Raw genomic sequence first — 54,052 nt, 5'->3', positions numbered from 1 at the left:
CGAGCGGAGCGAGCGCCATGAGCGCGGAGGGCGCGCCGGCGGTCTGGACTGAGGAGCGAGGGGAGCGAGGTACGAGCGACCCGGAGTGACGAGGGAAGACGTCGGCTCAGGCGCCCGAGCCGCGCGAGCGGAGCGAGCGCCATGAGCGCGGAGGGCGCGCCGGCGGTCTGGACTGAGGAGCGAGGGGAGCGAGGTACGAGCGACCCGGAGTGACGAGGGCTGGATACACTGCGCGCCTCCGGCACGACCAGGCCAGCTTGGGCGCCCGGGGCCGTGCGAGCGGAGCGAGCGCAAAGGAGCGGAGAGTGGCCGGCAGTCCGGTTCAGGTCACGGGCACGGTGCTGACGACGCGCCGCGTGGACGCCTACCATGCGCTCACCGTCGTCGCGCCGGGCATCGCGGACCGGTTCCGGCCCGGCCACTTCGTGACGGTCGCCGTCGGGGGCCGCAACTCCTCGATGCTCACCCGGCGGGCCTTCACGATCCACGACGTGAAGCCGGACTACGGTGGCACGGTGGAGCTCGTCTTCGGCGTGCGCGGTGCCGGGACGGCCTGGCTCGCCGACCTTCGGGCGCGCGACACGCTCGACCTGGTCGGCCCGCTCGGCCGCCCCTTCCCCCTGCCCCGCGACCCCTGCACCTGCGTACTGGTCGGCGACGAGCACGGCGCGGCGCCGCTGTTCGCGCTGGGGGACGCGCTGCAGCAGCGGGGCTGCCGCATCGACTTCGTGCTGGGGGCGCCGTCGGCCGACCGGGTCTTCGGGGCGCTGCGGGCCCGCAGGATGGGCGAGACGACCACGCTGACGACCGAGGACGGCTCGCTGGGCATGCGCGGCAAGGTGACCGATGTGCTGCCCGGCGTGATCGCCGACGCGCGGGCCGACGCGGTCTACGCGTGCGGGCCGATGGAGACGCTGCGCGGCGTCACGGCGGTCGCCGTCGAGTTCGGCGTCCCCGTGCAGGTGGCCGTGGAGGAGTCCATGGCCTGTGGCATCGGCGTCTGCATGACGTGCGTGGTGCCGGTCATCGGCGACGACGGCGTGACCCGCATGGTCCGCGCCTGCACCGAGGGGCCGGTGTTCCGGGGCGAGCGGGTGCGGTTCGACGACGTCGGGACGATCCCGTTCGACGCGCTCGGCGCGCCCGGCGGACGGCATGTCTGAGCCGGGGCGGGGGAGGCGGCCGTGACCGCCGACCTGCGGACCTACCTGGCCCACGTGGAGCTGCCCAACCCGGTGCTGACCGCCTCGGGCTGCGGCGGGACCGGCCGCGAGCTGGCCCAGTTCTCCGACGTCCACCGGCTGGGCGCGTTCGTCACCCGGTCGATCACCATGGCCCCCCGCGCGGGACGGCCGACGCCGCGGATGGCCGAGACCCCCTCCGGGCTGCTGAACGCCGTGGGCCTGCAGGGCCCCGGCGTCGAGGCCTTCCTGGAGCGCGAGCTGCCCTGGCTGGCCGAGCGCGGGGCCCGCACGGTCGTGTCGATCGGCGGCGGCACCGTGACCGAGTACACCGCGCTGGCACGGCGCCTGGCCGGCGTCGACGGCATCACCGCCGTGGAGATCAACCTCTCGTGCCCGAACGTCGAGGACCGCGGCAGGGTGTTCGCCCGTGACGGGGCCGCCGCGGCGGAGGTCGTGGCCTCGGTGCGCGCGGCCACGCCGTACGAGGTGCCGGTGATCGCCAAGCTGTCCCCGGACGTGGCGGACGTCGTCGCGGTCGCCCGCGCCTGCGTGGACGGCGGCGCCGACGCCCTCGCGATGATCAACACCCCGGTCGGGATGAGCATCGACGTGGACACGATGCGCCCCTCGCTCGCGGCCGGCACCGGCGGCCTGTCCGGCCCCGCCGTACGGCCCCTGGCGGTGCGCTGCGTGTGGCAGGTCCACGCCGCGCTGCCCGGGGTGCCCATCATCGGCATGGGCGGCGTGACGACCGGCAGGGACGCCCTTGAGCTCGTCCTGGCGGGCGCCTGCGCCGTCGCGGTGGGCACGGCGCTGTTCCACGACCCCTACGCCTGCCCGCGCGTCCTGAGGGAGCTTGAGGAGCTTCTGCAGGAGCGCGGGTTCGACCGGCTCGCCGACGCCGTGGGCCTGGCCCACCGCCCGGCGGGCGCGCAACCACGTTCGCGATCAGATCTCGAGGAGAGTTCGCTTTGACCACGCCCGCTCCCATCGCCGTCGCCCTGGACGCGCCCGACCTGGAGACCGCGGCCCGCTGGGCCGGCCTGGTCACCCCGCACGTCTCCACGGTGAAGGTGGGGCTGGAGCTCTACCTGCGGTACGGGCCCGACGTGATCGCCTCGGTGCGCGGCGCGAGCGGCGTCCAGGTCTTCCTGGACCTCAAGCTGCACGACATCCCGAACACGGTCGGCGCCGCCGCCCGGGCGGTCGCCCGGCTCAAGCCGACGTACCTCACCGTGCACGCCGCGGGAGGCCCCGCGATGGTGAGGGCGGCCGTCGAGGCGGCCCCCAACACCCAGATCGCCGCCGTGACGCTCCTGACGTCGCTTTCCGAGGCCGATCTCCGCGAGATCGGTATCCAGGGACCCCCCGCGGACGTCGCGCGCCGTATGGCCGCCGTGGCCGTCGGCGCGGGCGCCCAGGCCCTCGTGTGCTCGCCCAGGGAGGTCGCCGCCGTACGCGCGGAGGTCGGCCCGGACGTGACGTTGATCACTCCGGGCGTGCGGCCCGTCGGCGCCGACACCCAGGACCAGGCGCGGGTGGCCACCCCGGAGGACGCGATCGCCCACGGGGCCGACCTCCTCGTGATCGGCAGGCCCATCACCGGGGCGCCCGACCCGGGCGCGGCGGCCGCCGGGATCGCCGCCGCACTGCGCCGCGTGAGCCCCTGAGCGAGCGCCGGGCGGCCTCCGGCTCCGTCACCATGCGTCATCCCGCTCCGGGCCTGCTGAGGCGGTTTTGATCTACGAAGAGTGACTTTTCCAATACCAAAAGTAGTAAAATCAATTTTGTAGTCCGAGAAACCGCCCTTGACGTTGCCGTTACGGCCAAGACCAGCTAGTTTCCCCTCCCGTCCGAGTACATCGACAAGAAATTCGAGGTGACCCGGCGTGGCTCTTCCTCCCCTGACCCCCGAGCAGCGCGCCGCAGCTCTTGAGAAGGCTGCCAAGGCACGCAAGGAGCGTGCCGAGGTCAAGAACCGGCTCAAGCACGGCGCGGTTTCTCTGGCTGAGGTGCTGAAGGATGGGCAGACCGACGACGTCATCGGCAAGATGAAGGTCTCGGCTCTGCTGGAGTCGCTCCCTGGCGTCGGCAAGGTCCGCGCCAAGCAGCTCATGGAGCGCCTTGGTATCGCCGAATCCCGCCGCGTGCGGGGTCTCGGCGCCAACCAGCGCGCCTCCCTGGAGCGCGAGTTCGGCGGCGCCGAGAGCTGATCTCGGCGGCGTACGAGCGAGTTTCACGGGGGTACGGAGTGACCGACACGTCCCGGTCCGCTGGAGATCGGGCCCACGAGGCAGTCGCGACCAGCGGATTCAGGACACGCGGCGGTGACTCCATGCCTCGCCCGCGCCTGACGGTCCTGTCCGGTCCGTCGGGTGTGGGGAAGTCCACGGTCGTCGCCGAGCTCCGGCGGTCCCACCCTGAGGTGTGGCTGTCGGTCTCGGTGACAACCCGGAAGCCCCGCCCGGGGGAGCAGCACGGCGTGGAGTACTTCTTCGCCGGCAACGACGAGTTCGACGAGCTCGTCGCCTCCGGCGAGCTTCTGGAGTGGGCCGAGTTCGCCGGCAACCGGTACGGCACGCCCAGGCGGCCGGTGCTGGAGAAGCTGGCGGCAGGCGTCCCCACCCTGCTGGAGATCGACCTGCAGGGCGCCAGGCAGGTGCGTACGACGATGCCCGATGCCCTGCTCGTGTTCCTCGCCCCGCCGAGCTGGGAGGAGCTGGAGCGGCGGCTGCGCGGCCGCGGCACCGAGCCTCCCGACGTGATCGCCCGCCGCCTGGAGATGGGCCGGGTCGAGCTGGCGGCGGAGAAGGAGTTCGACCTCACGATCGTCAACACGTCCGTCAAGGACGTGTGCCACCGGCTGATAACCTTGATGGGAAACTCACCTAGCTAGGGGAATCACTGACGTGGCAAGCAGCTCCGCCTACGCGGAAGGCATCACCAACCCGTCGATCGACGCGCTTCTCGACATCGTCGACAGCAAGTACAGCCTTGTGATCATGGGTGCGAAGCGGGCGCGCCAGATCAACGCCTACTACTCTCAGCTCGGCGAGGGCCTGCTGGAGTACGTGGGGCCCCTCGTGGAGACCCACGCCCAGGAGAAGCCGCTGTCCATCGCCCTGCGCGAGGTCTCCGAGGGCCTGCTCACCTCTGAGCCCATCGAGGGCTGAGCACCACCTCCGCCGATGACGTCTGTCGTGCTGGGCGTGAGCGCAGGCATCGCGGTCTACAAGTCCTGCGAGCTGCTGCGCCTGTTCACCGAGTCGGGACATGACGTGCGCGTCGTGCCGACCCGGGACGCTCTCCGGTTCGTCGGCGAGCCGACCTGGGCGGCGCTGTCGGGCAATCCGGTGACCACCGAGGTGTGGGAGTCGGTGCACGAGGTGCCGCACGTGCGCATCGGGCAGTCCGCCGACCTGGTGGTCGTCGCCCCGGCGACGGCGGACGTGCTGGCGCGGGCCGCGCACGGCATGGCCAACGACCTGCTCACCAACACCCTGCTCACGGCGCGGTGCCCGGTGGTGTTCGCGCCCGCGATGCACACCGAGATGTGGGAGCACCCGGCCACGCGGGCGAACGTGGCGACGCTGCGCGAGCGCGGCGCGATCGTGATCGAGCCCGCCGTCGGCAGGCTCACCGGTGCCGACACCGGTCCCGGACGGCTGCCCGACCCCGCCGAGATCTTCGAGGTGTGCCGCCGTGTGCTGGCGGGGCGGCGCGAGGACCTGGCCGGGCGGCACGTCGTCGTCTCCGCCGGCGGCACCCGTGAGGCGATCGACCCCGTGCGCTTCATCGGCAACCGGTCCTCCGGGCTGCAGGGATACGCCCTCGCCCGTACGGCCGTCGCCCGGGGCGCGGAGGTCACGCTCGTGGCGGCCAACGTGACGCTGCCCGATCCCGCGGGCGCGAAGGTCGTGCGGGTGGAGTCGGCGCGACAGCTGCGCGACGCGGTCCTCGCGGCGGCCGAGCACGCCGACGCGGTCGTGATGGCGGCCGCGGTCGCGGACTTCCGGCCCGTACGGCAGAGCGACACGAAGATCAAGAAGTCGTCCGCCGAGCCCGATCCAATCCATCTGGCGAAAAATCCCGACATCCTGGCCGAGCTGGGGGAGATCCGCCGGGCCAGGCGGGAGGCGTACGCCGCGGGGGACGCGCCGGCGGGCGACGGGCGCGAGAGCGCCGACGGGCCGCATCCCCGGGTCATCGTGGGATTCGCGGCGGAGACCGACGACGTCCTGGCCAACGGCCGGGCCAAGCTGGAGCGCAAGGGCTGCGACCTGCTCGTCGTGAACCAGGTCGGGGAGAACCTGGCCTTCGGCACGCCGGACAACGCGGCCGTCGTCCTCACGGCGGAGGGCGGGTCCGTGGAGATTCCGAGGGGTCCCAAAGAGGATCTCGCCGACGTAGTGTGGGACTTGGTGGCGCAGCGTCTCGCCTGACCTTCGCGTGGTGCCGGCGCGGGCGCCCGCCCCGCCCCCACAGGTCGTGCATCGAGGGAGCGATCGCCATGCCGGTGTCCGCCACGATCAGGGAGCGCTGCCGGGCGATGCTCGGTCCCGGCGAGGACATCCGCTACGTGTTTCCCGCGGTGGCCCTGCCTCCTCCCGCCATGATCGGTTTCCTCGTCGTGGTGACGGACCGCTCGATCACCCTGCTGTCCACCAAGATGTTCAGCAGGGACGAACCGTCCGGAGTGTGGGCGCGCTACCCCCGCCGTACCCGCCTCGGCCCTGTTGAGTTCGGGTCAGGGCCGCGTATCGAAATCGGCGGCATGACCCTGGAGGTCGACGACGAGTACGCCGCCGTGGTGGCGGCGGCGGACGCGGAGGCCTTCTCGCCCGGTGACCTGCCTAGAGATCCCCTGCCCGACCTCTGACACGCCCTCCGCGCCTGCGGCGGGTCTTCTCGCGTGCGGCCGACCCGGCGTCCGAAACCCGGATGCCTTCGCGGCTCCGCAGCGCCTAAGGCTAGACTCGCGTGAGCATCGAGTGGCCGCGGTGGGGCTGGGCTCTACCGCCGGCCACTCATGGACGTCAGCAGCCGCTGCATGAGGAGCCCTGAGTTGTCCCGTCGCCTGTTCACCTCCGAGTCGGTCACCGAGGGCCACCCGGACAAGATCGCCGACCAGATCAGTGACGCGATTCTCGACGCCATGCTCAAGGACGACCCCAAGAGCCGGGTCGCCGTCGAGACGCTGATCACTACTGGCCAGGTCCACGTCGCCGGAGAGGTGACGACGGAGACCTATGTCGACATCCCCGCCCTGATCCGCGAGAAGATCCTCGAGATCGGCTACGACGCCTCCCACAAGGGCTTCGACGGCGCCTCCTGCGGCGTGTCGGTGTCCATCGGAGCGCAGTCGCCGGACATCGCGCAGGGTGTGGACGACGCCTACGAGCACCGTGCGGGCGAGGGTTCCGACGACTTCGACCGCCAGGGCGCGGGCGACCAGGGTTTGATGTTCGGCTACGCCTGCCGCGAGACCCCCGAGCTGATGCCGCTGCCGATCCAGCTCGCGCACCGGATGGCCCGGCGCCTGTCCGAGGTGCGGAAGAACGGCACGGTTCCCTACCTGCGCCCGGACGGCAAGACCCAGGTCACGATCGAGTACGACGGTGACCGGCCGGTCCGCCTCGACACCGTGGTCGTCTCCACGCAGCACGCTCCGGAGATCGACCTGCGGGAGATGCTGACGCCCGACATCCGCGAGCACGTGGTCGAGCCGGTGCTGGCCGACCTGGAGATCGAGACCGAGGGCTACCGCCTGCTGGTCAACCCGACCGGCCGCTTCGAGATCGGCGGGCCCATGGGCGACGCCGGGCTCACCGGCCGGAAGATCATCATCGACACCTACGGCGGCATGGCCCGCCACGGCGGCGGCGCCTTCTCCGGCAAGGACCCGTCCAAGGTCGACCGCTCGGCCGCCTACGCCATGCGCTGGGTCGCCAAGAACGTCGTCGCGGCCGGTCTGGCCGAGCGCTGCGAGGTGCAGGTCGCCTACGCCATCGGCAAGGCCCAGCCGGTCGGCCTGTTCGTCGAGACGTTCGGCACCGAGAAGGCGCCGGTCGACGTGATCCAGGACGCGGTGCTCCAGGTCTTCGACCTGCGTCCTGCCGCGATCATCCGCGACCTCGACCTGCTGCGCCCGATCTACTCCGAGACCGCCGCCTACGGCCACTTCGGCCGTGAGGGCTTCTCCTGGGAGTCCACGGACCGGGCCGACGCCCTGCGCAAGGCCGCGGGCCTGTAACACACCGCTGACGAAGCACCGCGAACATCGTCGCCCCGGGCGGCGCCCGCCTCTGACGGCGGGCGCCGCCCATGCGTGCCCGCCGGGTCTCCCCGGACGTCCACAGGCGGCGGCGTACGTGTGATTGCGGCTCGCCGGGTCTGGTAGGACGTAGAGGTGACCGAGCCGACCCGCGCCCCGCATCCCCAGGAGGCGCTCCTTCCGGCGCCCCCGGCCGCCCCGCAGCGGCCCGCCGAGCGGGCCCGTGGGGGCACTGAGCGGACGCGTGGGGGCACTGAGCGGACGCGTGGAGGCACTGAGCGGACGCGTGGGGGCACTGAGCGGACGCGGGGGACCACAGGACCGGGGCGGGCGGGCTCGCCCAAGGGCGCGCGCGAGGCGGCGCCGAACCTGCCCGTCGCCAGGGTCGTGGTGGACACGCCGCTGCCGCACCTCGACCGGCCCTTCGACTACCTCGTCCCCACCACGATGGACGCCGAGGCGGTGCCCGGCTGCCGGGTGCGCGTCCGCTTCGCCGGGCAGCTCGCCGACGGCTACCTGCTCGAACGGCTCTCCGAGAGCGAGCACGAGGGCCGGCTGTCCTTCCTGGAACGGGTGATCTCCCCGGAGCCCGTCCTCACTCCCGACATCGCGCGGCTGGCCCGCGCCGTGGCCGACCGGTACGCCGGGACCATGCCGGACGTCCTGCGCCTGGCCGTTCCGCCGCGGCACGCCCGGGTCGAGGCCGAGGCCAGAACGCCGGCGCGCCGGGCGGCGACCCCCGAAGACACGGCAGGCGCCGGCGCCGCGGACGCCGCCGAGGGGGACGTTCCCCCGCCTGCCCCTGAGTCCGCAGGCGCCACGGCGGACACCGAGGGCCCGCGTCCACGCCCCCTAAAGGGCACGGTACCTGCGCGGCAGGATGCAGGGCATACGCAGGACGAGGGACACCCGGCGCAGACTGCGGCCCACGAAGACGCGGCCCACGAAGACGCGGCGCACCCGGCGACGATGCACGGGGAGACGACGCCACGGGAGGCCGCGCCAGACGAGGCGGCGCCCGGCGACGCGGCGGGGCGGCGGGCGGCCCGGGCCTACGGCGACGCCTGGAGTGCCTACCCGGCGGGCGCCTCCTTCCTGGAGGCGCTGGCCGAGGGCAGGGCGCCGCGCGCCGTGTGGACGGCCCTGCCGGGCACGGACGCCGCCGGGCCGTCGTGGCCGCACGCCATCGCGGCCGCCGCGCGGGCGACACTGGACGGCGGCCGGGGCGTCGTCGTGGCGGTGCCCGACGGCAAGGACGTGGCGCTGGTGACCGCGGCCCTGGGGGAGACGCCGCACGTGGCGATCACGGCGGACCTCGGACCCGCCGAGCGCTACCGGCGCTGGCTCAAGGCGTTGCGCGGCGAGATCGGGATCGTGGTGGGCAACCGCCCCGCGGCGTACGCGCCGGTGGCCCGCCTAGGGCTGGCGGTCGTCTGGGACGACGGCGACGACCTGCACGCCGAGCGCCACGCGCCCTACCCGCACACGCGGGAGGTCCTCGGCCTGCGCGCGCACCAGGCGGGGGCGGGCCTGCTCGTCGGCGGCTACGCCCGCACCGCCGAGGCTACCGCGCTCGTCGAGACGGGCTGGGCGGCCCCGCTCGTCCCCGACCGTACGGCGGTCAGGGCCCGGGCGCCCCGGGTGCGCCCGGCGGGCGACGACGCGGAGCTGGCCCGCGACCAGGCGGCCAGAGCGGCCCGCCTGCCCAGCATCGCCTGGCGGGCGCTGCGGGAGGGGCTGGAGCACGGCCCTGTGCTCGTCCAGGTGCCGCGCAGGGGCTACCTGCCCGCGCTGGCCTGCCGTCACTGCCGCGCGCCCGCCCGTTGCTCGGGCCTGCCGCCGGTGCGCCCGGTCCAGACACCCGGGGCCGCCCCGGGAGGCGTGGCGCCCGGCGGCAGGGCGCGGATGCTCGTGGACCCCGTGCCGGCGGAGCCCGCCGCCACCGGACCGGTGTGCTCGGGCCCGCTCGCGCTGCGCGGCGGGCACGCCGTGCCGTACTGCCGCTGGTGCGGCCGGATCGCGGGCGACTGGCGCTGCCCGTCCTGCGGCGGCACGGGAGTGCGGGCCGTCATCGTGGGCGCGCGGCGCACCGCCGAGGAGCTGGGCCGGGCCTTTCCCTCGGTGGCCGTGCGCACCAGCGGGCGCGACGGCGTGCTCGCGACGGTGAGCGGCGCCCCCGCGCTGGTCGTGGCGACGCCCGGGGCCGAGCCGGTGCCGGACGGCGGCTACGCGGCCGCCGTGCTGCTCGACGGATGGGCGCTGCTGGGCCGCCCCGACCTGCGCGCGGCCGAGGAGGCGCTGCGGCGCTGGACGAACGCCGCCGCCCTGCTGCGGCCCGCGGGGGAGCTGGTCGTCCTGGCCGACGCCGCGGTGCCCGCCGTACAGGCCCTGCTGCGCTGGGACCCCGTCACCTTCGCGGAGCGCGAGCTCGACGAGCGGGCCGAGCTGGGCTTCCCCCCGGCCGTGCGGATGGCGACGCTGACGGGCCCGGCCGCGGCGGTCAGGGAGACCCTGGCGGGCGCCGGGCTGCCTCCCGGGGCGCAGGTGCTGGGGCCGGTGCCGGTGGAGGGCGGGCTGGAACGGGCCATGGTCCGGGTGCCGCGCCACCTCGGGTCCGCGCTGGCCCGCGCGCTCAAGGGCGCCTCCGGTGTGCGCTCCGCGCGCAAGGCGCCGGACGTGGTACGTGTGAACATTGATCCGCTCGACCTCATCTGACCGATTCGCCTCGCACAAAGCGAGCCGTTAGCGTGCCTCTGTGTCGATCGAATGGGTGAACCGGGCCATCGACGGCCTGCGCGCCTGGGGGCGCGAGCGGAACGTCGAGGTCGACGTCGACGAGGTACGTCTGCTGTGCGACTACGCCAGCGACTACCTGGAGGTGAACGAACTGGGCGATTTCCGGCCGGGCACCTTCGAGGAGCTCCTGCTGGAAATCTACCCGCGCAAGGTCATCGCGCCACCGGAGAGCGCGCCGGAGACGGTCGCCGCGGCGCGGACACTGGTCGAGTTCCTGCTGGACACGGGCGAGATCGGCAGCAAGACGGCCGCCCGGATGCGGGAGACCATCGACCGCATCGAGCCGGAGATGCCGCAGGCGCTCGCCGACACGTCCAAGTTCGGCATGGCCAAGAGCCTGTTCAGCGCCATCGGGCCCGACTCGCTGGAACTCGACGCGGCCCAGACCGCGCGGGCCCAGGGGGCGCAGGGCGGGGCGGACGGCGACGAGTGCGACTGCCCCGGCTGCGCGCCCCTGCCGCCCGTACGGCTCGCGCCGCGCGAGGAGGTGGCGCGGGCCGTGCGCGAGGTGCCGATGCTGCGCGACGCCCACCGGGTGGTGGCGTGGCTGGTGGAGGGCGGCCGCACGGTGACGACGCGCCGGTCGCTGCGGGTCAGGGACGCGCGGGCGTGCACGGCCGAGCTCGGCGTCGAGTGTCCGGAACCGGCGTGGCGTCTCGCGCTCGACCTGGGCCTGGCCCGGCTCGACGGCACGGCCGTCCTGGTCACGGAGGAGTTCCGTGAGCTGGACGCGCGCGGTGAGGACGAACTGCTCGACCTGTGGCGGTCGGCGCTGGAGTTCCTCGTCGAGAGGTCCGTGCCGCTCACCGGGGAGGCGGTCGTGGACGAGGGGATGTCCCAGATCCACGACCTGCTCTACCGGCTGCAGTCGCCCGTCCCGGTGGACGCGCTCGCCGACTATCTGCGCGAGGTGGCCGCCGGGCGGCCGGTCGGCAGGCTGGACGAGGCGCTGACCGCCCTGGCGTACGCGGGAACGGTCCAGCGCACCGAGGACGGCCTGGCCCTGACCCCGCACGCCCTGTGGGGCCTGCGGGAGCTGTACGCCGGCATGGGCCTGGACGCGCCGCTCGCGCCGGCCCCGGCCGAGGGCGACGCGAGCGGGCTGATCGCCGGCCTGATCGGCGACGGCACGGCGGACGAGGCGGCCGAGCGGGACATCGCCGAGTGGCTGTCGCGGCGCACCCCCGAGCAGGCGGCGTCGGAGCTGCTCGCCGCCGTGGCCGGCGCCCCGGCCGAGGTGCGCGGGGTCGCCGTGACCATCGTGGACCGGCTGGGCGTCGAGGCGGCGCCGGTCGTGCGGTCCTACCTGGACGACGCCGAGCTGCGCCCGCACGCCATCCACTGGCTGTCCTCCCGGGGCCTGGACGCGCCCGCGCTCACCCCCGAAGAGGTCCTGTGGGTGAGCGTCGACATGCTCGCGCTCGCGCTGCCCGCCGCCGAGGCCGACCCGGAGGGCTTCGCGGAGAACATCGCGGCCTCGGGGCCGCCCGCCCATCTGATCGAGGACATGTGGCGGGTGGACCACCCCGACGTGGTCGAGGTTCTCGAACTGCTCGGCAGCACGCTGCCGGACCAGGCCGCAGCCAAAGCCGCCCGGAAAGCGGCTTTCAAGGCTCGTTCGCGGGGCATCAGGTGACTGCTGTGCAGTAAGTTGCTGGAATGGCCGACAGCGACGTGCTCACCTTCCCGCCGGTCGACATCGCCCCCGACGAGCTGCTCGTCCACGCGGTGCGGGAGGTCCCGCTCGTACGGGACGCCCGCCGTATCGCCGAGTGGGTCGGGGCCCGCTGCGGGGCCTCCCCGCGGGGTGTGTGCGAAGTCACCGAGCAGGGGCTGCCGCACCCCGCCGAGGCCGAGGCGGTCGTCGCCGAGCTGGGCCTGGAGGCCGCCAGGCTGCGCCTGCTGTGGGTGGTCGCGGTCAACGGCCGTCTCGTGGAGGTCACCCGGCAGGGCGCTCGTCCCGGGCCCGGCGTGTCCGACCCCATGGAGTTCTGGGACGGCGTGGTCATGGACGTGCTCGACCGGACCGAGGAGGGCCTGACCGGGTCGGCCGTCATCGACGAGCACCTCACCGAGATCCTCGCGACGATCTACTCGGTGCGTGAGGGCATGCCGCTCGCCGCCCTGGCCGGCGGCATCCTCCAGGCCCACGAGGTGGGCTGCGAGGCGCGGCCGGCGGACCTGCGGCGGCTGCGGATGACCCTGCCGGGGGAGCTGGCGGCGGCCATGGCGCTGCTGGAGTACTGCGGGCTGATCGAGCTGACCGGGGAGCTCGTGCGGCTCAGCCAGCCGGGCGTGTGGGCCGTGCGCCGTGACCTGCTGAGGGAGGGCCACGACGCGCCGTCGCTCGGCGAGGTGGCCGCGCTGGCCGAGCTGGGCGCCGCCGACCTCATCGACGCCATGCTGACCGGCCGGGCCTCCGCCAGCGCCGCCACGCTGTGGCTGGAGCGCCGGGTGCCGGAGGACGCGGCGCGCGAGCTCATCAAGATCGCCGCGTCGGGCAACGCCGCCCAGCGCGGCACCGCCGGGACCGTGCTCGAGGAGCTGGGCCCCGAGGCCGCGCAGGCCGTACGCGAGGCCCTGGACGAGCCGATGATGTGGCGCTACGCCGCGGCCTGGCTGGGCGTGCGGGACCTGGAGGCGCCGGCCCTCGGCGAGGGCGACGGGGCCTGGGTGGCGGTGGACACCCTCGCCGCCCTGCTCTACATCGGCGCCCCGGTCGACTCGGTGGCCCACTTCGACCTCCTCGGGGAGGACCTGCTCACGCTGGTGCCGGAGATGGGCCGGGCCGACCACCCCGACGCCCTCGCCGTGCTGGAGATGCTCGGCAGGCACCATCCCGATCCGCTGATCGCGAAGACCGCCAGGAAGACGGCGATGAAGGTGCGTTCACGCCCGTAGACTGGGGTGATCCTCCTCGTGTACGTGACGTGAACGGAGCCAACCCTTGGCCATTCAGCCGATCCGCCTGTTCGGCGACCCGGTGCTGCGCACCCCGGCCGAGCCGGTGGTCGACTTCGACAAGGAACTGCGCAAGCTCGTCAAGGACCTGACCGACACGATGATGGACGCGCCGGGCGCAGGCCTGGCCGCGCCGCAGATCGGCGTCGGCCTGCGCGTGTTCACCTACTACGTGGACGAGCAGCTCGGGCACCTCATCAACCCCGATCTCGACCTCGGCGGCGAGATGGACGAGGAGGGCGAGGAGGGCTGCCTGTCCTTCCCCGGCCTGTCCTTCCCGACGCCCCGCGCGATCAGGGCGGTGGCCAAGGGCTTCGACATGCACGGCGAGCCGGTGACGATCGAGGGCACCGACCTCATGGCGCGCTGCTTCCAGCACGAGACCGACCACCTGGACGGCGTGCTGTTCATCGACCGGCTGGACCCCAAGCAGCGCAAGCTCGCCATGAAGGCGATCCGCGAGGCCGAGTGGAGCGGCCTGTCGGCTCCGGTGGTGAAGATCTCGCCGCACGCCACGCAGGGAAGGGCTCTGTAGTGCGCCTGGTCTTCGCCGGCACGCCCGACACCGCGCTCCCGTCGCTGCGCGCCCTGCTGGACTCGCCCCGCCACGAGGTGGCGGCCGTCGTGACCCGGCCGGACGCGCAGTCGGGCCGGGGGCGCAAGGTGCATCCCAGCCCGGTGGCCCAGCTGGCGGAGGAGTCGGGAATCGAGGTGCTCAAGCCGGCGAAGGCCGCGGACCCGGAGTTCCTCGACCGGCTGAGGGCGATCGGCCCCGACTGCTGCCCCGTGGTCGCGTACGGCGCCCTGCTGCCGCAGGCGGCGCTCGACATCCCTCCGCAGGGGTGGATCAACCTGCACTTCTCCGTGCTGCCCGCCTGGCGCGGCGCGGCGCCCGTGCAGCACGCCGTGCTGCGCGGCGACGACGTCACCGGCGCCTCGACCTTCCGCATCGTGAAGGAGCTGGACGCGGGGCCGGTGTTCGGCGTGCTCACCGAGCAGATCCGGCCGGATGACACGAGCGGCGCGCTGCTGGCCCGGCTCGCGGAGTCGGGCGCGGGCCTGCTGCTGGCCACGCTCGACGGCGTCGAGGACGGCACGTTGGAGGCGCGTCCGCAGCCCGCGGACGGCGTCAGCCTGGCCCCGAAGATCACGGTCGAGGACGCCAGGATCGACTGGACCGCGCCCGCGATGCGAGTGGACCGGCTGGTGCGGGCCTGCACTCCGGCTCCCGGCGCCTGGGCCGAGTTCCGCGGCCAGCGCGTCAAGATCGGCCCGGTTCGGCTCGCGCCCGACGCGGGCAAGCTCGCCCCCGGGGAGATCGCGGCCACGCGGAAGACCGTCCTCGTCGGCACCGGCACCCACCCCGTGGAACTCGGCGAGGTGCAGCCGCAGGGCAAGCGGCAGATGAGCGCGGCCGAATGGGGCCGCGGCGTCCGGTTCGCGGACGGTGAGACCCTGGTCTGAAGGGCCCTGCCCGCCGGGATCCGGCCCCGGCCCCGTGCCGGGAGGACGGCGTGGCGGGCGGCGGAGCCGAGGCGGCGGATCAGCGAGTGGCAGGGCCGAGGGCGGCGGCGTCGAAGGTGACAACGTCGAAGGCGGCAGGGTCGAAGGTGGCAGGGTCGAGGGTGACACCGTGAAGCAGGGCAGAGGTCAGGGCGGCGGCGGCGCGCGGCGTGGCCAGGGGAGCGGCCAGGGCGGCGGCAAGGGCGGCGGCTCAGGGCAGGTCCGCCCGGGACACGGCGGCAGGGCGGGCCACGGCGGGCAGACCCCGCACGCGGCGAAGGCCGGGCAGCCGAAGCAGGGCCGCGGGCGCCCGCCCCGTGACGAGGCGCGCAACGCCGCCTATGACCTGATGCGGGCTGTCGACGAGCGCGACGCCTACGCCAACCTGCTCATGCCGGCCCTGCTGCGGCAGCGGCGGATCGCCGGACGCGACGCGGCCCTCGCCACCGAGCTGGCGTACGGCACGCTGCGCGGCCTCGGGACCTACGACGAGGTCATCGCCGCGTGCAGCGACCGTCCTCCGGAGGAGGTGGACCCGCCGCTGCTCGACGCGGTGCGTCTCGGCGTTCACCAGCTTCTGCGCACGCGGATCCCGCCCCACGCGGCGGTCAGCGCCACCATCGACCTCGTACGGCTGCGCGTCGGGCCCGGCCCGTCCCGCTACGCCAACGCCGTGCTGCGCAAGGTCGCGGGCCGCACGCTGGAGCAGTGGCTGGAGATCGTCGCCCCGCCGCGCGCGCAGGACCCGGCCGGCAACCTGGCGGTCACCTACAGCCACCCGCGCTGGATCGTCACCGCCCTGCGCGACGCGGTCGGCGGGGACGTGGACGAGACGGCCGCGCTGCTGGAGGCCGACAACGAGCGCCCCCGCGTGGCGCTGGTGGCGCGGCCGGGGCGGGCCACGGTGGAGGAGCTGGTCGAGGCGGGGGCCGAGCGGGCCGCCTACTCGCCGTACGCGGTCTACCTGCCGGAGGGCGACCCGGGCTCCATCCCCGCCGTAGGGGAGGCGCGGGCCGCGGTGCAGGACGAGGCCAGCCAGCTCGTCGCGCTCGCGCTGACCCGCGTGCCGCTCGAGCGGGACTCCACCTGGCTGGACATGTGCGCGGGCCCCGGGGGGAAGGCCGGGCTGCTCGACGCGGTGGCGACGCAGCGGGGCGCCCGGCTGCTCGGCGCCGACGTGCAGTATCACCGCGCCCGGCTGGTGTGGGGCACCACCCGCGAGGCGAAGGTGATCACGGCCGACGGCACGCGGCCCGCCTGGCGGCCCGGCGCGTTCGACCGGGTCATGCTCGACGCCCCCTGCACCGGGCTCGGCGCCCTGCGCAGGCGGCCGGAGGCCCGCTGGCGGCGCGACCCCCGGAGCATCCCCGAGCTCACCGCGCTGCAGCGGCGGCTGCTCGACTCGGCGCTGGAGGCCGTCCGGCCGGGCGGCGTCGTGGCGTACGTGACCTGCTCGCCGCACCTGGCCGAGACCCGGGCGGTGGTGGAGGACGTGCGCGACCGGGTCGAGGTGCTGGACGCCCGCGCGTTCCTGCCCGAGGTGCCCGGCCTCGGCGACGGGCCGTACGCGCAGTTCTGGCCGCACCGGCACGGCACGGACGCGATGTTCCTGGCGCTGCTGCGCCGCTCCTGACAGTCCCGCCGCCACCGCCCGCGTGCAGAGCCGGGCATCTCCTGGGCGACGGACGCGCGGTGACGGTCGTCATCGACCGCGGACGAGGGCGAGCATCTCCTCCACGGAACCGGCCGGATCGCTGATCGGAAACTGCACCGCCCGGATGATCGCGCCGGGGTCGACCAACAGGGTGAGGCGCTTGAAGCGGTCGACGCCGGACGTTCGGAAGGTCGGCAGCAGCAGTCCGGCGGCGAGCCTGCTGTCCTGGTCGGACAGGAGGGGATAGGGCAACCTCGCGTGCGCGACGAAGGCGGCCAACTGGTCGGGTCGCTGGGTGCTCACGCCTCGGATCGCGGCACCCGCCGCCTCGAAGTCGGCGCACCGTGACGCGTAGGTGAGAGCCTCCAGAGTGCAACCCTTCGTCCCCGGGATGTCGGCCCAGCCGGGCGGGTAGCCCTGGGTGCCCGGGGCGAAGGCGCCGGGGAAGAAGTAGAGCACGGTCCAGGCGCCCGGTGCGTGGGGCGCGACCGGCTCGCCGTCGTGTCGTTCCAGCACGACGTCCGGCAGCTTCCGGTTGACCAGATCGTGCACCCGACGGCTCTCGGCGGATCCTTCCTCGCTGGTCGCGGTCAGCGCCCCGTCGCCCATCACATGTCTGGCGCCCCAATCCTGCAGGGCGATGAGCGCCGGCAGCAGGCCTTCACCCTTGGTGGTCAGCACGTAGTCGTAGCGCGGCGGGCGATCGGAATAGGGCCGCCTCTCAAGCACCCCGTGTTCGACGAGCCCGGCCAGGCGTTCGGCCAGAGCCCGGCGGCTGACGCCGAGCTCACGCTGAAGGCCGTCGAAGCGGGTGATGCCGCCCGCGATGTCGCGCACGATCAGGAACGTCCACCAGTCGCCGATCACTCCGAGCGCTTGCGCGATACCGCAGTCGGAGTCGGGCAGATCGGCGCGCTTCACGTGCTCCAGTATAGTGCGTTCCATTATGGAACTCACTGAGGAGAGGCGCCGGGATGGGAATCGGCAGTGGAGGTGGAGCGGGCGTCTTCTGGCGGTGGTGGACGGCCGGCACGACCAGCGCGGTCGGCTCGGCGGTGGGCGCGGTGGCGCTGCCGCTGACGGCCTTGACGGTGCTCGACGCCTCCGCGCTCCAGATGGGCATGATCGCCGCCGCCGGTTACGTCGCCTGGATCGTGATCGGCCTGCCGGCCGGGGTGGTGGTGCAGCGACTCCCCATGCGAAGGGTCCAGATCGGCGCCGACCTGGCCCGCGCGGCGGCGGTCGTCTCCATCCCGCTGGCCTGGTGGTTCGACCGGCTGACGGTCGCCCAGCTGGTGATCGTGGCCCTCGTGACGAGCTTCGCGAACGTCGTCTTCGACGTCGCCAACTCGACCTTCCTGCCGTCGATCGTGAGCAAGGAGCAGTTGCAGTCCCGCAACAGCCTGACGTCCGGCACCCACGCCACCACTCAGCTCGGTGGGCCGTCGGTCGGCGGCCTCGTCGTCCAGGTGCTCGGGGCGGTGCCCACCCTTCTCGTCGACGCGGCCGGCTACCTTGTCTCGGCCCTGCTGCTGCGGACCCTGCCCGAACGCCGCGCACAGGCCCCCGACCGCTGGCCGCCGGTGCGCGCGATGATCGGCGAAGGCTGGCGTTTCGTCGTGCACCACCCGGTCATGGGTCCGTGCATGTGGGCCGCCACCGCGGCCAACACGGTCTGCGGGGCGCAGCACGCGCTCTACGCGCTGTACCTCGTACGCGAGCTGCACGCCGGGCCCGGCCTCGTCGGCCTGCTGCTGGCGGCGGACGGCGTCGGCACGCTGATCGGCGCGGCTTCGACGAACCGGGTCACGGCCAGGCTCGGCACCGCCCGCACCCTGATCGTCGCCGGCGTCGTCGCGGTCGCCGGGGCGCTCGTCGTTCCCCTCGGCACCGGTTGGCGGGGCTTCGCCGCCTTCGCCGCGGGCAACGTGGTGTTCGCCGCCGGCGTCGTGATGCTCAGCGTGGTGACCCGCACGTACCGGCAGATCGCCAGCCCGCCCGACCTGCTGCCTCGGGTGATGGCCACGGTCCGCTTCGTCTCCTGGGGCGCGATCCCGATCGGCGGGTTGGTCGCCGGTGTGGTCGCCGGGATGCTCGGCGGCCGGGTCACCCTAATGATCTTCGTCGTCGCGGCCGTCTGCATACCGCTGGTCCTGCTGGCCTCACCGATCCGGCACCTGCGCGAGCTCACCGACCATCGGCAGAGCGGCGAATCCACCGGCTCGTCACCGCGTCACCGGCGGCTCGCCCCCGAAGCACAGGCGGACACGTCCAGCCTGTGAAGCCCGCGTCCGCGAACGTCCGGGCCGCCGGGGAGGGGTGGGACGGACGCCCGGGCGAAATAGACTGCAGGCACTATGGCCGTTCAGATCTCGCCCAGCATCCTTTCCGCAGACTTCGCCCGCCTCGCCGACGAGGCCGCACGGGTGGAGAACGTCGCCGACTGGCTCCACGTCGACGTGATGGACTACCACTTCGTGCCGAACCTGACGCTCGGCCTGCCGGTCGTCGAGTCGCTGCTGAAGACCACCTCGACGCCGGTCGACTGCCACCTCATGATCCAGGACCCGGACCGGTGGGCGCCGGACTACGCGGAGGCGGGAGCGGCCAGCGTCACGATCCACGCCGAGGCGGCCAAGGCCGCCGTGCGTACGCTGCGGGCGATCCGCGCCGCCGGGGCGCGGGCCGGCCTGGCGCTGAACCCGGCGACCGCCGTCGAGGGGTACGAGGACCTGCTGCCCGAGATCGACATGATGCTCGTCATGACCGTCGAGCCCGGTTTCGGCGGGCAGCGCTTCCTCGACATCGTGCTGCCGAAGCTGGCGCGGGCCCGGGCGCTGATCGACAAGCACGGCGGCGAGGTGTGGCTCCAGGTCGACGGCGGCGTCTCCGCGGAGACGATCGAGCGCTGCGCCGAGGCCGGGGCCGACGTCTTCGTCGCGGGCAACGCCGTCTACGGCGCCGACGACCCCGCCCGCGCCGTCGCGGAGCTCAGGAGCCTCGCCGAGCGGGCCACCCCGCCCGCCTGAGCGCGCGTCAGGCGAGGGCGGGGTCGAGGACCACGTCCTCGCCCTGCGTGGTGGGCGCCTCGGGGAAGTGGCAGGCGGTCAGGTGGCCCTCGCGGTTGCCGCTGAGCCTGACCAGGGGCGGCACCTCCGTGGCGCACTTGTCCTGGGCCTTCCAGCAGCGCGTGCGGAACCGGCAGCCGGACGGCGGGTTGATCGGCGAGGGCACGTCGCCGGCCAGGCGGATGCGCTCGCGCGGCTCGCTCGACACGTCCGGCTCGGGCACGGCCGACAGCAGGGCGTGTGTGTACGGATGCCGGGGCCGCTCGTAGATCGACTGACGGTCGCCGACCTCGACGATCTTGCCGAGGTACATGACGGCGACGCGCTGGGAGAAGTGCCGTACGACGGCGAGGTCGTGCGCGATGAACAGGAACGCGATGCCGAGGTCGCGCTGCAGTTCCTGCAGCAGGTTGACCACCTGGGCCTGGATGGAGACGTCCAGCGCCGACACCGGCTCGTCGGCGATGATGAGCTTGGGGTCCAGCGCCAGGGCCCGGGCGATCCCGATGCGCTGCCGCTGGCCGCCGGAGAACTCGTGCGGGAAGCGGTTGTAGTGCTCGGGGTTGAGGCCGACGATCTCCAGCAGCTCCTGGACCCGCTTCTTGCGCCCGCCGGGCGGGTTGATGTCGTTGACCTCCATCGGCCCGCGGATGATCGTGCCCACGGTCTGGCGCGGGTTGAGCGAGCTGTAGGGGTCCTGGAAGATCATCTGAATCTCGGGCCGGATCGGCTTGAGCCGCCTGCGCGAGCTGTGGCTGATGTCCTGCCCCCGGTAGAGGATCTTGCCCGAGGTGGGTTCGAGCAGGCGGGCCGCGAGGCGGCCGGTGGTGGACTTGCCGCAGCCCGACTCGCCCACCAGGCCGACGGTCTCGCCCGCGCCGACCGTGAAGTCGATGCCGTCCACCGCGTGGACGGCCCCGACCTGACGCTTGATCAGCGCGCCGCCCCGCACGGGGAAGTGCTTGACCAGCTCCTTGAGCTCCAGCAGCGTCTCGTTCATGCGCGGTCCTCGGTCTTCGCGGTGCGGAGTTCCCTCTTCTGCTCGAGGGTGAGGTAGCAGGCGTCGCCGTGCCCGGTCTCCGGGGAGATCGACGGCCGCTGTTTGAAACACAGCTCCGGCCCGGCGAGCTCCGGGTAGTCGCAGCGCGGGTGGAACGGGCAGCCGGACGGCGGGTTCAGCAGGCTCGGGGGAGTGCCGCGCACCGGCCTCAGCGGGACGTCCACGGACGAGTTCAGGCGCGGCATCGACGACAGCAGGCCCCAGGTGTAGGGGTGGCGCGGCTCGCGCAGCACCTCGCGGACGGTGCCGCGCTCGGCGGCCCGCCCGGCGTACATGACCATGACGTTGTCGGCGGTGCCGGCCACGACGCCGAGGTCGTGGGTGATCAGGATGATCGCGGTGCCGAACTGCTGCTGGAGTTCCTTGAGCAGGTCGAGGATCTGCGCCTGCACGGTCACGTCGAGCGCGGTCGTCGGCTCGTCGGCGATGAGGAGGTCGGGGTCGCACACCAGCGCCATCGCGATCATCGCGCGCTGCCGCATGCCGCCGGAGAACTCGTGCGGGTAGTGGTCCACCCGCGTCTCCGGCTGGGGGATGCCCACGCGCCGGAGCATCTCAATGGCCCGGTCGCGGGCCTCCTTCTTGCTCGCGCCCTTGTGCTTGCGGTAGACCTCGCCGATCTGCCGGCCGATCGTGTGGAACGGCGACAGCGCGGTCAGCGGGTCCTGGAAGATCATGGCGACGCGGTTGCCGCGGAGTCTCTCCATCGTGCCGCGGTCCGCCGAGATCAGCTCCTGGTCCTCCAGCCAGATCTCCCCGCCGATCTTCGTGTGGGCGGGGTCGTGCAGGCCGAGGATGGCGAGGTTGGTCACCGACTTGCCCGATCCGGACTCGCCGACGATGCCGAGCGTGGTGCCCTTCTCCAGATCGAAGGACAGGCCGTCGACGGCGTGCACGATGCCGTCCTCGGTGCTGAACTCGACGCTCAGGTCGCGGACGGACAGGAACGGCCCGGGGCCGCGCGAGGTCCCCGGCTCGCTGCTCCACGACACGGTGGTCACTTGCTGCTCCAGTTCCGGGTTGGACTTGGTTGGCGTTCGGCTTGGTAGGGCGGGGCTCAGCTCAGGCGGACCCGCGGGTCGATGAACGCGTAGAGCACGTCCACGACGATGTTCAGCAGGACGATCGCCGCCGCGCCCACGATGGTCACGCCGAGCAGCATCGGCAGGTCGGTGTTCTGCACGGCGCGTACGGCAAGCTCGCCGATGCCGTGCAGGCTGAACGTCTGCTCGGTGATGATCGCGCCGCCCAGGAGCGTGGCGAGGTCGACACCGAAGATCGTGATGATGGGGATCACCGCGCCGCGCCAGGCGAAGCGGAAGAACACCGCCCGGCTCGACATGCCCTTGGCGCGCGCCGTGCGGACGTAGTCCTCGGCGAGCTGCTCGACCATCTGGGAGCGGGTCATGCGCGTGTAGTTGGCGGTGAAGATGATCGACAGCACCACCCAGGGCAGCATCAGGTGGGTGAACCAGTCCAGCGGGTTCTCGGTGATCGGCACGTAGGACGGGCGCGGGATCAGGTGCATGGTGTCCACGAGGTAGAACGCCAGCAGCGGCCCGACGAAGTAGATCTGGAGCGAGGCCCCGACGACCGACGACGCGCTGGCGATCTTGTCGAGCGGCTGCCCGACCTTCCAGGCCGCGATCATGCCGGTGAGGATGCCGAACGCCAAGATGACCACCGACGCGCCCAGGGTGAGCGACAGCGTCACAGGGAAGCGGTCGACGATGGCGCCGAAGACGGGCTCCTGGGTGGCGAAGGAGTAGCCGAGGCAGGGCGCCGGGCACTCGCCGAACTGGACGAACTCCCGGCCCGCGAAGATGCCCGCCAGCCAGTGCCAGTACTGCACGAAGAGCGGCTCGTCCATGCCCAGGTTGTGCCGGATCAGCGCCAGCGTCTCGGGCTGGCAGATCTTGCCGCAGAACGCCCGGGCGGGGTCACGCGGGACGGCGTAGAAGAGGTAGAACGTGATCGCGCTGATGATGATCAGGATCACGAGGGCGCCGGCGACGCGGCGTACCAGATAGCTGGTCATGGTCTCGCACTTGCTCCTGCGGGCGGGACGGGCCGGGGGTCCGCCGCCCCCGCGAAGGGGCGGCGGACCCGGGGGTGTGCTACTTCACGTAGATGTCGAGCGCGGACTGCTCGCCCTCGACCGGGTCGAACTTCACCCCGCCGAGGCCCGAGCCGTACAGACCGAAGTAGGTCTGGTAGAACTCGGGGACGATCGCGGCCTGGTCCATGATCTGCCGGTCGATCGCGGCCCACGCCTTACCCGCCTCGGCGGCGTCGGTGATCGCGTTGGCCTTGTCGATGGCGTCGTTGATCTCCGGCACGTTGAGGTGCGTGTAGTTCGGCTGGTTGTCGGAGATCAGGCGGCCGTCGTACTGCGGCTGGATCGCGGTCGAGCCGGTCGGCCAGTCGGCCGCCCAGCCGCCCCAGTAGATGTCGTACTTGTTGTCCACCGGGCCGATGGCGTCGTAGTACGTCGTCGGGTTCAGGGGCTTGGCCACCACCTTGAAGCCGGCCTTGGTCAGCGCCTCCTTGATGGCGACGGTGATCTTCTCCTGGGTCGGCGTCTGGTTGTAGGCGTAGACGACGGTCGGGTTCGGGTTGCCCGCCTTGGCGAGCAGCGCCTTGGCCGCCTCGGGGTCGCCCTCGGGCTTCTGGAGCTTGTTGTACAGGTCGAACGCCTCGTAGCCGAGCACCGTCGGGCTCATGACCGTCGTGGCGATCTTGCCGGCCGAGATCTCACCGCCCTGGAGCTGCTGGATCTGCTTGGACGGCCAGGCCGTGATGATGGCCTTGCGGACGTTGACGTCGGTGATCCGCTTGGTGTTGATGTTGTAGAAGGTCGTGAACGGCGTCAGGCCCTGCAGCGACCGCTTCATCAGCTCGGGGTCGTTCAGCACCTCCTGGGTGCGCTCGGGCGCGACCGGGTTGTGGAAGGTGAACGCCTGCTTGTCGTTGCCCGTGTCGGCCATGAAGCGCTCGGTGGTCTGCTGCGACTGAAGGCCGAACTCCATGTGGAACTTGTCCGGGTACGCGTGCCGGATCGGGTCGGTCTTCGGGTCCCAGTTCTCGTTGCGCTCCAGGTCCATCGACTTGTCCGTGATGTGGCTCACGATCTTGTACGGACCCGAGGAGAACGGCTGCTTGTCGTACTTCTGCTTCGTGTCGTGGGCCTTGGGCACGGCGCCGTAGCCGGTCATGGCCACGGTGAAGTTGAAGTCGGGGTGCGGCCCGTTGAGGTGGAAGACCACCGTCTTGTCGTCCGGAGTCTCGATGGTGTCGAGCTCCTTGCCGTCGTACGGGCCCTTGTACTGGTCGCGGAACGGCTTCTTCGGGTCCGGGACCAGCCAGGTCTCGGCGTAGTCCGGGCCCTCGGTGATGAAGTCGGCGAACAGGCGCTCGAAGCTGTACTTGATGTCAGCGGAGGTGATCGGCGAGCCGTCCTGCCACTTCAGGCCGTCCTTGAGCGTGAACTTCCACGTCTTGCCGTTGTCGGTGGTGGTGCCGGTGTCGGTGGCCAGGTCGCCGACGAGCTTGATGTTGCCGGAGTCGTCGTGCTTGTACGCCGTGAGCTGGCGGGTGAACAGGTGGGACACCGAGGAGTTGTAGTTCACGTAGACGCGGCCCGGGTCCAGGTGGCTGAAGTCGTCCCGGTCGATCATGTAGACCGTGCCGCCGGACTTGGCGCCCGGCACCTCGGGGGCGGGGCCGGTGGAGTCGGCCGCGGTGCCGACCGAGATGGCGCTGACGGCCTTGTTCTCCAGCGGCTTCTGCGAGGTGCCCGACGCGCCCTGGGGCGCCCCGCCGCCCCCGCCCTTGGCGCAGCCGGCGAGGGCGAGCGCGCCCGCCGCGAGCACGGCCGTCATCGAGGCGATCCGCCTGCTATGCGATCTCATGTGGTCCTTCCTATGGGGGAGAGCGCGCGTGGTCAGCGCTTTGTCTTGGGGTCGAAGGCGTCGCGGATGGAGTCCCCGAGCAGGTTGAAGGCGACGACGAAGATCAGCATGGACACCCCGGGGAACAGGAGGTAGGTCACGTCGGAGTGGTAGACGTTCACACCCACCTGGAACATCCGGCCCCAGTCGGGGGTGGGCTCGGTCATGCCGACGCCGAGGAAGCCGAGACCGGCCTCGGCGCCCACGTACAGCGGGAGCGCGAGCGTGGACTGGATGATGATCGGGGTCCAGAGGTTGGGCAGCAGCTCCTTGAAGATCACTCTGCCCGGCGACGCGCCGGTGACGCGGGCGGCCTCCACGAACTCGCGCGCCCGCAGCGACAGCACCTGCGCGCGCAGCAGCCGGGCGATCGTGGCCCAGCCGAGGACGGTGAGGACGACGCAGATGGACACGTACCGCAGCCAGACGGGCGTCTCCTCCTCGGGCAGCACGATCGCGGCCTCGACCACCGGCAGGAAGACGATCAGGAAGAGCTGCGAGGGGAAGGCGAGCAGCGTGTCGATGACCCGCCCGATCACGTAGTCCGTCTTGCCGCCGAGATAGCCGGAGGTGATGCCCATCGCGACGCCGATGATGGTGGTGATCACGGTCACGACGACCGCGATGCTCAGCGAGGTGCGGATGCCGTACACGAGCTGCGTGAACACGTCGCGGCCCAGGCCCGGCTCCAGGCCGAACCAGAAGTCGCCGCTCATGCCGCCGTTGGGCGCGATCGGGTAGCCGAACTCGTTGAGCAGGCCGGGCTGGTTCTGGCCGTACGTCGTGTACGGATCCTTGCCGTACAACGCGGCGATCACGGGAGCCAGAAGCGCGATCAGGAAGAACGCGAGCACGATGATCGCCGAGATCACGCCCGTCCTGTCACGCCGGAAACGGCGCCACATGAGCTGGCCGGGCGAGCGGCCGACGACGGCGGAACCGGAACCGGCCGTGGCCGCGGTGTCCGCGGACTCCGCGGCGGCGTCGGTCGCGGTCGAGGAGGGGAACGTCATGGTGCGGTGCTCCCGGATGGACCATTAACGATCGGAAGAGATCCGACTATAGGGAACCCTGGCAACTAATTTTGCGGGGGTCAATCACTTGAGGCGGACAGTTCGCCACTTGCTTGCTTCGTTGTGCAAAGTAAATCACCTTGTGTCCTGCGACCGCATTGACCTCGGTATACGTGACGCGGAACACTACTTATTACACAAATGCTTTTGTGTCACAACTTTGTGACACAAACCGCACATAGCTGAGACCAACCACTTCTGGTAAGCGTGTGCCGCAGATCACCGTAATCCCGCCCTACGGCAACGAGCCGGGCACGGCTACACTGACGGGTAGCAGAGCAGCGTGCTCCGGGGTCGGTGTAATTCCGAACCGGCGGTGACACCCCTGTCCCCAGGGGTGACAGTCCGCGACCCGGCCGAAGCCATCGGCCGGTGGACCTGGTGAGATTCCAGGACCGACGGTGAAAGTCCGGATGGGAGGAAGCGCGCGAACGGGCGGCCGTCGTGCCGCCGGACGGCCGTGTGGCCGCGCCGGCAGCGAGGCTGCCCGTGCAGGTGATGCGAGGCCGCATCCCGAACGATCCCCGGGGCCCGCCGTAGACAACGGCGAGAGGAAGACCGGGGTGACCTCAGGGGACATCCTTCACATGCGGCGCGCGATCGCGCTCGCGGCCCGGGGCCTGGGCGGCACCAGCCCCAATCCCGTCGTCGGCTGTGTGATCCTCGACCCGTCGGGCGAGGTCGCGGGAGAGGGCTTCCACGCCTACGCCGGCGGCCCGCACGCCGAGGTCGTGGCGCTGCGCGAGGCCGGCGAAAGGGCCAGGGGCGGCACGGCCTACGTGACGCTCGAGCCCTGCAACCACACCGGCAGGACCGGCCCCTGCTCCGCCGCCCTCCTGGAGGCGGGCGTGACCCGGGTCGTCGTCGCCGTCTCCGACCCCAACCCGAAGGCCGCGGGCGGCGCCGCCGTCCTGCGCCGGCACGGCGTCGTGGTGGACGAGGGCGTGCTGACGGCCGAGGCCGAGGAGGTCAACGCCGCCTGGCTGACCTCCGTGCGGGCCGGCAGGCCGTACGTGACCTGGAAGTTCGCCGCCACCGTGGACGGCCGCTCTGCGGCAGAGGACGGCACCAGCCAGTGGATCACCTCGCCCGAGGCCAGGGCCGACGTGCACCGCCTGCGGGCCGAGAGCGACGCCGTCGTCGCCGGCATCGGCACCGTGCTCGCCGACGACCCCCGGCTGACCGCGCGCGTCCCCGCCCCCCTGCGCGCGGCGCCCGTGCTGCGCGTGGTCGTGGACTCGGACGCACGCACCCCGGCCGCCGCCCGTGTGCTCGACGGCGAGGCCCCGACGCTGGTCGCCGTGGCCGAGGACGCGGCCGTCCCCGCCCACCTGTCCCACCAGGCCGTACGGCTCCCGCGCGGCCCCGGTGGGATCGACCTGCACGCCCTCCTGGCCGAGCTGCACGCCAGGCAGGTCGTGAGCGTGCTGATCGAAGGCGGGCCCACCCTCGCCGGCGCCTTCCTCCGGGAGGGCCTGGTCGACCGGGTCGTCGGCTACCTCGCCCCGGCGCTGCTCGGGGCGGGGGCCGCCGCGCTCGGCCCCGCGGGCGTCTCGACGATCACCGAGATCCACCGGCTGGAGTTCGCCGGTGTCACCCCCGTCGGACCCGACCTCAGGCTGGTCCTGCGCCCGAAGTCCCCCGCGTCCGCGGAGTCCCCCGAGTCTGCGGAGTCCCCCGAGTCTGCGAAGTCCCCAGTGCGTGCGAACTTCCCTGGCCCGCAGTCCCCTAAGGAGAGCTGAATGTTCACCGGAATCGTCGAGGAGCTCGGCGAGGTCGTGGCACTCGAGCCGCAAGGCGACTCCGCGCGCCTCACGGTGCGCGGAGCGATCGTCACCGCCGACGCCGGACACGGCGACTCGATCGCCGTCAACGGCGTCTGCCTCACGGTGGCCGACGCCGAAGGGGACTCCTTCACCGCCGACGTGATGAAGGAGACCCTCGACCGGTCCTCGCTCGGGGCCCTGCGCCCCGGCTCACGGGTCAACCTGGAGCGCGCCGTACGGGCCGACCAGCGGCTCGGCGGGCACATCGTGCAGGGCCACGTCGACGGGACCGGGGAGGTGCTGTCGCGCGAGCCCGGGGAGCACTGGGAGGTCGTGCGGCTCTCGCTGCCCGCGAACCTCGCCCGCTACGTCGTCGAGAAGGGCTCCATCGCGGTGGACGGAATCAGCCTCACCGTGGCCGATGTGACGGACGACTCCTTCGCCGTCAGCCTGATCCCCACCACCCTCGAACTCACCACGCTCGGCCGCAAGCAGCCGGGCGAGCCGGTCAACCTCGAGGTCGACGTGATCGCCAAGTACGTCGAGAAGCTCACCGCGGCGACCGCCAAGGGGGTCGTGGCATGAGCGAGCGCGGCGAGCGAACCGATAGGCACGGTGTCCGGCGCATGCCACTCCGAGCCGAAGGCGAGGAGGCGGCATGAGCTGGACGGAGGCAGGGTTCGACGTCTTCGGGCAGCACGTCCTGTGGACCGACCTGGTGGGCAACGTGTGCGCGCTGGGCACGGTGTGGCTCGCGATCAGGAAGACGATCTGGACCTGGCCGGTGCAGCTGCTCGGGTCGGTGCTGCTGTTCGTGGCGTCGGTCAGCGCGCACATCACCGGCAACGCGCTCAAGCAGGCGCTGTTCGGCATCCTGGCGGTCTACGGCTGGGTGAAGTGGTCGCGCGGCACGCGCGGCGGCGCGGAGCTGCCGATCCGCTCGGCGCGCGTCCGGGAGCGCGTGGCGCTCGTGGGCGTCATGATCGCCGGGACGGTCGCGGTGGCGCTGCTGTTCACCTTCCTCAACTCCCGCGGCTGGAACATCTCCTGGGCGCCGTGGCCGGACGCTTACATCTTCGTCGGCAGCGCGGTGGCGACCTGGGCGCAGGGCAAGGCGCTGGTCGACTTCTGGATCATCTGGGTCGCCGTGGACCTCGTGGGGGTGCCGCTGGCGTTCAGCTCCGGGCTGGTGGTCTCCGGCCTCGTGTACGGGTTGTTCTTCGTGATGGTGATGATCGGGTTCCGGGACTGGCTGCGCCAGTCGCGCGAGTTGCGGGCGGTGACCCCATGAGCGAGCGAATCGACGAGCACAGTGCGATCCGCTCATGCGGCTCCGAGCCGTCAGGCGAGGAGGGCGCATGAGCGAGATCAGGCTGGACCCGATCGAGCGGGCCGTCAACGACATCAGGGACGGCAGGCCCGTCGTGGTGGTGGACAACGAGAACCGCGAGAACGAGGGCGACCTCATCTTCGCGGCGTCGAAGGCCACGCCCGAGCTGGTCGCCTTCATGATCCGTCACACGAGCGGCGTCATCTGCGTCGGCATGGAGGGCGCCACGCTCGACCGGCTCGGCCTGCCGCTGATGGTGCAGGACAACCGCGAGCGCCTGCGCACCGCGTACACGATCAGCGTGGACGCCAGGGACGGGGTGACGACGGGCATCTCAGCCGCCGACCGGGCCAAGACGATCAGGACGCTGTGCGACTCGGCCACCGAGCCGTACGAGCTGGTCCGGCCGGGGCACATCTTCCCGCTGCGCTATCGGGAGGGCGGTGTGCTGGTGCGGCCCGGGCACACCGAGGCGTCGGTGGACCTCGCCAGGCTCGCCGGGCTCACCCCGGCCGGCGCGCTCGCCGAGATCGTCAACGACGACGGCACGATGGCGCGCCTGCCCCGCCTGCGCGAGTTCGCCGACGAGCACGACCTCGCGCTGGTGTCGATCGAGCAGCTCATCGAGTACCGCCGCAGGTCCGAGCGGATGGTCACCCGGGTCGCCGAGACGCGCATCCCCAACCGGTACGGCGTCTGGCGGGCGTACGGCTACGCCAGCGCGCTCGACGGCGGCGAGCATCTCGCGCTCGTGTACGGCGACATCGAGGACGGCGAGAACGTCCTCGTCCGGGCGCACTCGGAATGCCTCACCGGCGACGTGCTGGGCTCGCTGCGCTGCGACTGCGGCGTGCAGCTCGACACCGCCATGCGCATGATCGCCGAGAACGGGCGCGGCGTGATCGTCTACCTGCGCGGCCACGAGGGGCGGGGGATCGGCCTGCTGGCCAAGCTGCGGGCCTACAGCCTGCAGGACAACGGCAGCGACACCGTCGACGCCAACCTGGAGCTGGGGCTGCCGGTGGACGCCAGGGAGTTCTCCAACGCCGGGCAGATGCTCGCCGACCTCGGCGTCAAGTCGGTGCGGCTGCTGACCAACAACCCGGCCAAGGTGCGGGGGATGGACGGGTACGGCATCAAGGTCCTGGGCCGCGAGGCCATGCCGGTGGCGATGAACCCGTACAACGAGAGGTATCTGACCGCCAAGCGCGACCGGCTCGGCCACGAGATCTCGGGCGACGTCCCCCGCGACATCCACGGTGAACACTTCGGCAAGGAGGCGCCATGAGCGAGCGAAGCGAGCGAGTCAATAGGCACAGCGGGGTCCGCTCATGCGGCTCCGAGCCGTCAGGCGAGGAGGGCGTATGAGCGGTCAGGGACGGCCGGAGGCGGCGGCGGTGGACGCGGGCGGGCTGACCGTCGGCATCGTGGCCGCCCGGTGGCACGAGAAGATCACCGACCAGTTGCTCGCGCGGGCCGAGCGGGCGGCGCGCGACAGCGGCGCGGCCGTGGTCACGGCCCGCGTGGCCGGGTCGCTGGAGATTCCGGTGGTCGCGCAGGCCCTGGCCCGGCGCTGCGACGCCGTCGTGGCGCTCGGCGTGGTGGTCCGGGGGGAGACGGCCCACTTCGACTATGTCTGCGACTCGGTGACCGCGGGCCTGACCAGGGTCTCGCTCGACGAGTCGACCCCGGTGGGCAACGGGGTGCTGACCTGTGACACCCTTGATCAAGCGGTCGAGCGGTCCGGCGTGCCGGGCAGCAAGGAGGACAAGGGCTACGAGGCGACGGTCGCCGCCCTGGAGACCGCGCTCCTCCTTCGCGGCCTCGCCGGCTGACTCGCCCGATCCTCGAAGCCGCAGCCCTCGCATCCGCAGCGCCGAGCCGGGAAGACTTGATTGGTGATCACGCAGCATCCGCCCGCGGCCCCGCAGGCCGGCCACGCCGTACGCCGCCGCGCCGTGCCCACCGGCGGGGGGCGCCATGCCTGAGAGCGCGCCGCCGCTGCCCGTCACCTGGCGTCCCCGCGTCACGACGATCATCGCGTACGGCATGGCGGCGGTGATGGTGATCGGTTCGATCCTGCTGGCCGTCGGCCTGCCGGAGCAGTTCAAGCTGCCCGACCGGCTGGGCATGGTCGCCTTCGGCGTGGTGGTGGCGTGCGTGCTGCACCTGCTCGGCCGCCTGCGGGTGCGGGCGGACGAGAAGGGGATCACGGTGGTGAACCCGCTGCGGGTCCACCGCTTCGAGTGGGCCGAGGTGCTGGACGTCACCATGGTGGAGGGCGACCCCTGGCCCAAGCTGGATCTCGCCGACGGGGTCAGCCTGGGCGCGATGGGCATCCAGAGCACCGAGCGGGAACGATCGCGGCGGGCGGTGGCCCAGCTCACCGCCCTCATCCGCGAACGCGGCGAGGCCCCCGACCGCCTATAACGGCGGCGAGGCCCCCGATCGACCGCGAACGCGGCGAGGCCCCCGACCGCCCGTGACGGCGGTGGGGGCCCCGGCGGGTCGTCAGGCGCTCAGCCGTACGGGCGCGCCGGCGCCGAGCAGGCCGCGCCGGCGCAGTTCGGGCAGCACGCCCTCGCCGAACCAGAAGGCCTCCTCCAGGTGCGGGTAGCCCGACAGCACGAACTCCTCCACGCCGAGTGAGGCGTACTCCTCCACGAGGTCGGCGACCTCCGCGTGGCTGCCGACGAGCGCGGTGCCCGCGCCGCCCCGCACCAGGCCGACCCCCGCCCACAGCCCGGGGTGGATCTCCAGGTCCCTGACCCTGCCGCCGCGGAAGCCCTCGTGGAGCGCGAGCATCCGCTGCTGCCCGACCGACTCGCTGCGGGACAGGACGGCACGTGCCGACGCGATGTCCTCGGGGGAGATCTGGTCGAGCAGCCGCCCGGCCTCCGCCCACGCCTCCTTGGAGGTGTCCCTCGTGATCACGTGCAGGCGGATGCCGAAGCGCAGCGTGCGGCCCTCGGCGGCGGCCAGTTCGCGTATCCAGTCGAGCTTGGCCGCGACCTGGGACGGCGGCTCGCCCCAGGTGAGGTAGACGTCCACATGCCGGGCCGCGACCGGGCCCGCGGCGGCCGAGGAGCCGCCGAAGTACAGCTCGGGCACGGGATCGGGCCGCTCGGCGACCGTCGCCCCCTCGACGTCGTAGTAGTCGCCGGTGAAGTCGAACGGGCCGTCCCACGCGCCGCGCACGATCGACAGGAACTCGGCGGTCCGGGCGTACCGCTCGTCCTTGGCGAGGTGGTCGCCGAACCGCCGCTGCTCGGCCGCTTCGCCGCCGGTCACCACGTTCAGCAGCAGCCGCCCGCCGGACAGGCGCTGGTAGGTGGCGGCCATCTGCGCCGCGAGCGTGGGGGACAGCGCCCCCGGCCGGAACGCGACCAGGAACTTCAGCCGGGTCGTCACCTGGGTCAGCGCGGCCGTCACCAGCCACGCGTCCTCGCAGTAGGTGCCGGTGGGGGTGAGCACGGCCTCGAAGCCGGCCTGTTCGGCCGCCCGGGCGACCTGGGCGAGGTAGTCGATCGTCGGCGGCCGGGACACGGCGGCCCTCGCCTGCCCGTGCCGGCGCGCCAGGCCGTGCCCGCCGCCGGTGATCGCCCTGCCGTCGCCCGAGGTGGGCAGGAACCAGTGGAATCTCATTGCTGCGCCTTCCTGACGACGTCGTTGAAGCGGTCGTCGACGAACTGGGAGAACGTGACGGTGCCCGGCACGAGGCCCTCGGCGGAGAACGCGTCGGCGATCTCCTGCTCGGAGGAGACGACCGAGTCGTCGATCACGACCGGGGTGGCCACGGCGTTGGCCACGGCCGCGTCCGCGACCTCGACCGGCAGGCCGGTCTCCCGCGCCCACACCTTCGCCCACTCGTCCAGGTGGGCCGCGGCCCAGATCCGCGCCTTGGCCAGCCGGGTGAGGAAGTCGCCGATCGCGGCCCGTCTGCCCGCGTCGTCGAGCGCGGCGGGAGCGGCGACCTGGAAGCCCAGGCCGTTGACGATGCCCGCGCCGTCGACCAGCAGCCGGGCCTTGTGCTGGATCTCGGCCTGCGAGCTGAAGGGGTCCCAGATGGCCCAGGCGTCGACGGTGCCGGACGAGAAGGCCGCCAGGGCGTCGGCGGGCTGGAGATACTGCGGCTGGATGTCCGTGAAGGACAGTCCCTCCTTCTTCAGGACCGCCAGCAGGTGGTAGTGGGCCGAGCTGCCCTTCGCCACCGCGACCTTCTTACCCTTGAGCTGCGCCGGCGAGGTGATCGCGGACCCGTCGGGGACGAGGATCGCCGATCCCTTGGCGCTCTGCCGGTAGGCCGCCACGATCTTGATCTTCGAGCCGGAGGCGGCGGCGAAGACGGGCGGGGTGTTGCCGACGCCGCCGATGTCGACCGCGCCCGCGTTGACCGCCTCCAGCAGCGGCGGACCCGACGTGAACTGCGACCACGTGATCGCGTAGGAGGTGCCGTCGAGCAGCCCGGCGGCCTTGAGCAGGGCCTGCGATCCGGCCTTCTGGTCGCCGACCCGGAGGGTGACGCGGCCCGGGGCCTGTCCGTCCTTCCCGCCGGACGCGCCCTGGCCCGTCGAGGCGCAGGCCGTGGCGGTCGCCAAGGCGATCAGCAGCGCGGCGAGCGATCTCCTGGTCATGCGGGTCCCTCCGGGGTGACGCCCAGCGCGGACAGCAGGGCCGCACGCAGGCTGAGCAGGTCGGGGTGGTCACGGTGCCGGGGGCGCGGGGCGGCGACGGTCCACTCGTGCGCGACGCGCCCGCCGTCGAGCACCAGGATCCGGTCGGCCAGCAGCAGCGCCTCGTCCACGTCGTGGGTCACCAGCAGCACGGCCGGGCCGTGCGCCGCCCACAGGTCGAGCACCAGGCGGTGCACGGTGATCCGGGTCAGCGCGTCGAGCGCGCTGAACGGCTCGTCGAGCAGCAGCAGCCCCGGCTCGCGGACGAGCGCGCGGGCCAGGCTCGCCCGCTGCGCCTCGCCGCCGGACAGCGTCAGCGGCCACGCCCGCGCCCGGTCGGCCAGGCCGACCTCGGCCAGCGCCGCGTCCGCCCTGCCGGCCGGGTCGGGCGCGGTCAGGCCGAGCGTGAGGTTGTCGCGCACCCGCTTCCACGGCACCAGCCGGGGTTCCTGGAAGGCCACGGCCACCGAGCCGTCCACCTCCAGGCCGCCCTCGACCTCCTCGTCCAGGCCGGCGAGCGCGCGCAGCAGCGTCGACTTTCCCGAGCCGCTGCGGCCGAGGAGCGCGACGAACTCGCCGCGCCCGATCGTCAGGTCGAGGCCGTCGAGCACGGTGCGGTCGCCGAAGCGCCGGGTGAGCCCGCGCACGGTGGCCGCTGCGGCGCCCGCCGGCCGTACGGCGTCGGGGGCCTGCGCGCTCACCGTGACATTCGACGGCACATTCGACGGCACATTCGACGCGACACTCGGCGGGACACTCGGCGGGACGTCCAGCGGGACGTTCAGCGGGACAGGAACTCGCGCCGCCATGTCAGCGCCCTCCTCTCCAGGAGCCGGACCAGGGCGTCGGTGAGCAGGCCGAGCGCGCTGTAGACGAGCAGGCCGACCACGATCACGTCGGTGCGCAGGAACTCTCGCGCGTCGTTGATCATGTAGCCGAGGCCGGCGTCGGCGTTGACCTGCTCGGCCACGATCAGCGCCAGCCAGGCCACCCCGAGGCTCTGCCGCAGCCCGACGAGCGTCTGGGGGAGCGCGCCGGGCAGCACGATGTGCCGTACGAGCGCGGCCCTGCCGAGCCTGAGCGTCCGGGCGACCTCGCCGAGCTTGCCGTCCACGCCCCGGATGCCCGCGAACGTGTTGAGGTAGAGCGGGAAGGACACGGCGAGCGCCACCAGCAGCACCTTGGGCGTCTCCCCGATCCCGAACCAGAGGATGAACAGCGGGATCAGCCCGAAGAACGGCAGTGCGCGGAGCATCTGCATGATCGGGTCGACGGCGTTCTCACCGGCCCGGCTCAGCCCGGCGACCAGCGCGAGGCCGACGCCCGCGACCGCTCCGGCGGCGAAGCCGAGGAGCACCCGTTCGAGGGACACCGCGATCGCCGTGGGCAGCGTCCCCGCGCGCACCAGGTCGAGCGCGGTCGCGGCGATCTGCGACGGGGCGGCGAGCAGCCGGGCGGGCAGCAGCCCGAGCGTGCTGGCGAGCTGCCACAGCACCACGACGACGAGGGGGCTGATCCATCTGTGCCACCCCCTTCGCGGGCCGCGGGCCGTGGCGGAGCGGGGGCGCGGCCGGGGATCCGCCCGGACCGCGCCCCCTAACTCGCCCTGGAGTTCGACGACGGACATGGACACACCTCGCAGTTGACGACGGAGGATTCGTCACCAGAGTTGCCCACATTTCCTACCAAGTCAATAGGTTTACTCCGCCCCGGCGCGAGTGGCGCGGGCGCCCAGCGCGCGCAGGTACGCCCGCAGCTCCGGGGGCTCGTGCACCTCGAACTCGCAGCCGAGCATGAGCAGGCGCGACGCGAGCCACTCGAGGGTGTCGGCCGGTCCGCGCAGGCGGCAGCTGCGGTCGTCGATCGGTTCGACGCTCCCCGCGGCGGCGCCGAGCCGTTGCGCCGCCTGGCCGGCCGGAAGGCGCAGGGTCGCCACCACCTCGTAGACGGGTGCGGACGAGTACAGCTTGGCGGCGACGAACTCGGCCGGGTCCTGCTCCGGTGGCACCCGGGCCGGGAACCGTACGCCCGTCGCGTGAGGGTCGCCGATCCGGTCGGCACGGAAGATCCGCCAGTCGTCGCGGTCGTTGTCGTATGCCAGCAGATACCACCGGCGTCCGGCCGCGACCAGGCGGTAGGGCTCGGTCAGGCGCCTGGTCTCGGCGCCGTCGCCCGACCGGTAGGCGAAGCGCAGCCGCTCGCGGTTGGCGGCGGCCCCGGCGAGCACCACCAGGGTCCGCGGATCCACGGGCGGCTCGGCTCCGGCGAGCACCGGCACCGTGGCGGCGGCGAGCGCGCCCACCCGGTGCCGCAGCCGGGAGGGCAGCACCTGCTCCAGCTTGGCCAGGGCGCGCACGGACGCCTCGTCGATGCCGTCCACCGGATGCGCGGCGGCCGTGCGCAGGCCGACGGCGATGGCCACCGCCTCCTCGTCGTCCAGCAGCAGCGGCGGCATGGCCGCACCCGCGGCGAGCCGGTAACCGCCCACCGCGCCCATCGTCGCCTGGACCGGATACCCCAGCTCGCGCAGGCGGTCGATGTCGCGGCGGACGGTCCGGGGGCTGACCCCCAGACGCTCGGCCAGCTCGCTCCCCGGCCACTCGCGGGGAGTCTGCAGCAGCGACAGCAGACCGAGCAACCGTGCGGACATGTCACTCATGGGCCAAGCATGCCCGGTCATGTAGGACAGTTGATGACCTACATGCCTCCTAACGTCGATTCCGTCACCACGACGTATCAGGAGAGACATGAGCACCGAGATCCGCCCATTCCGTATCGAGATCGCATCAGCCGACCTGGCCGACCTGAACGACAGGCTGGACCGCGCCCGGTGGCCCCACGAGCTGCCCGGCGACGGATGGAGCCGCGGCGTCCCCGCCGCCCTGCTCCGCGAGCTCGCCCGCTACTGGCGTCACGAGTACGACTGGCGCGCGCACGAGGCGCGGCTGAACGAGTTCCCGCAGTTCACGACCGAGATCGACGGTCAGGACATCCACTTTCTGCACGTACGCTCGGCCGAGCCCGGCGCCCTCCCGCTGGTCCTCACGCACGGCTGGCCGAACTCCTTCCTGGAGTTCACCGAGCTCATCGGCCGGCTCGCCGACCCCCGTGCGTACGGCGGCGACCCCGCCCGGGCGTTCCACGTCGTCGTGCCCTCCCTGCCGGGTTTCGGCTTCTCCGCGCCGCCGCGCGGCACCGGCTGGACCGCGGCGCGCGTGGCGCGGACCTGGGCCGCGCTGATGCGCCGTCTCGGCTACGAGCGGTACGGCGCGCAGGGCGGGGACTTCGGGGCCTATGTCGCCCCGGAGATGGCCAAGGCGGCGCCGGACGACGTGGCCGGCGTCTACATCGTCAGCGGTCTCGGCTTCCCCACCGAGAAGGATCTGCCGGAGATGACCGAGGACGAGCGGGCGGCCTATGCCCGGCTGATGGAGCAGGACTGGATGAACGGCGTCGACCACCACGCGCTGCTGCGTGCGGCGCCGCAGACCTTCGCGTACGGATGGCACGACTCACCGCTCGCGGCGCTGGCCTGGATGACCCAGAAGTTCCATGAGTTCAACGCCTCGGGCAAGCCTCTCGAGGAGGTGATCGACCGGGACCTGTTCCTGACCAACGTGAGCCTGTACTGGTTCACCGGGACGTTCGGGACGTCGGCCTGGCCCTACTACGAGAGCACCGGCTTCGGCTGGCCGGAGGGCCAGACCGTCGCCCCGACCGGCGTGTACAGCGGACCGCCCGGCATCCGCCGGCTGGCCGAACGGCACAACGCCATCCTCCACTGGCCGGAGGACAACCCGGGTGGCCACCACTTCATCGCGATGGACCGGCCGGATCATCTCGCCGCCGACATCCGCGCGTTCTTCGCCAAGGTGGGCTGACCGGCGCGGACCGGCCGCGTCCTTCGGCGGAGATCAGCTCGCGCCCGGGATGTTGACGTTCTGCTCCTTGAACTTGTAGCCGGTCTTCGAGGCGTCGCGCTGCAGGCCCTCCATCGAGCTCATGCCGGCGTCGATGTCGGCCGGCGTGGCGGTGCCGCGGTGCAGCTTGTCGGTCAGCGCGGCGAACTGGGAGTTGACGCCCTCGACGGCCCTGCACAGGGTCGGATTGGCCGTGGCGAAGCTCTTGGCGACCTTCAACTGGTGCAGGGCGAAGGCGCCGGCGATCGCGGCCTTCGCGATCGTGCGCTTGCGCTTCTCCGCTCCGGCCCGGAAGCCGCCGCTGCGCAGCGGTTTGTAGATGTAGCGGTGGAAGGCGCCCAGCGCGAGACCCGCGTGCAGCGCGAACCGGGTCTTGGCGAACCTCTTGGCGTTGCCGCCGGTCGGGCACGGCGAGTTGTACTCGGTCTCGGCCGCGGTCGGCGTGACGAGCGCCGCCGGGCCGGCCGCGGCGGCGCCCCCGGACGCCGGGGCGGTGGCCGTGCGACCGCCGCAGCCGACGAGCAATGCCATCGCCAGCACGGCCGCCGCCGCGAGCGCGGTAAGGGATCGAACAGTTCGTGCAGCCATCGTCTTCCCCCTGTGACCCAGTGGATCGTGTGGACCCTGTGGTTCCGCGGCGCACCGGCCCGCGCACCGTATGGCGTCCCGAATCCGGGCCGTCGCGGGTGTGTGATCGGCGCCCTTCGCCGCGACGCTCCCGGGGTCGCGGATGACGCGGGGCCGTACCGACCTCCGGCGTGAGGGCGTTCTGGACGACGGTTGCCGCCCAGATGGCGACTATGCGGGCTTTTGCCGGGTCGGGGCGCTTTCCATGCCGTGGCCGGACGGACATTTGGGGGCCGCCGCACGATTGGCATGGCGATAGCGCGGAAGGCGCGGCGAATTCGCCGGGAGAATCCGGCCCGGCGCGGTCCGATTCCTCAGATGGACGTAGATCCGGCGCCAGCGGAAACCAGGGGCAGGACCATTCCAGGGCCGACCCGGCCGGTCGTTCATCGATCCATGCCAATCGCCGGACCGGGATTCGCATCGGATTTTCCCCGGATCTTCCCGGGTGGCGGGCGGTGGGGTGGACGCCTCCGGGAAGCGATCCGGACAATAGGGGAGAAATAGCCCGATCCGCCGCACCGCGGCTTGATCGCAAGGGAGAAAGGCCATGCGAGGTGGGCGATTCAGCATGATCGTCGGCTCGGCGCTGCTCGGCACGATCGCGCTCTGGCCGGCCGCGGCGTCTCCGGCGTCGGCGTCCGCGGGAGTTGGCGGCGCGGCCGTCACGCAGGCGGCTCCCGGTAATTCGTACGCGAAGCCGAAGCCGCCCAAGTGCACTTATCGATGCACAAACCATCGCAAGTTCAAATGCTGTCCCAAATGCCAGCGAGTTCCGGGGAAATGCTAGGGGATAGTCTCTGGCGCGGCAGCACTCCGGGGGCCGTTGACGCATTCTCCGGTCGGCTGTCATCCGCTTCGAAATCCGCTCACCGCCGTGCCGGCGCCGGCTGCCGTATCGCCGGGCGACGGGCGGCGGTGGAGTGGCGGCCGGCGCCCCGGGCTATGCTCGCCCGGAGCGCCCGGGGGACGACCCCCGGGACCCCGCAGGGGCGGCCGGGTGATCCTCGCTCCGCTGCGGGTCACCTGACCGGCCCGGGGGAGGGGTGCATGGCGGTGCTGATCGACCGGCCGAACTGGCCGGGGCCGCGGGGCCTGCTGTGGTCCCATCTGGTCAGCGACTCCTCGCTGGAGGAACTGCACGACTTCGCCCGCCTGCTCGGCGTCCCCGAGCGGGCCTTCGACCGGGACCACTACGACGTGCCGGAGACGGTCTACGACCGGGCCGTGTTCCTCGGGGCCGAGCCCGTCGGCAGCCAGGAGCTGGTGCGCCGCCTGCGCGAGTCGGGCCTGCGCCGGCCGAAGACCCGCATCTGATCTACATCGTAAAGGCGCGCTGTCGGCGCCAAACCTTCGCGGACGCATGCCGGGTAGCGGCTCGCCGCGCGCGTCGTTCAGAGACCGGCCAGCTCGGCGGCGACGTTCTCGCGTGCCCGCCGCTCCCACAGGTCCCGGCCCACGGGAGTGCCGAACAGGCGGGGCTTGCCCAGCAACCGCCGCAGCACCCCGGCCCGTCCGGCCCTGAAGGCCGCGTCCGGCACGTGCCGGTACTCCTCGCGTACGGCCCTCGTGTACGCCTCGTACGCGCCGGGCGGCGCCGCGAGGATCGCCAGGTCGGCGTCGCACAGGACGGCCGCGTTCATGTCGCCGGGCTCGTAGGCGTGCCCCGCCGTGAGCCGCACGAGCCGGGCCACCTCGCGCACCCGCTCCGCGGGCAGGCCGCAGGCGGGCAGCCGGGCCTGGGCGAGCTGGGCGCTGCGCTCCTCGTCCCACCCCGGCCGCCCGTCGTAGACGGCGTCGTGGAACCATGCGGCCAGGCGTACGGCGTCGGCGTCCGGCGCCTGGGCGGCGAGCGGCTCGATCGCGGTCAGGACCGCCCGCAGATGGGCGGTCGTGTGGTAGCGCCGGTGCGGCTGCGCCCAGCGGGCGGTCAGTTCGGCGGCGAGCGCCCGCCCGGCCGGCGAGCCGGTGAGGCAGCCGGGCCGGGGCAGGCTCCGATCGTCGGTCATAAGCCGACCTTAGAGAGGCTGGTCGGCGATCTCCGCGCGGGCCGCACGCTCCCGGGCGAGGCCCAGGACCGCCGCGAGGAGGGCCAGGACGAGGACTCCGCAGCCGTACGCGGTGGCCGTGGCCCGCAGGCCGAACGACGACACCGCGAGACCCGCCACCAGCGCGGGGACGCTGAAGGCGAGGTAGCTGACGACGTAGACGGAGGCGAAGAGCGCGGCCCGCTCGGCCGGACCGGCCAGCAGGGCGAGCGAGCGGAGCGCGCCGAGGAAGGCGCTGCCGAAGCCGCAGCCCGCGACGGCCGTCCCGGCGAAGAACAGCGGCGTGGAGGCGGCGGCGAGCGCCGCCAGGGTCAGGCCGGCGCCGACGGCGAGCATCAGCGACCCGCCCGCCATGACCCGCCCCGCGGCCTTGTCGCGTACGATCACCGACGCCACGGCGCCCGCGGCGGTGAGCGCGGCGACGACGAGCCCGCCGACCAGGCGGTCGGGGACGCGCAGGACGCCCGCGGTCAGCGAGGCGCCGAGCGACAGGTAGAGCCCGCCCATGGCCCACGTGGCGACCAGGCAGGGAACGGCCGCCGCGAACGCGCTGCGGGCGTGCCGCGGCACGGCCGCACGCGGGCGCAGCGAGACGAGTGCGTCCCTTCCCCGGCCGGGACGGGGCGCGACCGGCTCGGGCAGCAGCGCCATCGCCGCCGCCAGCACCGTGAAGACCGCCGTGAGCAGGACGAACACCGACGTCGTCGGCGTCGTCGTGTAGCGCACGAACAAGCCGGCGCCGAGCGCGCCCGCGGCCAGGCCTCCGGTCGGCGCGGCGGTGTTCACCACTGCGCCCAGTTGGCGGACGCGGCGGGACCCCGGCTGCAGGTCCACCAGGCCGGCGCCGATCGCGCCCGTCGCGGCGCCGGTGGCCAGGCCCTGCACCGCCCTGGCCAGTAGCAGCGGCCCGACGCCGTCCGCCGTCAGGAACGCGACCATGGCGCCCGCCTCGGCCAGCAGGGCCGCGATCAGCACGGGACGCCGGCCGACATGGTCGGACAGCTCGCCGACGGTGAGCAGCGCGATCAGCAGCGCGAGGGCGTAGACCGCGAACACGGCGGTCAGCGTGGCCGCGGAGAATCCCCAGCGCTGCTGGTAGAGCACGTAGAGCGGGGAAGGGGTGCTCGAGGCGGCCATGAACGCCACCAGAGTCACGGCGAGCAGCCAGAACCCCGCGGTGCGGGAGATCCGGCCGCGCGCCGCCGTCCCCGCCGTCGTTCCGGCCGCCGTCCCCGTCCCCGTCCCCGTCTCGGTCGCCGGCGCTCCGCCGGCCCGCCCGGCTCCGCCGGTTTCCCCGGCGCCTCCGGTCGCGTCGTCCCGCGGTCCTGACGCGCGGCCCGGCGCTTCCGGGTCGGCCTCCAGGATCTTCGCGGACGGAGCGCAGCCCCCCGAGTTCGTCATCTCGGCACTCCCATCGTTTACGGTTCCAAAATTTTCGAACCGTCACACCGTACGACGGAGTGGCCGATAGTTCAACTATTATCGAACCATGCCTGGAGCCCGGGACCTACCGCACCCCGACGCCGCGAGCCTGGTGCTGACCGACGTGCTGTTCGCGCTGAGCGACCCCTCGCGGCTGGCGCTCGTACGGCGTCTCGCGCAGGGCCCGCTTGAGGTGGCGGCGTGCCAGCCCACCGGGGGAGAGGTGCCGAAGTCGACGCTGTCGCACCACCTGAAGATCCTCCGCGAGGCCGGCGTCGTCCGCAACGTCCCGGAGGGCCGGCAGCGGTACGTGAGCCTGCGCTGGCAGGACCTGGACGACCGGTTCCCCGGCCTGCTGGGCGCCGTGCTCGGCACGACCGGGGAGGAGGACCCGGGCGGATCTGTGTGATCGTGCGACGCGGCACCCTGTGACAGGCCCGGCTTTGGCGGATTCGGCCAGAGCCTCGCGCAACGCCCGCCACGTAGCCTGTCGGTGTGCTGCGGCGGACGACCACGATCTCGGACATCGACGCGCCTGCGAGGCTGGCGGAGCTGCTCGACCACCACGACTACCTGGCCGACGAGGGCGTGACGACCGCGGCCTACCTCGCCCTGAAGATGGGCCGGCCGCTGTTCCTGGAAGGCGAGGCGGGCGTCGGCAAGACCGAGCTGGCCAAGACGCTGGCGGCGATCCTGGACGCGCCGCTGATCAGGCTGCAGTGCCACGAGGGGCTCGACGCGGCGCAGGCCATGTACGACTGGGACTTCCCGCGCCAGCTCCTGCACCTGAAGGCGGCCGAGGCGGCCGGCGTGGCCGACGTCGCCGCGCTCGAAGGCGAGATCTACGACCGGCGGTTCCTCATCGCCAGGCCGCTGCTGCGGGCCCTGGAGACGCAGCCCAGCGTGCTGCTGGTGGACGAGATCGACCGGGCCGACGACGAGTTCGAGGCGTTCCTGCTCGAGGTGCTGTCCGACTTCACGATCTCGGTGCCGGAGATCGGGACGATCAGCGCGGCGGTTCCGCCGGTCGTCGTCCTGACCTCCAACAGGACCCGCGAGGTGCACGACGCGCTCAAACGGCGCTGCCTCTACCACTGGCTGGAGCACCCGGGGTTCGACCGGGAGGTGGCGGTCCTGCGGCGGCGCCTGCCCGGATGCGCGGAGCGGCTCGCGGCCGACGTGGCGCGGACGGCGGGCCGGATGCGCGAGGCCGGCCTGGTCAAGCCGCCCGGCATCGCCGAGACCCTCGACTGGACCGAGGCGCTGCTCACGCTCGGCGCGGTGGAGCTCGATCCGGCCCTTGCCGCCGCCACGCTGGGCGCGGTGCTCAAGCACCGGGAGGACCAGGAGACCGTCCGGGCCCTGGGACTGCTCACGCCGGACGGCGGCCGTGGCTGACGACGCCGTGACCGGCCGGGGCGGGGACGGGCGCCGCCCGGGCGTGCTCACCTCGCCGGGTGACGGCCAGGAACCGGTCGCGGTGCTGACCGGGTTCGCCCGGACGCTCCGGGCGGCGGGCGTCGCGGCCGACCACCATCGCACCCAGAGCTTCCTCGCGGCGCTCGGCCACCTCGACGCCGCCGACGGGCGGAACGTCTACTGGGCGGGCCGTCTCACCCTGTGCGCCGGGCCCGACGACCTGCCCCGCTACGACCGCTGCTTCGCGGCCTACTTCTCCGCCGCCTTCCCCGCACCGCGCCGCGTGCGCGCGACGGCCGTGTCCGTGACCCGCCCGGTGGCGGCGCCGTACGGCGGCGGGGAGCCGGAACCTGCGGGCGAGCCGGGTGCGCCACCGGCCACGGCGAGCGAGATCGAGGTGCTGCGGCACCGGGACGTGGCGCGGATGAGCGAGGCCGAGCGGCGGGAGGTGCACCGCCTGCTCGCGCTGCTGCGCGGCGCGCGGCAGCCGCGCAGGTCGCGGCGCCACCGCCCGTCGCCGCACGGCGGCGCGACCGACGCGCGGCGCACGGTCAGGGAGATCCTGCGGCACGGCGGGGAACCGGCCCGGCTGCGCCGCCGCGTGCGCAGGGACCGGCCGCGGCGGGTCGTCATGCTCGTGGACGTCAGCGGCTCGATGGCCCCCTACGCCGACACGCTGCTGCGCTTCGCCCACGCGCTGGTGCGCGCGGAGCCGGGAGCGACCGAGGTGTTCAGCGTGGGAACCCGGCTCACCAGGATCACCGCCGCGCTGCGCCACCGCGACCCCGGCCTCGCCATGGACGAGTGCTCGGGAGCCATCCCGGACTGGAGCGGCGGCACGCGGCTGGGGGAGGAGGTGCGGGCGCTGCTGCGCCTGCCCGACCCCCGGGGCGCGATCGTCGTGATCGCCTCCGACGGGTGGGAGCGGGGCCCGGCCGGCCTGCTGGGCGCGCAGATGGCCCGGCTGTCCCGGATCGCCCGCCGCGTCGTATGGGTCAACCCGCACAAGGGCGACCCGGCGTACCGGCCGCTGACCGCGGGCATCCGCGCGGCGCTGCCGTACGTCACGGACTTCGTCGCCGGGCACAGCCTGGCCGCGTACGAGGAGCTGGCCGCGCTGCTGGCCGGCGACCGGCCCGTGCGGGCTGTGGGGAGGGGAGGGGCCGATGCGTGACGTGCTGGACCAGGTGCTGCGCTGGTGGGAGCAGGGGCGGCGGTTCGGGCTCGCCACCGTTGTCGGCACCTTCCGCAGCGCGCCGCGCCCGCCCGGGGCGGCCATGGCCGTCCTCGACGGCGAGGCGGCCGGCAGCGTGTCGGGCGGCTGCGTCGAGGGAGCGGTCTACGAGCTCGCCGCGCAGGTCGTCGCCACCGGGACGCCGGTGCTGCAGCGGTACGGCGTGAGCGACGACGACGCCTTCGCGGTCGGCCTGACCTGCGGCGGGATCATCGACGTGTTCGTCGAGCCGGTATCGAAACAGGACTATCCGGAGCTGGGGGAGGTCGCCGCGGACGTCGCCGCGCGGCGCCCGGTCGCCGTGGCCACGATCGTCGCGGGCCCCGGGCAGGTGGGGGCGCGCCGGGTGGTCTGGCCGGACCGGGCGGCGGGCTCGCTCGGCTCGGCCCGGCTCGACGACGCGGTGGACGACGACGTGCGCGGCATGCTCGCGCAGGGCCTGACCGGCGTGCGGCGCTACGGCCCCGAGGGCGAGCGGCGGCTGGACGACCTGCGGGTGTTCGTGCAGTCGTTCGCGCCGCCGCCGCGCATGCTGGTCTTCGGCGCGATCGACTTCGCCGCGGCCGTCGCGCGGATCGGCCGCTTCCTCGGCTACCACGTGGTGGTGTGCGACGCGCGGCCGGTCTTCGCCACGGCCAAGCGGTTCCCCGAGGCCGACGAGGTCGTGGTGGCCTGGCCGCACGACTACCTGGCCGCCGCCGAGGTGGACGAGCGCACCGCGATCTGCGTGCTCACCCACGATCCGAAGTTCGACGTGCCGCTGCTGGAGGTGGCCCTGCGCACCCCCGCGGCGTACGTCGGGGCCATGGGGTCGCGGCGCACGCACGCGGACCGGCTGGCGCGGCTGCGCGAGGCCGGCCTGACCGAGGACGAACTGGCCCGGCTGCGGTCGCCGATCGGGCTCGACCTCGGGGCGCGCACGCCGGAGGAGACGGCCGTGTCGATCGCGGCCGAGCTGATCCAGCTGCGCTGGGGCGGCAGCGGCAGGCCGCTCACCGAGACCTCGGGGCGCATCCACGGCGAGTCGCGGTGAGCGGCGCGGCGGTCGCCGGGCTGCTGCTGGCCGCCGGAGGCGGCAGCCGGTTCGGCGGGCCGAAGGCGCTGGTGGAGTTCGAAGGGGAGCGGCTGGCCGACCGCGGGGTGCGGCTGCTCGCCGAGGGCGGGTGCCGGCCGGTGCTGGTCGTCCTCGGGGCCGCCGACGTGCCGGTCGCCGGCGCGGTCGTCGTGCACAACCCCGGCTGGACCGCCGGCATGGGGTCGTCGCTGCGGGCCGGGCTGCGCGCGCTCCCGCCGGCCGCTCCCGCGGTCGTGATCGCGCTGGCCGACCAGCCGCTGGTGCGGCCCGAGGCGGTGCGCCGGCTGATCGCGGCGTTCGAGGCCGGCGCCCGTGTCGCCGTCGCGGCGTACGGCGGGGCGCCGCGCAACCCGGTGCTCATCGCCCGCGAGCACCTGGCGGAGGTGGCCGCGCTCGCCGAGGGCGACGTGGGCGCGCGGCCCTTCCTGCGCGCGCACCCCGAACTGGTCACGCCCGTGCCCTGCGACGACGCGGGCGATCCCGCGGACGTCGACACCCCGGCTGACCTGTGCCGGCTCCGCAAGGGGCGACTCCCCAAGGAGTGATCCGCCCGATTCGCCGCCCTTGGTGAGCGCGGCGCGGGAGAACCGCGCGTTCCTCGGCCGGGCCGTGCGCTACCTGGCGGCCGAGTGCGGCATCCGCCGGTTCCTCGACCTCGGTGCGGGACTCCCGACGCAGGGCAACGTCACGAGATCGCGCCGGCGCAGGCCCCCGACTCGCTAGTCACGTCGTCATCTCGCACGCCTGCTCGGACCTCCGTCCCGGAGGCGATGGCGGCGGGCGGCGTGTACGGCAGGGCCAACGCGCCGTTCGAGGCCAGGCCGGCCGCGCGGATCGCCGGGTTCTTCGACGGGTTCGACGTGGTCGAGCCCGGACCGGTCCCGCTGAACGAGTGGCGGGCCGAGCCCGACGCGCTGCCGCTGCGCGGCGGCTTCCTGCCGGGTGCTCGGAGGCGTCGGCCGCCGACCCTGACGGTGGTCATGCCCGACCCGGCTCGTTAGCCTTGGGACCGAGTACGGAACATCATTCGGTTACTGGCGGGTTCACGCGCGGAAGGACGAAGCGGATGCGGATCGGGATGGCCCTCAACTACTCGGGCGGCTTCAAGGAGACCGTCGCCGAGCTGGCCGACTACGAGAAGGCCGGGCTCGACATCGTGTTCGTGGCCGAGGCCTACAGCTTCGACGCCGTCAGCCAGCTCGGTTACATCGCGGCGAGGACCGAGCGGCTGCAGATCGCCTCGGGCATCCTGCCGATCTACTCCCGTACGCCGGCCCTGCTGGCCATGACGGCCGCCGGCCTCGACTACGTCTCCGACGGGCGCTTCACGCTCGGCATCGGCACGTCGGGCCCGCAGGTCATCGAGGGGTTCCACGGCGTGCCGTACACCGCGCCGCTCGGCCGCACCCGCGAGGTCATCGAGATCTGCCGCACGGTGTGGCGGCGCGAGCGGCTGCAGTACGCGGGCAAGCACTACACGCTGCCGCTGGAGGGCGGCACCGGTCTCGGCAAGCCGCTCAAGCTGATCAATCACCCGGTGCGCGAGCGCATCCCGATCGTCATCGCGGCCATCGGGCCGAAGAACGTGCAGCTGGCCGCCGAGCTGGCAGAGGGCTGGGAGCCCATCTTCTTCGTGCCGGAGAAGGCGGGCGACGTGTGGGGCGCGTCGCTCGCCGCCGGACGGGAGCGCCGCGACCCCGCGCTCGGCGAGCTGGACGTGATCGCCCAGGCCATGCTGGCGATCGGCGACGACGTCGGCGACGTGCTGGAACTGGGCCGTTCCATGGCCGCCCTCTACATCGGCGGCATGGGAGCCAAGGGCAGGAACTTCTACAACGACCTGGCCCGCCGCTACGGCTACGAGAAGGAGGCCGAGCAGATCCAGGACCTCTACCTGGAGGGCAGGAAGAAGGAGGCCGAGGCGCTCGTGCCGAGGGAACTGCTGGAGCGCATGTCCCTGGTCGGCCCCGAGGGGCACATCAGGGAGCGGCTCGCCGCGCTGCGCGAGGCCGGGGTGACCACGCTCAACGTCGCCCCCATGGCCCGCACCCACGAGGAGCGCGTCAAGCTCATCGAGAGGATCCGCGACCTGGCCTCCTGACCGCCGCATCCCCGGACCCCGCGCCCCGCCGCCCGCCGGACGACGCCGGGCGGCGGGATGGGCGGGGGAGAGGAGCCCGAGAGGGCACCCGCGGAGGCGGCGGTAGAGTCCGTCCGTGACCGATGCCCAAGGGACTCACGCCGCACCCGCCGGAACCGCCGCCACCGGAACCGCCGCGATCCATGCGGCGCGCCGGGCACGGCTGGCCGGGGCGCTGCGCGAGCACGAGGCCGCGGCCGCCCTCGTCACCTGGCCGGTCAACGTCCGCTACCTGACCGGCCTGACGAGCTCCAACGCCGCCGTGCTCGTCGCCGCGACGGGCGAGGCCGCCCTCGCCACCGACTCGCGCTACCTGGAGACGGCCCGGGCGGTGTGCTCCGGCGTCGAGGTGATCGAGGACCGCGACGTCGCGGGAGCACTGCTCAAGCGGGGGCCGGGCGCGGCGCGGGTCGCGGTGGAGGCCGACCACATGCCGGTGGGGCAGTTCCAGCGGCTGTCGGCCGAGCATGCGGGCCTCAGCCCGGTCGGCGGCCTCGTGGAGGCCGTCAGGGCCGTGAAGGACGAGGGGGAGATCGCCGCACTGCGCCGCGCCTGCGCGATCACCGACGAGGCCTTCTCCATGGTCGTGGAGCGCATCGCCCCCGGCGTCACCGAGCGGGAGATCGCCCGGTGGCTGGAGGCCGCCATGGTCGAGCTCGGCGCCGACAAGCCGGCCTTCGACTCCATCGTGGCGAGCGGACCCAACGGCTCGATCCCGCACCACTCGCCCTCCGGCCGGCCGGTCGAGCGGGGCGACCTGGTGACCATGGACTTCGGCGCGCGCTACGACGGCTACCACGCCGACATGACCCGCACCGTCGCGGTGGGCCCGCCCGCCGCGTGGCAGCGCGACATCTACGACCTCGTACGGCAGGCCCAGCGCGCGGGCCGCCACGCCGTACGGCCGGGGGCGACGGCGCACGAGGTGGACGCCGCGGCGCGCGACGTGATCGCGGAGGCGGGTCACGCCGAGCGATTCGGTCACGGGCTGGGCCACGGGGTCGGACTGGAGATCCACGAGCTGCCGTTCCTGGGCCCTGGCAGGACCGGTAGACTAGAGGATCGAGTTCCGATCACCGTCGAGCCGGGGGTCTATCTCCCGGGCAGGGGCGGTGTGCGCATCGAGGACACGCTTGTGACGCGTGGTGACGGGCCGGAGCTTCTCACTTTGACGACCAAGGAGCTGCTCGTCCTGTAGGGCAGCCGCACGCGGGAGACGCTACGTGGCGACGACGAACGACCTGAAGAACGGACTCGTGCTCAAGCTCGACGGTGGGGAGCTGTGGACCGTTGTCGAGTTCCAGCACGTCAAGCCGGGTAAGGGCGGCGCGTTCGTCCGCACCAAGCTCAAGAACATCCTGTCCGGGAAGGTCGTCGACAAGACCTTCAACGCCGGCGTGAAGGTCGACGTGGCCAACGTCGACAAGCGCGACATGCAGTACTCCTACCTCGACGGCGACGACTTCGTGTTCATGGACACCGAGACCTACGACATGGTCAACGTCCCGCGCGACGTGGTGGGCACCGCCGCCAACTACATGCTGGAGAACACGACCGCGACCGTCGCCTTCAACGAGGGCAACCCGCTGTACGTCGACCTGCCGGCGGCGGTGGAGCTGACGATCTCGCACACCGACCCGGGCCTGCAGGGCGACCGCTCCACCGGCGGCACCAAGCCCGCCACCCTGGAGACCGGAGCCGAGATCAAGGTCCCGCTCTTCATCACCACCGGCGAGAAGGTCAAGGTCGACACTCGCACCGGCGAGTACCTCGGTCGGGCCTGACGTGTCGGCTCGGGGGAAGGCCCGCCGCCGCGCGCTGGACATCCTCTTCGAGGCCGAGGCCCGGCAGGTCAGCCCGCTCGACGTGCTCGCCGAGCGGGTGGAGCGGGCGGACCCGCCGGTCAACGAGTACACCTCCTTCCTCGTCGAGGGCGTGGTCCGGCACCTGGAGCGCATCGACGAGCTGATCTCGACGTACGCCGAGGGCTGGACCCTGGAGCGCATGCCGGCCGTGGACCGCAACGTCCTGCGCGGCGGGACCTACGAGATGCTGTGGTCGGAGGAGGTTCCGGAGGGCGTGGTCATCAGCGAGTGGGTGCACCTGGCCGCGGAGCTGTCGACCGACGAGTCGCCGCAGTTCGTCAACGGACTGCTGGCCCGCTTCAAGCAGCTCAAGCCCTCGCTTTCGCTCTGACCCCACGGCCCTCGGCCCGGCGGCTCCGGCAGCCCGGCGGTTCCGAGGGGCCGCCGGCTCCGACACACCCGACAGGGAGGCCGTAAGTGCGTGACGCCACACGCCGCGCCGTCGTCTGGGAGGCGCTGCGCGCGCTCCTGGCCGAGCGGACGGCCGCCACCGGGCGCGACACGCTCGACATCGTGGACGCCGGCGGCGGCACGGGCGGCTTCGCCGTACCGCTGGCCACGCTCGGACACGCCGTGACCGTGGTCGACCCGACCCCCGACTCGCTGGCCGCGCTCGAGCGCCGCGCCGCCGAGACGGGCGTCGGCGTGAAGGGCCTGCAGGGCGACGCCGCCGACCTCGGCGACCTGCTGGAGCCCGGCAGCGCCGACCTGGTGCTGTGCCACAGCGTGCTGGAGTACGTCGAGGACCCCGCGGGCGCGCTGGGCGCGGTCGGCGGCATCCTGCGGCCGGGCGGCGTGGTGAGCGTGCTGGCCGCCAACTCGGTCGCCGCGGCCGTCCACCGCTCGCTGGCCGGCCACTTCGACGAGGCGCGCCGGGTGCTGTCGGACCCGGCGGGCCGCTGGGGCGACCGCGACCCCACGCCGCGGCGCTTCTCGCGTGAGACGCTGGGCGCGCTGCTGGCCGGCGCGGGGTTCACCGTCGGCGAGGTGCACGGTGTGCGGATCTTCGCCGACCTCGTCCCCGGCATGCTGGCCGAGAGCGACCCCGACGGCCTCGTCGCGCTGGAGCGGGCGGCGGCGACCCATCCCGTGCTCCGCGACGTCGCCACCCAGATCCACGTCATCGCTCACCGCCAGTAGAAACAATGTTCGGATAGCACGGTGGTCGGGTAGGGTGACCTCATGTCCCGGAACCAGCTGCTGCCTCGGGATCCGTCGCCACCGCCGGACGGTCCGGTCGACGACAGCGGCTGCCCCATCCTGCACGTGGACATGGACGCCTTCTACGCCAGCGTCGAGCTGCTCGACCACCCGGAGCTGCGGGGCGCCCCGGTCATCGTCGGCGCCACCGGCGCGCGGGGGGTCGTGCTGAGCGCCACCTACGAGGCCCGCAGGTTCGGGGTCCACTCGGCGATGCCGATGACCCGGGCCCGGCGCATCTGCCCGCAGGCCACGGTCATCCCGCCCCGCCACGCCAAGTACGCCGAGGTGTCCCGCGGCGTCATGGAGATCTTCCAGGCGATCACCCCCGAAGTGGAGCCGATCGCCTCCGACGAGGCGTTCCTCGACGTCGGCGGGGCCCGCCGCAGGCTCGGCAGCCCCGCGGCCATCGCCCGGATGATCCGCGCCCAGGTCGCCGATCGATACGGCATCACCTGCTCGGTGGGGGTGGCGAGCACGAAGTTCGTGGCCAAGCTCGCCTCGCGCCAGTGCAAGCCGGACGGCATGCTCGTGGTCCCGGCCGACCGGGTCGTGGAGTTCCTGCACCCGCTGCCCGTCGCCGCCCTGTGGGGCGTGGGGGAGCGCACCGAGCAGGCCCTCGTGCGGCTCGGCATCCGCACCGTGGGAGACCTGGCCCAAGTGCCGGTGGCGACGCTCCAGCGCGAGTTCGGCGCCGTCGGCACGCATCTGGCGGCCCTTGCGTGGGGACGCGACGAGCGCCGGGTGGTGCCGCACGCGCCCGACAAGAGCATCGGCAACGAGGAGACGTTCCCGCACGACGTCGACGACCCCGAGACGATCAGGCGTGAGCTGCTGCGGCTGTCGGAGCGGGTCGCCGCCCGCCTGCGGGCCGGGGGGCACGTCGGCCGCACGGTCAGCGTCAAACTCCGCCGATCCGACTTCACGACCATCACCCGGTCGCGTACGCTGCGCGAGGCGACCGACGTCGCGAAGGAGATTTTCGACACATCATGCGAACTCTACGAGGCCGCCGGACTGGAGCGGGTGCGGTTGCGGCTGGTCGGCGTGCGCGTGGAGAACCTGCTTCCGGCCGCCGCGGCGACGCGTCAGCTGGGCCTGGGGGAGCGGGAGACCGGCTGGCGGGAGGCCGAACAGGCCATGGACCGGGCCGCCCGCCGTTTCGGTCCGGACGCGGTGAAGCCGGCATCGCTTGTTCGGCGTCCGTTTGGTCCAATAGGTCCATGACGTCACCTCCGGTTTGGACCGCGTTGGACGTTTTCTTTCGCCTACGTCTGAGGCCTCGTATTCTGGGGATAACCGACCGCGAGGTTCGGACACCCCGTGTCGTCCGTTGCCGTCTTCCCCTGAATGGGGCCGTCCTTGGGAGGCGCCGTGCCGCTGTCTGAGCACGAGCAGCGCTTGCTCGACCAGATCGAGCAGGCCCTCTATGCCGAGGACCCGAAGTGGGCGAACACCGTACGGATCAGCGATCCGCGCAGCCACTACAAGCGCCGCCTGGTGAAGGCCTCCATAGGCTTCGCACTCGGCGTGGTCCTGCTGATGGTCGGCGTCGTCGCGGCCCAGATCTGGCTCGGTGCCGCCGGCTTCGTGGTCATGCTCGCCACCTGTCTGTGGGGCCTGTCGAGCTGGAAGCGCATGAACGGGTTCGGTGACTCCCCGCCGTCCCGCAACCGCGGCCGCCGCCCCCAGCGTCAGAGCTTCATGGAGCGCATGGAAGAGCGCTGGCGCCGCCGCCACGACGAGCACTGATCCCCATCTGAGCCACCGCCGGTGGGCCCGCCTCGCGGGCCCACCGAGTCGTCTGCGGCGACCGGCCGTCGTCTGCGGCGACCGGCCGTCGTCTGTGGCGGCCGCCGAGGATCAGCGGCGGGCGCCGGTCAGGGTCCGCTCCCTCGCGGAGTCGCCGGCCCCGGATCCGGCTCCGGTGCCGCCGGGGCGTTCCGGTGTGGTGGCCGTCCGCGTTCCGCCGGGCCGCGCCCGCCAGAGCCGCAGCCCCTCCAGCCGGTCGAACACGTCGAGCGCACCCTCGCCGGCCGCCCGCACCCGCAGCAGGACGGACATCGGGGCCAGCACCGCCCCCAGGCGCCGCCACCGTGACGCCTTCGACCCCAGATCGCGCCTGATCCGGCGAAGGTCCGCAGGGACGGGCCCCGACGCCGAAGGCGTGGGAGCGTACCTGAGCCGCTCCTCGGACGTGACGACGCGGGTGAGCGACTCGGCGGCCTGCGGCCCGAGCGCGTACCGCTCGCCGATCCGCCGGCCCAGCGCGCGCGGCGTCTCGCTCGGCTCCCCGGCCATTCCCAGGTCCGTGAGCAGGTCGCGCAGCTCGGCCCAGGCCGCGTGGCCTCCGCGCGTCATCCGGCGAAGGCGCCGGCGGCGCACCACGAGCCGCGCGGCGGCCGGCAGCAACAGCAGCGCGAGCACGGCGGCGGCGCCGATACCGATCTTGACGGCCGCGGGCGTGCCCGGGTCGGCCGCGATGGCCGTGCCGTCGAGGTCGCGGTCGAGCTGGCGCGGGTTCGGCCGGGCCGGCCCGGCGCTCTGGCCGCCGTCGTCCTTCTCGTCCGCCGACGGTCCGTCGGACGGGCCCGTCGTGGGGGCGTCCGTCGGCGTGACGGGCAGCGAGTACACCGGCACCTGGGCCGTGCCCTGGCCGCCGGCCCCGGCGGGGGTGGGCTCGAACCGCAGCCAGCCGATCCCGTCGAAGAACAGCTCCGGCCACGCGTGGGCGTCGTGAGTGCGGACGGTCCACACGTCACCGATCTTGGTGCCGCCCGTGTAGCCGATCGACACCCGCGCCGGGATGTTGAGCAGACGCGCCATCACGGCCATCGCCCCGGCGAACTGCTCGCAGTAGCCGGTGCGGTCGCGCAGCAGGAAGCGGGACAGCGCCTGCGCGCCTGATCCGGACGCGCGCACGTCGTAGGTGAACCGCCCGGCCCGGGTGAACCACTCCTGCAGCGCGACCGCGGCCTCGTACGGCGTGGCGGCGTCCGCGGTGACCCGGCGCGCGAGGGCGGCGACCCGGGGGTCGAGCCCGTCGGGCAGTTGCAGATAGCGGTCGCTTTCCGGGAGGGTCACCGCCGCGCGCAGCTCGGTCGTGGTGGGCTCGGGCTCCTCGCTCACCACCCGATACTCCAGCCCGGCCGCCTCGTCCTCCGTGGAGAAGACCATGAGCGAGGAGCGGTCGGCGCGCCAGTCACCGTCCGCGTCGACCTGCCGGGCCGGGTACGGCAGCGGCAGGAAGTTGAGCTTGCCGATGTCCTCGCTCATCGCGACCCGCATCTCGGCGCGCTTCAGCGACACCCCGGGGCGGAGCCCGGGAGTGGGCGGCAGCGGCCCCTCGGACACGCGGTCCTCCGAGAGCCCCCGCAGCGGGGACAGCGTCCACTTCGTCCCGTCGAAGATGTCGAGAGAGTAGATCCGCAGATAGCGCGGTGTGTCGTCGCTGCTGGTGTAGGTGAGCACGGTCGCGTTGCGCTGCTGCCTGAGCTGGCCGCCGAGCTTGGCGATGGCGTCGGGGATGCCGATGTTGCCGCCGCCCCCGCCGAGGCCGTTGCCGACGCCGAAGCCGAACAGCGGATCGGGGGAGAGCGCCGGCAGCACCGCGGGCACCAGGATCGCCAGCGCGATCGCCGTCACGCCGATGCGCTTGCCGGACAGGGCGAGCCGCTCGGTGTCGGGGGCGGCGCCGCGCGCGGAGCCGGAGGAGCGGCGCACCACGACGGCCCGGCCCCAGCGGCTCAGGCGCTCGCGCCCGTCGGCGACGAGCAAACCGATGTAGCCGAACGCCGCGACGACGAACGC

The 54,052-nt window shown here is 73.0% G+C and carries 54 protein-coding genes and 1 riboswitch (1 of these 55 running past the window's edge); of the genes, 39 read left to right on the top strand and 15 right to left on the bottom strand.

Annotated features, from left to right (window positions below; genetic code table 11):
* Positions 1–305: 305 nt before the first annotated feature.
* The 15 genes from ABZ860_RS05610 to ABZ860_RS05540 all read left to right on the top strand — a co-directional run bounded on the left by ABZ860_RS05610 (position 306) and on the right by ABZ860_RS05540 (position 16,351).
* Positions 306–1,163, top strand: coding sequence for a dihydroorotate dehydrogenase electron transfer subunit (locus ABZ860_RS05610; RefSeq protein ID WP_357215520.1), 858 nt, complete (start codon positions 306–308; stop codon positions 1,161–1,163).
* Between the two features lie 21 nt (positions 1,164–1,184).
* Positions 1,185–2,159, top strand: coding sequence for a dihydroorotate dehydrogenase (locus ABZ860_RS05605; RefSeq protein WP_357215517.1), 975 nt, complete (start codon positions 1,185–1,187; stop codon positions 2,157–2,159).
* Positions 2,156–2,854, top strand: a complete 699-nt coding sequence (gene pyrF / locus ABZ860_RS05600) for an orotidine-5'-phosphate decarboxylase (protein ID WP_357215514.1) — start codon at positions 2,156–2,158, stop codon at positions 2,852–2,854. The genes ABZ860_RS05605 and pyrF overlap by 4 nt, the downstream gene beginning before the upstream one ends.
* A 219-nt stretch (positions 2,855–3,073) precedes the next feature.
* Positions 3,074–3,397 (top strand): integration host factor, actinobacterial type, encoded by a 324-nt coding sequence (gene mihF, locus ABZ860_RS05595; RefSeq protein ID WP_030450375.1) that lies wholly within the window; start codon positions 3,074–3,076, stop codon positions 3,395–3,397.
* Positions 3,398–3,519: 122 nt separating this feature from the next.
* Positions 3,520–4,080: a guanylate kinase gene (gene gmk, locus ABZ860_RS05590; RefSeq protein ID WP_357215511.1), complete on the top strand. Its 561-nt coding sequence runs from the start codon at positions 3,520–3,522 to the stop codon at positions 4,078–4,080.
* A 13-nt stretch (positions 4,081–4,093) separates the two neighbouring features.
* Positions 4,094–4,357, top strand: coding sequence for a DNA-directed RNA polymerase subunit omega (gene rpoZ / locus ABZ860_RS05585; protein ID WP_030508986.1), 264 nt, complete (start codon positions 4,094–4,096; stop codon positions 4,355–4,357).
* A gap of 15 nt (positions 4,358–4,372) precedes the next feature.
* Positions 4,373–5,626 (top strand): bifunctional phosphopantothenoylcysteine decarboxylase/phosphopantothenate--cysteine ligase CoaBC, encoded by a 1,254-nt coding sequence (gene coaBC, locus ABZ860_RS05580; protein ID WP_357215508.1) that lies wholly within the window; start codon positions 4,373–4,375, stop codon positions 5,624–5,626.
* A gap of 68 nt (positions 5,627–5,694) precedes the next feature.
* Positions 5,695–6,063, top strand: a complete 369-nt coding sequence (locus ABZ860_RS05575) for a hypothetical protein (protein ID WP_357215505.1) — start codon at positions 5,695–5,697, stop codon at positions 6,061–6,063.
* 186 nt (positions 6,064–6,249) lie between these two features.
* Positions 6,250–7,437, top strand: a complete 1,188-nt coding sequence (metK, locus tag ABZ860_RS05570; protein ID WP_357215502.1) for a methionine adenosyltransferase — start codon at positions 6,250–6,252, stop codon at positions 7,435–7,437.
* Positions 7,438–7,593: 156 nt separating this feature from the next.
* Positions 7,594–10,173, top strand: a complete 2,580-nt coding sequence (locus ABZ860_RS05565) for a primosomal protein N' (protein WP_357215499.1) — start codon at positions 7,594–7,596, stop codon at positions 10,171–10,173.
* A 40-nt stretch (positions 10,174–10,213) separates the two neighbouring features.
* Complete coding sequence (locus ABZ860_RS05560; protein WP_357215496.1) at positions 10,214–11,890, top strand: hypothetical protein; 1,677 nt, start codon at positions 10,214–10,216, stop codon at positions 11,888–11,890.
* Between the two features lie 23 nt (positions 11,891–11,913).
* Entirely contained in the window at positions 11,914–13,155 is a 1,242-nt protein-coding gene (locus tag ABZ860_RS05555) for a hypothetical protein (protein WP_357215494.1), read from the top strand.
* A gap of 46 nt (positions 13,156–13,201) precedes the next feature.
* Positions 13,202–13,750, top strand: coding sequence for a peptide deformylase (def, locus tag ABZ860_RS05550; RefSeq protein WP_357215491.1), 549 nt, complete (start codon positions 13,202–13,204; stop codon positions 13,748–13,750).
* Positions 13,750–14,679 carry a methionyl-tRNA formyltransferase gene (gene fmt / locus ABZ860_RS05545; protein ID WP_357215488.1) on the top strand — a complete coding sequence of 310 codons (930 nt, stop codon included), beginning with the start codon at positions 13,750–13,752 and terminating at the stop codon, positions 14,677–14,679. The genes def and fmt overlap by 1 nt, the downstream gene beginning before the upstream one ends.
* Before the next feature lie 169 nt (positions 14,680–14,848).
* Entirely contained in the window at positions 14,849–16,351 is a 1,503-nt protein-coding gene (locus ABZ860_RS05540; protein ID WP_357215485.1) for a transcription antitermination factor NusB, read from the top strand.
* A gap of 69 nt (positions 16,352–16,420) precedes the next feature.
* Here ABZ860_RS05540 and ABZ860_RS05535 read toward each other — a convergent pair whose 3' ends face one another.
* Entirely contained in the window at positions 16,421–17,293 is an 873-nt protein-coding gene (locus ABZ860_RS05535) for a winged helix-turn-helix transcriptional regulator (RefSeq protein ID WP_357215482.1), read from the bottom strand.
* Between the two features lie 53 nt (positions 17,294–17,346).
* On the opposite strand from ABZ860_RS05535, the gene ABZ860_RS05530 reads away from it, so the two are divergent.
* Positions 17,347–18,654, top strand: coding sequence for an MFS transporter (locus ABZ860_RS05530; RefSeq protein WP_357215479.1), 1,308 nt, complete (start codon positions 17,347–17,349; stop codon positions 18,652–18,654).
* Between the two features lie 75 nt (positions 18,655–18,729).
* The gene (gene rpe, locus ABZ860_RS05525; RefSeq protein WP_357215476.1) at positions 18,730–19,401 is read left to right on the top strand and encodes a ribulose-phosphate 3-epimerase; all 672 of its coding nucleotides are present in this window, start codon (positions 18,730–18,732) and stop codon (positions 19,399–19,401) included.
* 7 nt (positions 19,402–19,408) lie between these two features.
* Here the strand turns inward: rpe and ABZ860_RS05520 are convergent, their stop codons facing one another.
* From ABZ860_RS05520 to ABZ860_RS05500, 5 genes are all read right to left on the bottom strand, one after another.
* A complete protein-coding gene (locus ABZ860_RS05520; protein WP_357215474.1) occupies positions 19,409–20,440 on the bottom strand; it encodes a dipeptide ABC transporter ATP-binding protein in 1,032 nt (343 codons plus the stop codon).
* Entirely contained in the window at positions 20,437–21,501 is a 1,065-nt protein-coding gene (locus tag ABZ860_RS05515) for an ABC transporter ATP-binding protein (protein ID WP_357215471.1), read from the bottom strand. The genes ABZ860_RS05520 and ABZ860_RS05515 overlap by 4 nt, the downstream gene beginning before the upstream one ends.
* Positions 21,502–21,557: 56 nt before the next feature.
* Positions 21,558–22,538, bottom strand: a complete 981-nt coding sequence (locus ABZ860_RS05510; RefSeq protein ID WP_357215468.1) for an ABC transporter permease — start codon at positions 22,536–22,538, stop codon at positions 21,558–21,560.
* A 79-nt stretch (positions 22,539–22,617) separates the two neighbouring features.
* Positions 22,618–24,411, bottom strand: a complete 1,794-nt coding sequence (locus ABZ860_RS05505) for an ABC transporter substrate-binding protein (RefSeq protein ID WP_357215465.1) — start codon at positions 24,409–24,411, stop codon at positions 22,618–22,620.
* Between the two features lie 32 nt (positions 24,412–24,443).
* A complete protein-coding gene (locus ABZ860_RS05500) occupies positions 24,444–25,463 on the bottom strand; it encodes an ABC transporter permease (RefSeq protein ID WP_357215463.1) in 1,020 nt (339 codons plus the stop codon).
* 339 nt (positions 25,464–25,802) lie between these two features.
* A riboswitch (FMN riboswitch) is annotated at positions 25,803–25,954 on the top strand.
* Positions 25,955–26,086: 132 nt separating this feature from the next.
* On the opposite strand from ABZ860_RS05500, the gene ribD reads away from it, so the two are divergent.
* The 6 genes from ribD (at position 26,087) to ABZ860_RS05470 (ending at position 31,049) form a co-directional block, all read left to right on the top strand.
* A complete protein-coding gene (gene ribD / locus ABZ860_RS05495; protein ID WP_357215460.1) occupies positions 26,087–27,265 on the top strand; it encodes a bifunctional diaminohydroxyphosphoribosylaminopyrimidine deaminase/5-amino-6-(5-phosphoribosylamino)uracil reductase RibD in 1,179 nt (392 codons plus the stop codon).
* Positions 27,266–27,874 carry a riboflavin synthase gene (locus ABZ860_RS05490; RefSeq protein ID WP_357215457.1) on the top strand — a complete coding sequence of 203 codons (609 nt, stop codon included), beginning with the start codon at positions 27,266–27,268 and terminating at the stop codon, positions 27,872–27,874. It begins immediately after the preceding gene.
* 73 nt (positions 27,875–27,947) lie between these two features.
* Positions 27,948–28,580, top strand: coding sequence for a nicotinamide mononucleotide transporter family protein (locus ABZ860_RS05485; protein WP_357215454.1), 633 nt, complete (start codon positions 27,948–27,950; stop codon positions 28,578–28,580).
* A 67-nt stretch (positions 28,581–28,647) separates the two neighbouring features.
* Positions 28,648–29,907 (top strand): bifunctional 3,4-dihydroxy-2-butanone-4-phosphate synthase/GTP cyclohydrolase II, encoded by a 1,260-nt coding sequence (locus tag ABZ860_RS05480; RefSeq protein ID WP_357215452.1) that lies wholly within the window; start codon positions 28,648–28,650, stop codon positions 29,905–29,907.
* Between the two features lie 76 nt (positions 29,908–29,983).
* Positions 29,984–30,454 carry a 6,7-dimethyl-8-ribityllumazine synthase gene (ribH, locus tag ABZ860_RS05475; protein WP_357215450.1) on the top strand — a complete coding sequence of 157 codons (471 nt, stop codon included), beginning with the start codon at positions 29,984–29,986 and terminating at the stop codon, positions 30,452–30,454.
* Positions 30,455–30,599: 145 nt separating this feature from the next.
* Entirely contained in the window at positions 30,600–31,049 is a 450-nt protein-coding gene (locus tag ABZ860_RS05470; protein WP_357215447.1) for a PH domain-containing protein, read from the top strand.
* A gap of 81 nt (positions 31,050–31,130) precedes the next feature.
* Here ABZ860_RS05470 and ABZ860_RS05465 read toward each other — a convergent pair whose 3' ends face one another.
* The 5 genes from ABZ860_RS05465 to ABZ860_RS05445 all read right to left on the bottom strand — a co-directional run bounded on the left by ABZ860_RS05465 (position 31,131) and on the right by ABZ860_RS05445 (position 35,951).
* Positions 31,131–32,264, bottom strand: coding sequence for an LLM class flavin-dependent oxidoreductase (locus tag ABZ860_RS05465; protein WP_357215446.1), 1,134 nt, complete (start codon positions 32,262–32,264; stop codon positions 31,131–31,133).
* Positions 32,261–33,253: an ABC transporter substrate-binding protein gene (locus ABZ860_RS05460; protein WP_357215443.1), complete on the bottom strand. Its 993-nt coding sequence runs from the start codon at positions 33,251–33,253 to the stop codon at positions 32,261–32,263. The genes ABZ860_RS05465 and ABZ860_RS05460 overlap by 4 nt, the downstream gene beginning before the upstream one ends.
* Complete coding sequence (locus tag ABZ860_RS05455) at positions 33,250–33,993, bottom strand: ABC transporter ATP-binding protein (protein WP_357215440.1); 744 nt, start codon at positions 33,991–33,993, stop codon at positions 33,250–33,252. The genes ABZ860_RS05460 and ABZ860_RS05455 overlap by 4 nt, the downstream gene beginning before the upstream one ends.
* Before the next feature lie 80 nt (positions 33,994–34,073).
* Complete coding sequence (locus ABZ860_RS05450; protein ID WP_357215437.1) at positions 34,074–34,919, bottom strand: ABC transporter permease; 846 nt, start codon at positions 34,917–34,919, stop codon at positions 34,074–34,076.
* A gap of 72 nt (positions 34,920–34,991) precedes the next feature.
* Positions 34,992–35,951: a YafY family protein gene (locus ABZ860_RS05445; RefSeq protein ID WP_357215434.1), complete on the bottom strand. Its 960-nt coding sequence runs from the start codon at positions 35,949–35,951 to the stop codon at positions 34,992–34,994.
* An 88-nt stretch (positions 35,952–36,039) separates the two neighbouring features.
* Here ABZ860_RS05445 and ABZ860_RS05440 point away from each other — a divergent pair, with 88 nt between their 5' ends.
* Positions 36,040–37,173 carry an epoxide hydrolase gene (locus ABZ860_RS05440; RefSeq protein WP_357215431.1) on the top strand — a complete coding sequence of 378 codons (1,134 nt, stop codon included), beginning with the start codon at positions 36,040–36,042 and terminating at the stop codon, positions 37,171–37,173.
* A gap of 33 nt (positions 37,174–37,206) precedes the next feature.
* Here the strand turns inward: ABZ860_RS05440 and ABZ860_RS05435 are convergent, their stop codons facing one another.
* Complete coding sequence (locus ABZ860_RS05435; protein WP_357215429.1) at positions 37,207–37,800, bottom strand: hypothetical protein; 594 nt, start codon at positions 37,798–37,800, stop codon at positions 37,207–37,209.
* A 1,089-nt stretch (positions 37,801–38,889) separates the two neighbouring features.
* On the opposite strand from ABZ860_RS05435, the gene ABZ860_RS05430 reads away from it, so the two are divergent.
* On the top strand, positions 38,890–39,156 hold the full coding sequence (locus ABZ860_RS05430; RefSeq protein WP_357215426.1) for a DUF4031 domain-containing protein: 267 nt from the start codon (positions 38,890–38,892) through the stop codon (positions 39,154–39,156).
* A gap of 77 nt (positions 39,157–39,233) precedes the next feature.
* Here the strand turns inward: ABZ860_RS05430 and ABZ860_RS05425 are convergent, their stop codons facing one another.
* A complete protein-coding gene (locus tag ABZ860_RS05425; protein WP_357215423.1) occupies positions 39,234–39,848 on the bottom strand; it encodes a metal-dependent phosphohydrolase in 615 nt (204 codons plus the stop codon).
* A 9-nt stretch (positions 39,849–39,857) separates the two neighbouring features.
* Positions 39,858–41,288: an MFS transporter gene (locus tag ABZ860_RS05420; protein WP_357215420.1), complete on the bottom strand. Its 1,431-nt coding sequence runs from the start codon at positions 41,286–41,288 to the stop codon at positions 39,858–39,860.
* Positions 41,289–41,376: 88 nt separating this feature from the next.
* On the opposite strand from ABZ860_RS05420, the gene ABZ860_RS05415 reads away from it, so the two are divergent.
* From ABZ860_RS05415 to ABZ860_RS05350, 14 genes are all read left to right on the top strand, one after another.
* Positions 41,377–41,718, top strand: a complete 342-nt coding sequence (locus tag ABZ860_RS05415) for a metalloregulator ArsR/SmtB family transcription factor (RefSeq protein WP_357215418.1) — start codon at positions 41,377–41,379, stop codon at positions 41,716–41,718.
* An 86-nt stretch (positions 41,719–41,804) separates the two neighbouring features.
* A complete protein-coding gene (locus tag ABZ860_RS05410; RefSeq protein WP_357215415.1) occupies positions 41,805–42,707 on the top strand; it encodes a MoxR family ATPase in 903 nt (300 codons plus the stop codon).
* Positions 42,700–43,902, top strand: a complete 1,203-nt coding sequence (locus ABZ860_RS05405) for a VWA domain-containing protein (RefSeq protein WP_357215413.1) — start codon at positions 42,700–42,702, stop codon at positions 43,900–43,902. The genes ABZ860_RS05410 and ABZ860_RS05405 overlap by 8 nt, the downstream gene beginning before the upstream one ends.
* Entirely contained in the window at positions 43,895–44,995 is a 1,101-nt protein-coding gene (locus ABZ860_RS05400; protein WP_357215410.1) for an XdhC/CoxI family protein, read from the top strand. Before ABZ860_RS05405 ends, ABZ860_RS05400 begins: the two co-directional genes overlap by 8 nt.
* Positions 44,992–45,582, top strand: coding sequence for a nucleotidyltransferase family protein (locus ABZ860_RS05395; protein ID WP_357215407.1), 591 nt, complete (start codon positions 44,992–44,994; stop codon positions 45,580–45,582). Before ABZ860_RS05400 ends, ABZ860_RS05395 begins: the two co-directional genes overlap by 4 nt.
* A gap of 22 nt (positions 45,583–45,604) precedes the next feature.
* Positions 45,605–45,760 carry an SAM-dependent methyltransferase gene (locus ABZ860_RS05390; protein ID WP_357215404.1) on the top strand — a complete coding sequence of 52 codons (156 nt, stop codon included), beginning with the start codon at positions 45,605–45,607 and terminating at the stop codon, positions 45,758–45,760.
* A 47-nt stretch (positions 45,761–45,807) separates the two neighbouring features.
* The gene (locus ABZ860_RS05385; protein ID WP_357215401.1) at positions 45,808–46,038 is read left to right on the top strand and encodes an SAM-dependent methyltransferase; all 231 of its coding nucleotides are present in this window, start codon (positions 45,808–45,810) and stop codon (positions 46,036–46,038) included.
* A 65-nt stretch (positions 46,039–46,103) separates the two neighbouring features.
* A complete protein-coding gene (locus ABZ860_RS05380) occupies positions 46,104–47,138 on the top strand; it encodes an LLM class F420-dependent oxidoreductase (RefSeq protein ID WP_357215398.1) in 1,035 nt (344 codons plus the stop codon).
* Positions 47,139–47,253: 115 nt separating this feature from the next.
* Complete coding sequence (locus tag ABZ860_RS05375) at positions 47,254–48,375, top strand: aminopeptidase P family protein (protein ID WP_357215396.1); 1,122 nt, start codon at positions 47,254–47,256, stop codon at positions 48,373–48,375.
* A 25-nt stretch (positions 48,376–48,400) separates the two neighbouring features.
* Positions 48,401–48,961, top strand: coding sequence for an elongation factor P (gene efp / locus ABZ860_RS05370; protein ID WP_079318503.1), 561 nt, complete (start codon positions 48,401–48,403; stop codon positions 48,959–48,961).
* Between the two features lies 1 nt (position 48,962).
* On the top strand, positions 48,963–49,373 hold the full coding sequence (nusB, locus tag ABZ860_RS05365) for a transcription antitermination factor NusB (RefSeq protein ID WP_357215393.1): 411 nt from the start codon (positions 48,963–48,965) through the stop codon (positions 49,371–49,373).
* 86 nt (positions 49,374–49,459) lie between these two features.
* Positions 49,460–50,182, top strand: coding sequence for a methyltransferase domain-containing protein (locus ABZ860_RS05360; protein ID WP_357215390.1), 723 nt, complete (start codon positions 49,460–49,462; stop codon positions 50,180–50,182).
* Positions 50,183–50,224: 42 nt separating this feature from the next.
* Complete coding sequence (locus ABZ860_RS05355; RefSeq protein ID WP_357215387.1) at positions 50,225–51,469, top strand: DNA polymerase IV; 1,245 nt, start codon at positions 50,225–50,227, stop codon at positions 51,467–51,469.
* Positions 51,470–51,616: 147 nt separating this feature from the next.
* Positions 51,617–51,994 (top strand): DUF3040 domain-containing protein, encoded by a 378-nt coding sequence (locus ABZ860_RS05350; RefSeq protein WP_079318513.1) that lies wholly within the window; start codon positions 51,617–51,619, stop codon positions 51,992–51,994.
* A 111-nt stretch (positions 51,995–52,105) separates the two neighbouring features.
* Here ABZ860_RS05350 and ABZ860_RS05345 read toward each other — a convergent pair whose 3' ends face one another.
* Positions 52,106–54,052, bottom strand: the 3' portion of a protein-coding gene (locus ABZ860_RS05345) for a DUF3488 and transglutaminase-like domain-containing protein (RefSeq protein ID WP_357215384.1). Its footprint extends 492 nt past the window's final position; only the last 1,947 of its 2,439 coding nucleotides appear in the window; its start codon lies off the right edge, out of view; it ends in the stop codon at positions 52,106–52,108.

The organism is Microbispora sp. NPDC046973 (assembly GCF_040644495.1).
Classification (GTDB): Bacteria; Actinomycetota; Actinomycetes; order Streptosporangiales; family Streptosporangiaceae; genus Microbispora.
Note: the sequence above shows the minus strand (reverse complement) of the source record. Positions and strands in the feature narration are given on the sequence as shown.

Coding starts and splice junctions, on each gene's coding strand:
- gmk (WP_357215511.1), top strand. CDS start 3,520: ATGCCTCGCCCGCGCCTGACGGTCCTGTCCGGTCCGTCGGGTGTGGGG.
- coaBC (WP_357215508.1), top strand. CDS start 4,373: ATGACGTCTGTCGTGCTGGGCGTGAGCGCAGGCATCGCGGTCTACAAG.
- ABZ860_RS05575 (WP_357215505.1), top strand. CDS start 5,695: ATGCCGGTGTCCGCCACGATCAGGGAGCGCTGCCGGGCGATGCTCGGT.
- ABZ860_RS05555 (WP_357215494.1), top strand. CDS start 11,914: ATGGCCGACAGCGACGTGCTCACCTTCCCGCCGGTCGACATCGCCCCC.
- ABZ860_RS05530 (WP_357215479.1), top strand. CDS start 17,347: ATGGGAATCGGCAGTGGAGGTGGAGCGGGCGTCTTCTGGCGGTGGTGG.
- rpe (WP_357215476.1), top strand. CDS start 18,730: ATGGCCGTTCAGATCTCGCCCAGCATCCTTTCCGCAGACTTCGCCCGC.
- ABZ860_RS05520 (WP_357215474.1), bottom strand. CDS start 20,440: ATGAACGAGACGCTGCTGGAGCTCAAGGAGCTGGTCAAGCACTTCCCC.
- ABZ860_RS05510 (WP_357215468.1), bottom strand. CDS start 22,538: ATGACCAGCTATCTGGTACGCCGCGTCGCCGGCGCCCTCGTGATCCTG.
- ABZ860_RS05505 (WP_357215465.1), bottom strand. CDS start 24,411: ATGAGATCGCATAGCAGGCGGATCGCCTCGATGACGGCCGTGCTCGCG.
- ABZ860_RS05500 (WP_357215463.1), bottom strand. CDS start 25,463: ATGACGTTCCCCTCCTCGACCGCGACCGACGCCGCCGCGGAGTCCGCG.
- ABZ860_RS05490 (WP_357215457.1), top strand. CDS start 27,266: ATGTTCACCGGAATCGTCGAGGAGCTCGGCGAGGTCGTGGCACTCGAG.
- ABZ860_RS05485 (WP_357215454.1), top strand. CDS start 27,948: ATGAGCTGGACGGAGGCAGGGTTCGACGTCTTCGGGCAGCACGTCCTG.
- ABZ860_RS05480 (WP_357215452.1), top strand. CDS start 28,648: ATGAGCGAGATCAGGCTGGACCCGATCGAGCGGGCCGTCAACGACATC.
- ribH (WP_357215450.1), top strand. CDS start 29,984: ATGAGCGGTCAGGGACGGCCGGAGGCGGCGGCGGTGGACGCGGGCGGG.
- ABZ860_RS05470 (WP_357215447.1), top strand. CDS start 30,600: ATGCCTGAGAGCGCGCCGCCGCTGCCCGTCACCTGGCGTCCCCGCGTC.
- ABZ860_RS05465 (WP_357215446.1), bottom strand. CDS start 32,264: ATGAGATTCCACTGGTTCCTGCCCACCTCGGGCGACGGCAGGGCGATC.
- ABZ860_RS05460 (WP_357215443.1), bottom strand. CDS start 33,253: ATGACCAGGAGATCGCTCGCCGCGCTGCTGATCGCCTTGGCGACCGCC.
- ABZ860_RS05450 (WP_357215437.1), bottom strand. CDS start 34,919: ATGTCCGTCGTCGAACTCCAGGGCGAGTTAGGGGGCGCGGTCCGGGCG.
- ABZ860_RS05445 (WP_357215434.1), bottom strand. CDS start 35,951: ATGAGTGACATGTCCGCACGGTTGCTCGGTCTGCTGTCGCTGCTGCAG.
- ABZ860_RS05440 (WP_357215431.1), top strand. CDS start 36,040: ATGAGCACCGAGATCCGCCCATTCCGTATCGAGATCGCATCAGCCGAC.
- ABZ860_RS05435 (WP_357215429.1), bottom strand. CDS start 37,800: ATGGCTGCACGAACTGTTCGATCCCTTACCGCGCTCGCGGCGGCGGCC.
- ABZ860_RS05430 (WP_357215426.1), top strand. CDS start 38,890: ATGGCGGTGCTGATCGACCGGCCGAACTGGCCGGGGCCGCGGGGCCTG.
- ABZ860_RS05425 (WP_357215423.1), bottom strand. CDS start 39,848: ATGACCGACGATCGGAGCCTGCCCCGGCCCGGCTGCCTCACCGGCTCG.
- ABZ860_RS05420 (WP_357215420.1), bottom strand. CDS start 41,288: ATGACGAACTCGGGGGGCTGCGCTCCGTCCGCGAAGATCCTGGAGGCC.
- ABZ860_RS05415 (WP_357215418.1), top strand. CDS start 41,377: ATGCCTGGAGCCCGGGACCTACCGCACCCCGACGCCGCGAGCCTGGTG.
- ABZ860_RS05400 (WP_357215410.1), top strand. CDS start 43,895: ATGCGTGACGTGCTGGACCAGGTGCTGCGCTGGTGGGAGCAGGGGCGG.
- ABZ860_RS05385 (WP_357215401.1), top strand. CDS start 45,808: ATGGCGGCGGGCGGCGTGTACGGCAGGGCCAACGCGCCGTTCGAGGCC.
- ABZ860_RS05380 (WP_357215398.1), top strand. CDS start 46,104: ATGCGGATCGGGATGGCCCTCAACTACTCGGGCGGCTTCAAGGAGACC.
- ABZ860_RS05355 (WP_357215387.1), top strand. CDS start 50,225: ATGTCCCGGAACCAGCTGCTGCCTCGGGATCCGTCGCCACCGCCGGAC.